The organism is Mesorhizobium sp. M1307, assembly GCF_040318155.1.
Classification (GTDB): Bacteria; Pseudomonadota; Alphaproteobacteria; order Rhizobiales; family Rhizobiaceae; genus Mesorhizobium.
In genome coordinates, this window is record NZ_JAMYLR010000019.1 from 1 (window position 1) to 53,994 (window position 53,994).

Below are 53,994 nucleotides of genomic sequence, written 5' to 3' on the forward strand. Positions count from 1 at the left end.
GAAAGCTCATCATCCTCGCAAACGCACTACTCAGGGACAATCGGACCTGGACACCATCTCTCCCTTGACCAACACGGATACTCTAGTTGTTGCCGAAGAGGTTGCGGTCGGCGCCCTGAGGCGCGGACTTGGGCACATCGCCAGAGGAATTCAGCAGCTTGTAGATCGGCGAGTTGCTGTCCCGCACCGAATACGTCTGCGTCTTGTCGACGTTGACGGTCGACTGCTTGTTGATGTCGGTCCCGCCAACATTGTCGTTGCGGGCATAAGCGCTGCCGGCGGCAATCAAGAGCGCGGCGGCAGTAAGAACAATCTTTTTCATTTTGGGTCTCCTGGATTTTCGAAATCAAGCGGCGGGCATGCCGCCGCCTTGATGGTGGGATCGGCTGTTAGTTGTTGCCGAAGAGGTTACGGTCGGCGCCCTGGACAACCGGCTGCTTTTCAGCCTGGTTCGACGTCTTGACGGAAGCCGTGTAGGAGCTGTCGACCGAGACAGCAGGCGGGTTGGCTCCGTTGGAACCAAAGTTGTCGCTGCCGGCGAAGGCGCTGCCGGTGATGGCCAAAACGGCGGCGGCAGCAAGAACGATCTTTTTCATCTTAATACTCCTGAATTTTTCAGATCCCCGGACGGCGGATATGCCCGCCGCCCTGATGCTGGGATCGGCTGTTAGTTGTTGCCGAAGAGGTTACGGTCGGCGCCCTGGACAGGCTGCTGGTCAGCATGAGCCGGCTTCTGAATGGAAGCCGTATACGAGCTGTCGACCGAAGCGGCAGGCTGGTTCGCACCCTTGGAACCAAAGTTGTCGCTGCCAGAGAAGGCGCTGCCGGTGATGGCCAAAACGGCGACGGCGGCAAGAGCGATCTTTTTCATTTTTTAGTACTCCAGTATCTCAGTTTTTCCGTCCGTCCAGCGGCGTGTCTTGGGAGGAATTCGCGTCGTTCGGACAGCCCCGATGTGGGAAAGGCGATGGCCAGTTTCCAATCACGAAGTTGTTTGGTGTGGACCAAGAATCTACACCTTGAAATTGCGCCAGAGATTCCCTTAGCCACAATTTTATTGCTAAATATCAAGTAGATAGCCCATAGTATCGGTCTGGCTGCAAGGTGACTTGGGGAGGCAGCGTTCACAGCGTCCTGCACGCATTGTCAACAGAAACGAACCGTTCGGTTCGATTTTTTAAACCGATAAAAGTCGCGGCCGAGGTTCTTTGTCGAATCGTTAACCATTTCGGCCAAACGCGGCCTCACCGTTCTGCCGGTTTTCGGCCCGCTTATGCCGGCCGGCGAAGGCAGCAACCGCGCAAGAACCAGGTCAGACCCCGTAGCGTTCGGTGCGGATGAGTGCCGCAGGCACCCCGGCATCGATCAGTGCCTCGGCGGCGGCCGTCACGAATGCGTTCGAGCCGCAGACAAAGGCGAGCTTCGGCGGCGCGGGCAGCCTCGTCATGGCTTGCACCATCATCGCGGCGTCGACCCGCCGCGCATGATCTGCCGGACGGCGGGCCGGCTCGCGCGTCAGCGTCAACACCAGGTCGAAGCCATCCCGGCGCTCGGCGAGGTCGATCAACTCGTCGCGAAAGATCACCTCGTCCCAGACCCGCGCCGAAAACACCAAGGCGGCGGCGACCAGCGATCCCCGCATCGCCCGGTGACGGACCATCGACATCAGTGGCACCACGCCCGACCCACCGCCGACGAGCAGGAGCGGTCCGCCATCGCCGTCGGACCAGACGAAATGGCCGCCGAGCGGCCCGCGCAACTCGACCTCGTCGCCCACCGCCGCGATCTCGTGAAAGAACGGCGAGACCTCGCCGTCCTCGAGTTTTTCAATCGCCAGCTCGATGGTCTCGCCGGCTTCCGGCGCCGAGGCGATGGAGTAGGAGCGGCGCGCCTGATAGCCGTCCGGCGCCGTCAGCCTGACATCGACATGCTGTCCGGCGCGGTAGACGAAGGGCCGCAACGGCTGCAGGAAAAAGCTGGTGACGCGCGGCGTGCGCTTTTGGATGCGGGTGATGGTGACCGTCTGCCAGGGCGACTGCGCCGCCGGGCCGTCGCTCATGGATCGTTCGTGTAGCGCTGCTCGCGCCACGGATCGCCATAGATATGATAGCCTCGCAACTCCCAGAAACCCGGCTCGTCACGCTCTGTGAACTGCAGCCCGTTCAGCCATTTGGCCGATTTCCAGAAATAGAGATGCGGAACGAGCAGCCGGGCCGGGCCGCCATGGTCGGGAGTGATCGGCTTGCCTTCATAAAGCAGTGCCACCATCGCCTTGCCGCCGGTGATATCCTTCGTCGGCACGTTGGTGGAATAGCCGTCGAAACCCAGCGCCAGCGTGAAGGCGGAGGGCGGCTCGATGCCGGCGTCGGCAAGGATGTCGTCGACGAGCACGCCCTGCCACGCCGTGTCGAACTTGGTCCATGCGGTGACGCAATGGATGTCGCGCGTCATCTTGGTCAAGGGCAGCGCGTTGAACTCGGCCCAGTTCCACTTCTTGATCGGCCGCGGCCCGTGCTTAAGCGTGAACGACCAATCCTCGGTGCGGACATGCGGCGTCGGGCCGGCCGACAGGACCGGGAAACCTTGCTCGAGATATTGCCCCGGCGGGATACGTGCATCCGTATCCGTCGGCGGCTTTCGTCCGGAAGAGAAACCTCGGGTAACCATCGAGAATATCCGTTTGCGCAAGGTCCAATCGACCTTTGTCAGTTTTCTCGAAGACGCGAGCGCGGGCAACCGAAATCTTGGCTCCGGCCCAGCGGCAATGCTCTACATCGATCTTGGCAGCGCGGCGCCCGCTTCAGCCGCTGGCGAAGGGGACGGCGACGAACATCTGGGCGTCGCCGCGCTCGACAAGCAGCAGCACCGATTTCTTGCCGGATTTGGCGGCCTGCACAATCGCCTGATTTGCCTGCCTGGCGCTCCTCACCGGAGTCTGGTCGACGCCGACGATGATGTCGCCGGGCTGGATGCCGGAAGCCGACGCCGCCTTGTTCGGGTCGACGCGCTCGACCAGTGCGCCGTGCTGGTTTTCTGGCAGGTTCATTGCCTGGCGCACATCAGGAGTGAGGTCCATCAGGCCGAGACCGAGCGCCGGTGCGCGAAGGCCCTGCCCCGTCGACGGCTGACCTGAATCGCCGGTCACCGATCCCGTCGCCGTGTCGTCTTCGTTGCGCCCGATCTCGACGGAGATCTGCAGGCTTTTCCCCTTGCGCCAGACATTGAGGGCTTCCCTCGTGCCAGGCGCAACGTCAGCGACGGCGCGCGACAGATCCCTCGGATCCTTTATGTCCTGGCCGGCGAAGCTGGTAATGACATCGCCGGTCTCGATGCCGGCCTTGGCGGCCGGCGATCCGTCGCTGACCTGCGCGACCAGCACGCCGGTAGGGTGATCGAGGCCGATGGCGCTCGCCACATCAGGCGTCACCGGCTGGATCTGGACGCCGAGATAGCCGTACTGGATGGAGCCGCCCTTCATCAGCTTGGCGACGACCTTTTGCGCCTGGTCCGAGGGGATGGCGAAGCCGACGCCGACGCTGCCGCCATTCGGCGAAAAGATCGCGGTGTTGATGCCGACGACATCGCCGTACACATCCGTCAGCGGGCCGCCGGAATTGCCCCGGTTGATCGGTGCGTCGATCTGGATGAAGTCGTCAAACGGGCCGCTGTGCAGATCGCGGCCGCGCGCCGAGACAATGCCGGCGGTGACCGTGGTGCCAAGGCCGAAAGGATTGCCGAAGGCGAGCACCTGGTCGCCCGGCATGAGCTTGTCCGAATCGCCCCATTTGACGGTCGGCAAGGGCTTGCCGGCGTTGACCTTGAGCACGGCAAGGTCGTTCTTCGTGTCATGGCCGATCAATTTGGCGGGAAGCTCGGTGCCGTCGTCGAGCATCACCTTGACCGACTGGGCGCCGTCGACGACGTGATTGTTGGTGACGATCATGCCGTCGGCACCGACGATGAAGCCTGAGCCGAGGGCCTCGGTGCGCGGCGCCTGTTCCGGCGGTGTCTTGGGGGCGGGCAGTCCCTGGTCACCGAAGAAACGGCGGAAATAGTCGTCGAAAGGCGAGTTGCCACCGAACTCGTTGCCACCGAATGGGGAGGCCTCGCTCGTGGTGTCCGACTGCGCCGATTTCATGAGGGTGGTGATCGTCACCACTGCCGGTTTGTCGGCCGCCACGACCGGAGCGAACGAGCCGCGGGGCGCCGTCATGCCGGTGACAGGTGGGGTCACTGTTGCCGCCAGGACATCATTCAGCCTGGGAGCGAAGGACAGGGCGAAGGGGCTGACGATCAGCGCGGCGCCCAGCAGAGCGGCGACGCGATGTCTGCGAAGGGTCTGGATTGGTGACATGGCCGTTGTCCGGGCGAGAGATTGGTCTTGCGCGGCGACGTTCCGTCACCGGAACAATTCATCGGCGCGTCGGTCGTCGGCCTTGCCTGTCTCGCCTGTCACGGCAGCCGACCGGATCGACAGCCCCGCATCTAGGGCGCCGATTATGGTTTCCAGATAATATTACGAAGATTTAATTTCCAGCCGGCAACCGCCTCGCGGCGTTGGCGCCGAAACCCGAAAATACAAAACCCGCCTCGGGAGGGGCGGGTCGGTTGGGGCGAATCAGCACCATACCGATATTAGTAGCATAGCTGCCGGCACAAAGCAAGAACAAAATAGCTGCGCAAGACAAATCGCTTCAGATTTGCGCCGCCTCAGCCGAGGCCTCCTATTCGCCTGTCCCGTCGGTCCGGCTGAGATAGGTGGTGGCGATCTCGCGCATCCGCCTGCCGTCGAAGCTCGGTCCATGACCGCCATGGCCGATCCGGATCGGCAGGTCGAGCAGCCGCTGCATCGTGCGGCGGTAGGCGGCACGATCCGAATCCGGCAGGTCGTCGATCAGCATGGCGTCGTAGATGGCGTCGCCGGCGAAGAACAGGCCGTCTGCCTCGTCGAACAGCGCGATCGAATCCGGAGAGTGGCCGGGCAGATGCAGGACGCGGAACTGCCGATCGCCGAGGTCGATCCTGTCGCCCTCGTCCAGGGTCCGGGCCAGAGGCGCCGGCGGAATCCTGTAATCGGCGGCTCTCCAGCCCGGCGCCGGCAGCCTGGAGACGGCGCCTTCCAGATCATGGAACATGTACGCGTAGGTCACCGCTTCATCCATGCTGTCGAACTGCGCGGCGCTGTGGCGCGGCCCTGCCCGCAACGGAAACTCGTGCAGCGAGCCGACATGATCGAGATGGATATGCGTGGCGACGGCGAGCAGCGGCTTGCCGGACGGCGTGTCGATCTGCGGCGCCAGCGGGCAGATCCCCATGCCGGTGTCGACCAGCAGGTCGACATCGCGGCCGCGCAAATGCCAGATGTTGGCACGCACGAAATCATGCACGAAGGGCTCGGTCAGCATCGTCGTCTTGGCGTCGACGATGGTTTTGCTGAACCAGCTGTCCATCAGATCAACGCCGCATCAGACGAACGGCTTGCCGACCTTGTACTTTTGCGGGACCAGCCGCTTCAGATAGGCCATCCCCGCGTCGGACAGCCGGTTGACGTCGGGCAGCATGAAATCATCCGGCATATGGCGCGTCTTGCCGGCGACGTTCTTCAGCGGCACCTTCTTCAGCACGGTTTTCTTGCCGTCATATTGCAGCGCCACCGAACCGCCGCCCTCGTCGGCCACCGTCACCGCGAAGGCGCCGGCATCGAAGGCCTCCTGCGCGTCCACCGCGCTGATGGCGCCGACATAGCCGCGCGGCATATAGCCGAGCGCATCGACGCGCGCCCGCTTGCCCGGCAATCCTTCGGCGAGCGCGCGCTCCAAGGCTGCCGGCAGGTCACTGCCCGACAGCTTGACGTTGCCGTGCTGGTCGCGCTCCAGCCTTTCCGGCGGCACCAGGCTTTCGACCAGCGCTTTGCCGTCGGCGGTGCTGACGCCTTCGGAGACGGCAACGATGCAGCGCTTGTGGCGGTCGAGCGTTGCACGAACGTCGTCGATGAAGCCCGCCGCGGAGAACGGCCGCTCCGGTACGTAGACGAGATGCGGGCCGCTGTCCTGATCGAGCTGCCAGGCCGCGGACGCGGCCGTCAGGAAACCGGCATGCCGCCCCATGACAATGCCGACATAGATGCCCGGCAGAGCGCGGAAATCGAGATCGACCGAAAGGAATGCTCCAGCGACGAACTCGGCCGCCGACATGAAGCCGGGCGTGTGATCGTTCTCCTCGAGATCGTTGTCGATGGTTTTCGGCGCATGCACGAAGGCGATCTTGCCGCCGGCGGCGTCGGTGAGGATCTGCTGCGTGCCCGAGGTGTCGTTGCCGCCGATATAGATGAAGGCATCGGCGCCGGCTTTCTTCAAGCCGTTGAGGATGAGGTCGCAATAGGCGGCATCCGGCTTGTCGCGCGTCGAACCAAGCGCGGCGCTCGGCGTCGCCGCGATCAATCGCAGGCGGTCCTCGGGGATGGCCGAAAGATCGACGTAATTGCCGTCGCGGATGCCGCGCACGCCGTGGATGGAACCAAGCACCTTGGCGCCGGGATGCCGCTTGCGGATTTCGAGCGCGGCGCCAACCACCGTCTGGTTGATGACGGCGGTCGGGCCGCCGCCTTGCGCGATGACAAAAGTTCCGGCCATTGTTCACGTCTCCCGGGCGGTGAAAATCGCAGGCACATTCGCCTGTCTTGCGGCATCGCGCAACGGCAGAGTCGATGACGAAGGGCAGCAGCCGCCGGTCAGACGACGACGACCGGATTCTTCTTGGAGACGCGGCTGTAGAGATCGATGATGTCCTGGTTGATCAGGCGCACGCAGCCCGACGACATCGCCTGGCCGATGCTCCACCATTCGGGCGAGCCGTGGATGCGATAGCCGGTGTCGCTGCCGTTCTGATAGATGTAGAGGGCACGCGCGCCGAGCGGATTGTCGAGGCCGCCCGGCTGTCCGCTTTGCCATTTCACCAGTTCCGGCCTGCGGGCGATCATCTCGGGCGGCGGGGTCCAGACCGGCCATTCCTTGCCGTACTGGATGTTGGCGCGGCCGGACCAGCGGAATCCGTCCTTGCCGATGCCGACGCCGTAACGGATCGCCTCGCCGCCGGGCTGCACCAGATAGAGCAGCCGTTCCTGCGAGTGAACGACGATGGTGCCGGGTTGCTCGCCGGTCGGATCGACGACGATCTGGCGGCGGAACTCCGGCTTGACCTTGAGGTAGGGCACTTCCGGCACATTGAAGCCACCGTCGGTGAGCGAAGCGTACATCACGTCGGGGCTGGTGATGTTCTTGTCGACGCTGATACTCGGACGGATGGGCCGGATCGAGCCGGTGGTGAGGTCGTCGAGCTGGAGCGACGGCAGATCCAGCGTCTGGCTGCAGCCGGCGACGCCGAGCAGCGCCAGCGCACCGGCGCCGGATAGCACCGTGCGACGGGAAAGCTGTATTTCGGTTTCGATTGCGTCGCCATTGTGCGGCAGCGACAGACCGTGCGGCAACTCACGCATTTACCCAAAACCCCACGCTATCGGCGGGAAACACGCTCCGGCCGTATGCCAGGCATTTTCGCCAATCATGGTTGAAAAAGCGTGAAGGCCAGCCGCCTGGCGTTAACGAGGGGCTTTTTCGATTTTGCCTCTTTACATCTGCGCGAGGCCAAGGATTTATCCTCTTCTTTGAGCTCAAGGAGAAGAAAATGTCCTTCGAAAACTGGGCCGCCTTTGCCGCTGCCTCGGCAGTCCTTCTGGTCATTCCAGGTCCCACCATCCTGCTGGTGGTGTCCTATGCGCTCGGCCAGGGCTGGCGCACCGCGCTGCCGATGGCAGTCGGCGTGGCGCTCGGCGACTTCACCGCGATGACACTGTCGATGCTGGGTATCGGCGCGCTGCTGGCGGCGTCCGCCACCGTATTCACCGTGCTGAAGGTGATCGGCGCCGGCTATCTGATCTATCTCGGCATCAAGCTGTTTCGCGCCGGCGGTGCGCTCCGGGCCGAACCGCGCACCGATGCAGTGTCATCGGCGAAAATGACGGCGCACGCCTGGCTGGTTACCGCGCTCAATCCGAAAAGCATCACCTTTTTTGTCGCCTTCCTGCCGCAGTTCCTCGACCGGTATGCGGATTTCTGGACACAGATGCTGATCTTCGAGACGACCTTCCTGGCGCTCGCCTTCGCCAATGCCTTCGGTTATGCGCTGATCGCGGCAAGGGCGCGCAACGTCGTGCGCAATCCAAAGGCGATCCGCATCTTCAACCGCACCGGCGGCACGCTGCTGGTCGGCGCCGGCATCGCGACAGTGGCGATGCGCTCGGGCAACTGAGGACAGACCATGGCGGTGAGCGACGCATTTGGCCTGACGCTGTCTGGCGCGACGGAGGCCGGGCTGTCGTCCTACAGCCGGGCTGTTCGCGAATTGCAGTGCTTCATCGGCGATCCGGTCGGTTCCGTTGACCGGGCAATCGCCGAAGATCCCGGCTTCGTCATGGCGCATGTGTTCAAGGGTTACCTCTTTGGCCTTGCCACAGAGCGCGAAGCGACGGCGGTGGCCAAGGCATGTCACGAGGCAGCGCTGCCACTTGCCGCGACAACGCGCGAGCAGGCGCATGTCGCCGCCCTTGACCACCTTGCGGATGGACGCTGGCACGAGGCCGCCCGCGTGCTGGAGGATATCGCCATCGAGTTTCCGCTCGATGCGCTGGCGGTGCAGACCGGCCACCAGATCGACTTCTTCACCGGCAATGCGCGCATGCTGCGCGACCGCATCGGCCGCGCGCTGCCGTCCTGGCAGCGCGACATGCCGGGCTATCACGCCATACTCGGCATGCAGGCCTTTGGCCTGGAGGAAATGGGCGATTACGCGCGCGCCGAAAAACTTGGCCGCACGGCGGTCGATATCGAGCCGCGCGACGGCTGGGCCCAGCATGCGGTGGCCCATGTCATGGAGATGCAGAGCCGGCAGAAGGACGGCATTCTGTGGATGCGCGCCAATCCCGAAGCGTGGACGCGGGAGAGCTTCCTGCAGGTGCACAATTGGTGGCATCTGGCACTGTTCCACTATGATCTCGGCGAAATCGACGAGGTGCTGGCGCTCTATGACGGGCCGATCTATGGCGAACGCTCGATGCTGGCGCTCAACATGGTCGATGCCTCGGCGATCCTGTGGCGGCTGCATCTCGGCGGCGTCGATGTCGGCGAGCGCTGGGCGACGCTCGCCGCCAACTGGTTGCCCATGGCCAGCGCCGGCCACTATGCCTTCAACGACGCCCACGCGATGATGGCGTTTGTCGGTGCCGGCCTCGAAGCGCCGGCCCGCAACTTGCTCGAGGCGCAGCGCGAGGCGATGCGCGGCAAGGACGACAACGCCGGTTTCACTAGGGATGTCGGCCATCCCCTGACGCTCGCCATCAAGGCATTCGGCGAGGGCAATTATGCCGGGACGATACGCCTGATCCGGCCGATGCGGGCAATCGCCCATCGCTTCGGCGGCAGCCACGCACAACGCGACGTCATCGACCTGACACTGATCGAAGCGGCATTGCGTTCCGGTGATGGCGCGCTGGCGAGGGCGCTTGCGGCGGAACGCGCGCTGGCACGGCCGGACAGCCCGTTGTCGGCACTGTTTTCACGGCGTGCAAACGCTCCCGCGGCGAATTGACCACGGCCACATCTTGCCTTAAAAACTGCCCCGGCCCTGATTTTTTCGAGCGTCGAAAAAATCTTCGCGTGTTGACCGGGGTGCGTTTCCGGCGGCACGATTGCCGGGATATCTTCGCCGCCCGTGTCACAGGACTGGGCAGCGAAGCAAGAAAGACCGTCGCCGCCAGGCATGACGGACATGGGAGGGAACATGTATCTCGGCCTCGATCTCGGCACGTCGGGCGTCAAGGCGCTGCTGATCGATGCAAGGCAGAGCATCGTCGGTTCCGGCCATGCGCCGCTCGACGTGTCGCGCCCGCATCCCGGCTGGTCCGAGCAGAACCCGGCCGACTGGATCCGCGCCTGCGAAGCGGCGGTCGGCGAGCTGCGGTCGATGCATGCGAAGGAACTCGCGGCTGTCAACGGCATCGGCCTTTCCGGCCATATGCATGGCGCCACTCTGCTCGATGCCGCCGACCAGGTGCTGCGCCCCTGCATTCTATGGAACGACACACGCAGCCACGCCGAGGCGGCCGCGCTCGATGCCGACCCGCGCTTTCGCAAGCTGACCGGCAACATCGTCTTTCCCGGCTTCACCGCGCCAAAGCTGGCCTGGGTCAGGAACAACGAACCGGCTGTTTTTGCCAAGGTGGCAAAGGTTCTGCTGCCGAAGGACTTTTTGCGGCTCTGGCTCGCCGGCGAGCATATTTCGGAAATGTCGGATTCGGCTGGCACGTCGTGGCTCGATGTCGGCAAACGCGCCTGGTCCGCCGAACTGCTCGCTGTCACGTCGCTCGACGAAAGGCAGATGCCGTCATTGGTCGAAGGCACGGCCAAGGCCGGTGCCTTGCGCGCCGAAATGGCCGCCAAATGGGGCATGCAGGCGGGCATCCCGATCGCCGGCGGTGCCGGCGACAACGCGGCTTCGGCCTGCGGCATGGGCACGGTCGGCGCCGGCCAGGCGTTCGTCTCGCTCGGCACGTCGGGCGTGCTTTTTGCCGCCAACGCGTCGTATCTGCCCAATCCGGAAAGCGCCGTGCACACATTCTGCCACGCACTGCCCGGCACCTGGCACCAGATGGGCGTCATCCTGTCGGCAACCGATTCGCTCAACTGGCTGTCGGGGATCGCTGGAAAAAGTGCCGGCGAGTTGACCGCCGAACTCGGCGATGCGCTGCAGGCGCCGAGCGGTGTCTCCTTCCTGCCGTACCTGTCAGGCGAGCGGACGCCTCACAATGATTCCGTCATTCGGGGCGCCTTTACCGGGCTTGCCCACGAGTCCGGCCGCGCGGCGCTGACCCAGGCCGTGCTCGAAGGCGTCGCCTTCGCTTTCCGCGACAGCCTCGAAGCCCTGGCCAAAGCCGGTACGACGCTGACCCGGGTGACGGCGATCGGCGGCGGCTCGCGTTCGCGCTACTGGCTGAAGGCCATCGCCACAGCGCTTGGCCTGCCGGTCGATATCCCAGCCGACGGCGATTTCGGCGCCGCCTTCGGAGCGGCCCGGCTTGGCCTGATCGCGGCGACAGGCGCCGATCCGCGCGCCGTCTGCACGGCACCGGCGACCGACGCCACGGTCGAGCCGGTCGCCGCCCTCGGTGACGCCTATGCGCAAGCCTATCAGCGCTATCGCCAGCTTTATCCGGCGGTCAGAGGCGCCACGGCGTGAACGGTTTCCCGCCCACGCCGCAGCCTGCCGAGAAGGCCTCACTGTGCCGGCACCTTGTCGAGAAAGCCGGTGACGCTTTTCAGCCGGCCATTTTCGATGACGCCGATATCGGTGCCTTCGATGACGGATTCGGTGCCGTCCGGCCCGAGGTTCCAGGAGAAACGGATGGTATCGGCGAAGCCGTCCGGCTTGCCTTTCAGCGAGAACCTGAAGCCGGCAAAGCGCTGCTGCACGCCGTCGATCAGCGCCGCGATGCCGTCATGGCCGTCGCCCCGCATGATCGGATCGCGATAGCCGACGTCCTCGGTGAAGGTCGCCTCGAGCAAGGCTTTCCTGCGTGCGGCGTCGCTCTCGTTCCAGGCGGCGATGTAGTTTTCGGCAATGGTGTTGAGGTCGGTCATGGTCTGTCTCCTTCGTTGGGTGGCTTTGACATGAGCCTTTTCGACCAGCGCCAGCGCGAAACCAATTACGCCTGAGGTAATCAGGCCGAACCATGCGAGAGGAAAAAAACATGAGCAGCGGTTTTTTCGGCGACATCCAACAGATCAAATACGAGGGACCGGATTCGACCAATCCGCTGGCCTATCGGTTCTACAATCCCGACGAGATCGTCGCCGGCAAGCGGCTGGAAGACCATCTGCGCTTTGCCGTCGCCTATTGGCATTCCTTCGCCTGGCCGGGCGGCGATCCGTTCGGCGGTCAGACGTTCGACCGGCCATGGTTCCCCAAGGCCGGCGGTACCGACACGATGGAGCTGGCCAAACTCAAGGCCGACGTCGCCTTCGAGATGTTTTCGCTGCTGGGCGCGCCTTATTTCTGCTTCCACGATGCCGACGTGCGGCCGGAGGGCCGGGACTTTTCCGAAAGTGCGGCGCGGCTCGACGAGATCGCCGATTATTTCTCGGGAAAGATGAAGCAGACCGGCGTCAAGCTGCTGTGGGGCACGGCCAACCTGTTCTCCAACCGCCGCTTCATGTCGGGCGCCGCCACCAATCCCGATCCGGACGTCTTTGCCTATTCGGCGGCGACGGTGAAACACTGCATCGACGTCACCAAGCGGCTGAACGGCGAGAACTACGTGCTGTGGGGCGGCCGCGAGGGCTATGAGACGCTGCTCAACACCGACCTTGCCCGCGAGCAGGAACAGGCCGGCCGTTTCCTCAACCTGGTCGTCGATTACAAGCACAGGATCGGCTTCGAAGGAACCATCCTGATCGAGCCGAAGCCTCAGGAGCCGACCAAGCACCAGTATGATTACGACGTCGCCACCGTCTATGGCTTCCTCAAGCGTTTCGGACTGGAGAACGAGGTCAAGCTCAACATCGAGCAGGGCCACGCCATCCTGGCCGGCCATTCGTTCGAGCATGAACTGGCGCTGGCCAATACGCTCGGCATTTTCGGTTCGATCGACATGAACCGCAACGACTACCAGTCGGGCTGGGACACCGATCAGTTCCCCAACAATGTGCCGGAGATGGCTCTGGCCTACTACCAGGTGCTGCAGGCCGGCGGCTTCAAGACCGGCGGCACCAATTTCGACGCCAAGCTCAGGCGCCAGTCGCTCGATCCGCAGGATCTGCTGATCGGCCATATCGGCGGCATGGACTGCTGCGCTCGCGGCCTCAAGGCGGCAGCGCGCATGGTCGAGGACAAGGCGCTGTCCGCCCCGCTCGCCGAGCGCTATGCCGGCTGGGATTCGGCCGAGGCCAAGGCGATGCTTGCCGGCAAGCGCACGCTGGAGGAAATCGCCGAGCGCGTCGTCAAAGAGAAGATCGAGCCGCAGCCCAGATCCGGCCGCCAGGAGCTACTCGAGAACATCGTCAACCGGTACGTCTGAGGCGTACCCGGTTCGCGGCCGCATTGTTCGAACGGCCGCGGATAAAGGCGGTTTTCCGCGGGGCTGAAACCAACAAGGTTTGCCCCGTGCGAAACTTCGCCCTGCTTGCTGACCGGGCCTGGCATTTGCCTTAGCCGTGATCGAGGCCTCTCAGGTAGGCGCAGAACATGTCGGCCATGGCGTCGGCGTAGGCTTCAATCTCCGCGGGGGTTCGGGGCAACTCCGAGAACTGCTTCCCCACCGTGCTAAGCGTCGTCATGACCAGATCGCCGGCCAATTCGCGAGTCGCTTGCGCGGCGTTGGGCAACGCCTCCTGCATGAAGAGCTGGATGGTGCGGTCTCCGGACGCCCTTGCCGCCTGCGCCTCGGGCGCGTCGCGGTAAAGCGGGGCGGCGTCGTCGAGCGCCACACGCACCGCGGCTTCGTCACACTCCGAGCGGAGGAAGGCGTGGACCAGGTCGCGCAGCCGGTCAAGCGGCGGTTTCCTGATATCCTCGAGGATATCGCGCAGCAAACTGGTCGTCTGCCGCCATTCGTCGCTCTGGAGCCGGAACAGGATCGCCGCCTTGTTCGGAAAATACTGATACAGCGATCCGACACTGACGCCGGCCTTCTCGGCCACCCGCGCCGTGGTGAAGCGCTGCGCGCCTTCTTTCGCCAAAACCTGAACAGCAGCCTGCAAAATCGCAGCGACGAGCTCCGCCGAGCGGGCCTGCTTCGGCTGTTTTCGCGAGGAAATCCGCGGACTTCGGTGATCGCTCATTGAGAGCCGCGCCAATGCGATTAGTGAATGCGAATGATTAGTCGTATTTTGAATGCCGCACAAGAACGCATTCAATTCCGACTGGAGACCGTTATGACCACACTGACGACAAAGCCGCTCGCGCCCCTGCTGGACCGCCTGTTCGAGGAAGCCGCTGCGGCAACAAGCCCTGCAGTGGCGGAACTCTCCGCCGAGGAGCGGATGCGGCTGGTTCGAAGCAAGACCGAATACCTCGATTTCTATGGGCGGCTAAAGGACCTCTGGCTTCCCGTCTCGCGAGAGACCGGCACGCTGCTCTACATGCTGGCACGAGGCAGCGGCGCACGGACGATCGTTGAATTTGGAACCTCGTTCGGCATCTCGACCCTGCACCTTGCCGCAGCCTTGCGGGACAATGGCGGTGGCCGCCTGATCACCAGCGAGTTCGAGCCATCCAAGGTCGCGCGCGCGAGGAGTAATCTGACAGCAGGCGGTCTCATTGACATGGTGGAAATCCGCGAAGGAGACGCGCTGCAAACATTAAGCGTCGATCTTCCCGAAAGCGTCGACCTGCTTCTGCTCGACGGCGCCAAAGCGCTCTATCCCGAGATCTTGAGTCTGGTTGAAAGCCGCCTCAGGCCGGGCGCCTTCGTCGTTGCCGACAACGCAGATCTTTGCCCCGAATACCTCGAGCGGGTGCGCTCGACCGGGAATGGCTACATGTCCACGCCGTTCGGCGAGGATGTTGAACTGTCGATGCGGCTTGGCTGAAGCACTGCCTGACCTGCCGGAACGATCGTGCCCAAGATGGGCGCCGGCGGACAAAACTTTGCCCGGCATCGCCCATCAATCGCCTCGCTCTTGCCTTCAAACAGCCGTCACGAACCTCCTATAGTGTGGTTCGTGGCGGGATTCAGAAAGAAGGAGGCGAAACGATATGCAGCACGAACGCGAAATCGACGCCCTGCTCTCATCTGGCGAGGCTGGATCGATCATCGACCGGCTGATGGCGCTGCCGCACCCGAAACAAGGTGCGCTGAGTGCAAACGAATGGGATCGCGCGGTCGCCAGCCGCTTCGAGACCCATCTAGCGAGACAGATGCGCTCGCAGATCGACGGCAGCAGCGACCGCCAGGACGCTGCCTGATCTACCTTTGTCTATGCATGTCGTTATCCCAAAACCGCTCCGCACCCTCGGGTCAAGCCCGTGGCCAGGCTTTTGGGCGACATGCATTATCCCCGACGCAGCCTGACCGGCGCTTCGCCGAACGCTCTTGAAAACGCTCTGGAAAATGCCGCGGCGGACGAAAATCCCGTTCGCCCGGCAATGTCCGCCATGGCGATGCGCGTATCGACCACCAGCCGGCGCGCGGCGCCGAGGCGCAGCCTGAGGTAATAAGCGCCGGGCGTTTCGCCGATCGACTTGCGAAAGATGCTTTCCAGCGTCCGTGCCGTCACCCCGGCGCGCTTTGCCACGGCGGCGATAGTCAGCGGCTGGTCGACATGCGCTTCCATCAGCCGAATGGCTTGCGCCAGCCTGGGATCGTAGCCGTCGAGACGGCCGAGCGAGACCAGCGGTTGCGCGTCCGTCGCGGCGCGCGCCTGGTCGTAGATGAAGACGCTCGCGACATCTAGCGCCACGGCCATGCCGAGCCGCGTGCGGATCAGATGCAGCATCAGGTCGAAGGTCGGCGAGGCGCCGCCGGTGGTGAACACCGGGCCATCGATGACGTAGCGGTCGGGGCGCACGTCGACGCCGGGAAAGGCCGACGAGAAATCCTCCATGTCCTCCCAGTGGGTGGTGGCGCTGCGCCCCTCCAGCAGACCGGCGCGGGCAACCAGCCAGGTGCCGGCCTCGACGCCGCCGCAGGCGCGTGCCGCGCGCGCCGCCCGGCGCAGTCCGGACAGCAGGGCCGATGTGGCGTAGTTCTGCGTGCCGAAGCCGGCGACGACGACCAGCATATCGGTTGTGTCAGCCGCATCGAAGCGGCCGCTGACCGCCACCGGCAGGCCGCATGTGGTGACCGGCGCTTCGCCTGTCACCGAGACCAGCTTGAAATCGAACAGCGTCTCACCGGCAATGCGGTTGGCGGCGCGCAACGGATCGACGGCCGACGCGACGCACATGATCGACGAGCCGGAGAATACCAGCAGCGTTACCTTGAGCGGCAAACGCTCGGCCCGAAAGATCGTCGGTTTTTCGTTTTTGGTCACACGATCTTCGTAAAACGCAAAACAGTTTCCGGCAAGTCAGGCATTCTTGCCCTACGTTCTATTGGGAGAGAGTCCGATGCCGTTAGCGATGAACCGTGAGGTTTTCATTACCTGTGCCGTGACCGGGTCCGGCGGTTCGCAGGACCGCAGCCCGCATGTGCCGCGGTCGCCCAGAGAGATCGCCGATTCGGCCATCGAGGCGGCAAAGGCGGGTGCGGCGATCGTGCACTGCCACGTGCGCGATCCCGAGACCGGCAAGCCTAGGCGCGACGTGCATCTCTATCGCGAAGTAACCGAGCGCATCCGCGCGGCGGACGTCGACGTGGTGCTGAACCTGACCGCCGGCATGGGGGGTGACATGGTATTCGGCCCGCCGGAGAAACCGCTGCCGCTGAACGAAAAAGGCACGGACATGGGCGGCGCGAGCAACCGCATGGAACATGTGCGCCAGTGCCTGCCGGAAATCTGCACGCTCGATTGCGGCACCATGAATTTCGCCGAGGCCGATTATGTCATGACCAATACGCCCGGCATGCTGCGTGCCATGGGCGGCATGATGACGGCGCTCGGCGTCAAGCCGGAGATCGAGGCCTTCGACACCGGGCATCTGTGGTTCGCCAAGCAATTGGTCGAGGAAGAAGTGCTGAAGCCGGACGCGCTGGTGCAATTGTGCATGGGCGTGCCGTGGGGCGCGCCGGACGACCTCAACACCTTCATGGCCATGGTCAACAATGTACCGTCGACCTGGAACTGGTCGGCCTTTGCCATTGGCCGCAACCAGATGGCCTATGTCGCGGCCGCGGTGCTGGCCGGCGGCAATGTCCGCGTCGGACTGGAGGATAATCTCTGGCTCGACAAGGGCGTGCTGGCGACCAATGCGCAGCTGGTCGAGCGGGCGGTCAGCATCGTGTCGAATATGGGCGCCAGGGTCATCGGCCCGGACGAAGTCCGCAAGAAGCTGAACCTGACGAAGCGCGCACCGCTTTGAAAAGCCGGTAGCCGGTTGGGAGGAGCCGCTGATGAAGACCGTGAAATTCACCGCCATGAAGGACGGCGACCGCGAGGACTATGCCTTCCTCACCGAGCACGAGATCGACTATGCGGCAAAGACCGGCGAGCGGCTGCTCGACGCGCTCGTCCAGCTTGATGCGGGCCTCTCGGGCTACAAGATCACCCGGCTCGGCCATTCACTGCAAGCGGCAACACGGGCCTGGTGCGACGGCGCCGACACCGACTGGATTGCCTGCGCCTTGCTGCACGATATCGGCGACATCTACGCGCCCTATAACCACGACGAGTATGCAGCCGCCATCCTGAAGCCTTTTGTGCGCGAGCAATGCACCTGGGTGGTGGAGAAGCACGGCGATTTCCAGCGCCTCTATTACGCCCACCACCTCGGCGGCAATCCACACGCCCGCGACCGTTTCGCCGGGCACATCTACTTCGACGATTGCGATGAGTTTTGCGAACGCTGGGATCAGTCGAGCTTCGACCCGGATTACGAGACATTGCCGATCGATTTCTTCCGGCCCTTCCTGCTCGAAGTGTTCGCGCGCAAGGCCTATGACGCGTCCGCGATCCGTGCCGGCGAGCGCGTCGCCCTCACCGACCCCGCAACAGCCAGGACAAGAACCGGAGCCTCCGCATGAGCATCATCAACAAGGCGGCCGCCATCGGCGGCGGCGTCATCGGCGCCGGCTGGGTGGCGCGGCTGCTGCTCAACGGCATCGACGCGTCGATCTTCGATCCCGACCCCGAGGCGTCACGCAAGGTCGGCGAGGTGATGAAGGGAGCGCGACGCGCCTACAAGCAGATGCTGCCCGGCGGCCTGCCGAAGGAGGGCAAGCTTACCTTCGCCAAGACGATCGCCGAGGCGGTGGCAGACGCCGACTTCATCCAGGAAAGCGTGCCGGAGCGGCTCGACCTGAAGCACCGCGTGCTGGCCGAGATCGACCTTTATGCGCCGGCCAACGCCATTGTCGGATCCTCCACCTCCGGCATCAAGCCGACCGACATGCAGGTGGCGATGAAGAAGCACCCGGAGCGGCTGGTCGTCGGCCATCCGTTCAACCCCGTCTATCTGCTGCCGCTGGTCGAAATCGTCGGCGGCGAACAGACCTTTCCCGAGGCGATCGAAGTCGCCAAGGAGATGTATGCCTCGATCGGCATGAAGCCGGTGGTGATCCGCAAGGAGATCGAAGCGTTCGTCGGCGACCGGCTGCTCGAAGCGGCCTGGCGCGAGGCGCTGTGGCTGGTCAAGGACGGCATCTGCACGGTCGAGGAGCTCGACGACATCATGCGCTACGGCTTCGGCCTGCGCTGGGCGCAGATGGGCATGTTCCAGGTCTATCGCGTCGCCGGCGGCGAGGCCGGCATGCGCCACTTCATGGCGCAGTTCGGCCCGTGCCTGAAATGGCCGTGGACCAAGCTGATGGACGTGCCGGAGTTCAACGACGAGCTGGTCGAGCTGATCGCGACCCAGTCGGACGACCAGGCGCACGGTCTGTCGATCCGCGATCTCGAGAAGATCCGCGACGACAATCTGGTCGCCATCATGGAGGCACTGTCGAAGCAGAACAAAGGCAAAGGTTGGGGTGCCGGCGCCCTGCATAAGGACTACACCAGGCAGTTGGCCAAGCTTGCGGCGAAGAAGCCCACCGCCTCCAAGGCGGCCGAAAAGGCCAAGGCTGAAAAGCCGAAGAAAAGGAAGAAAGGCTGAGACCATGGATTTTGGTCTTTCGGAGGAGCAGAAGCTCATCGTCGAGACGACGCGGGCCTTTGTCGAGACCGAGCTTTACCCGCATGAGCGCGAAGTGGAGCGTACCGGCGTGCTGCGCCGCGAGCTGATCGAGGAGATCAAGGCCAAGGCGATCGAAGCCGGCCTCTATGCCGCCAACATGCCGGCCGATGTCGGCGGCGCCGGGCTCGATACGGTGACCTGGCTGCTCTATGAAAAGGAACTCGGCCGCGCCAATTACGCGCTGCATTGGACCTGCGTGGCGCGGCCTTCGAACATCCTTCTCGCCGGCACGCCGGAGCAGCGCGAAAAATATCTGTTTCCCTGCATTCGCGGCGAGAAATGGGATTGCCTGGCAATGACCGAGCCGGGCGCCGGCTCCGATTTGCGCGGCATGAAGGCAACCGCCGCGCAAGACGGCGACGACTGGGTGCTGAACGGCACCAAGCATTTCATCAGCCATGCAGATCTCGCCGATTTCGCCATCGTCTTCATGGCCTCGGGGGAGGAAGAGTCTTCGCGTGGAAAACGCAAGAAGATCACCGCCTTTTTCGTCGACAAGGGCACCAAGGGTTTCACCGTGCGCGACGGCTACCGCAACGTCTCGCATCGCGGCTACACCAATGCCATCCTCGAATTCGACGATTGCCGGTTGCCGGCCAGTCAGGTTCTGGGCGAGGTCCACAAAGGCTTCGACGTCGCCAATTCATGGCTTGGCGCGACGCGCCTGCAGGTCGGCGCCACCTGCCTCGGCCGCGCCGAGCGGGCGCTTGGCCACGCCGTCGAATACGCCGCGCAGCGCCAGCAGTTCGGCCAGCCGATCGGCAAGTTCCAGGGCGTGTCGTTCAAGCTCGCCGACATGGCGACCGAGCTGAAGGCCGCCGACCTGATGGTGTTCGAAGCCGGCTGGAAGTACGATCAGGGTACCGTCACCGACCAGGACATGGCCATGGCCAAGCTGAAGGCCACCGAGATGCTCGCCTTTGTCGCCGACGAGGCGATCCAGATCCATGGCGGCATGGGGCTGATGGACGATTTGCCGCTCGAGCGCATCTGGCGCGACGCCCGCGTCGAGCGCATCTGGGAAGGCACTTCGGAAATCCAGCGCCACATCATCTCGCGGGCGCTGCTGCGCCCGTTCGGGGGCTGAACAGCGCAATGTCTGCATTCCTTCGCGCCCCCCTTTGTCCTATCGGACATCTCCCCCTCAAGGGGGGAGATCGGCCGCCATTCCTGATTTCGCCAGTTATTGCCGTTGCATGCCTCGGGCCGGCGGCCCAGCTGCCAATCTCCCCCCTTGAGGGGGAGATGCCCGGCAGGGCAGAGGGGGGTGTTTATGCACAAACTTGAGCGTCTTTTGCGCCCACGAACGATCGCGGTCTTCGGTGGCGCGCAGGCTGCCGCCGTTGTCGCGCAATCGATCAAGATGGGCTTTGCCGGCGAGATCTGGCCGGTGCATCCGAGCAAGGCCGAGGTCGCCGGCCGCAAGGCCTATCGCTCGGTGGCCGAATTGCCCGGTGCGCCGGATGCCGCTTTCGTCGGCGTCAACCGGCACTTGACCATCGAAGTGGTCAAGGCACTGGCCGAGCGCGGCGCCGGTGGTGCGGTCTGCTTCGCCGCCGGCTTCCTCGAAACCGAGGCCTATGACGAGGACGGCGAGCGGCTGCAGGCCGAGCTGGTCGCGGCGGCGGGCCAAATGCCAATCATCGGGCCGAACTGCTACGGGCTCATCAACTATGCCGACGGCGCGCTTTTGTGGCCCGACCAGCATGGCGGCATCAGGCTGCCAGAAGGCGGTCGCGGCGTTGCCATCATCACCCAATCGTCGAACATCGCCATCAATATGACGATGCAGAAGCGCGGCCTGCCGATCGCCTTTCTGATGACCGCCGGCAACCAGGCGCAGACCGGGCTTTCCGAAATGGCGCTCGGCCTGATCGAGGACGACCGTGTCACCGCGCTCGGCTTGCATATCGAGGCTTTCGATTCGGTAGCCGGCTTCGAAAGGCTGGCGGCACGGGCGCGCGAGCTGAAAAAGCCTGTCATCGCCATGAAGGTCGGCCGCTCCGAGCAGGCGCGGCAGGCGACCGTTTCCCATACCGCGTCGCTGGCCGGCTCGGACGCAGCGTCCGGCGCCTTCCTGAAGCGGCTCGGCATCGCCCGCATCGATTCGATCCCGGCCTTCATCGAGGCGCTCAAGCTGCTGCACGTCACCGGCCCCCTGCCCGGCTACCGGCTTTCGTCGATGAGCTGTTCGGGCGGCGAGGCGTCGGTGATGGCCGACAGCGCCGAAGGCCGCTGGGTGACGTTTCCGCCACTCACCCCCGAGCACCGCGCGCATGTCAAATCGACGCTCGGGCCGCTGGTCGCGGTGGCCAACCCGCTCGACTACCACACCTTCATCTGGAACAACGAGCCAGCGATGACCGCCACCTTCACCGCGATGGTGTCGGGCGGCTTCGACCTCAACATGCTGGTGCTCGATTTCCCGCGCCCCGACCGCTGCTCGGACACCGACTGGTGGGCGACGCTGCGCGCCTTCGAAGCGGCGCTGAAGACCAACAGCGCGCAAGGCGCGATCGTCTCCTCGCTGCCGGAGAACCTGCCCGAGGAATACACTGCCGGCCTGATGGCGCGGGGCATGGTGCCGCTGTTCGGCATCTCCGAAGCCATTGACGCCGCCCAGGCGGCGGCCTTCATCGGCTGGGCCTGGCGCGAGCCCCAGGCGCAGCCGATCGACACTTCGGCGTCCGGCGCGCCGGCCGGCGACCATGTCACGCCGGACGAGGCCGAGGCGAAGGCGCGGCTCATCGAGGCCGGGCTCCCCGTGCCAAAGGGCGAGCGCGCCGGCAACGCGGTCGAAGCGGTCATCTCCTCGATGGCGCTCGGCTTCCCGGTGGCGCTGAAGGCCCTTGGTGTCATCCACAAGTCCGAGCTCGACGCGGTCCGGCTCAATTTGAGGGATGCCGAATCCGTCAGCACCGCCGCCCATGATCTCGGCCCGCTCGGCACCGGCCTTTATGTCGAGCGCATGGTGCGCGACGGCGTCGCCGAGCTGCTGGTCGGCTTCACCCGCGACCCGATGTTCGGCGCCGTGATGACGCTCGGCACCGGCGGCGTGCTGGTCGAGCTGTTGCGCGACAGCGTCACGCTGATGCTGCCGGCGACCCGCGACGATATCGAGGCCGCTTTGCGCGGGCTGAAACTGTTCCCGCTGCTCGACGGCTATCGCGGTCGGCCGAAGGCCGATGTCGCAGCGGCAATCGATGCGATATCGGGCATTGCCGCTTTCGTGCAGCAAAACGCCGGCGAGATCGAGGAACTCGACATCAATCCGCTGATCGTCTGCACCGAAGGCAAGGGCGCCTGGATCGCCGATGCGCTGCTGGTGCTTGGAGAGAACAAAAATGTCTGACGTCATCACCACCCGCCGCGAGGGCACTATCCTCGAAGTCACGCTCGACCGGCCCAAGGCCAATGCCATCGACCTGAAGACGTCGCGGCTGATGGGCGAGACTTTCAAGGCGTTTCGCGACGATCCCGACTTGCGCGTCGCCATCGTCAAGACCGCCGGTGACAAGTTCTTCTGCGCCGGCTGGGACCTGAAGGCCGCAGCCGGCGGCGACGCGGTCGACGGCGACTATGGCGTCGGCGGCTTCGGCGGGCTGCAGGAACTGCGCGACCTCAACAAGCCGGTGATCGCCTGCGTCAACGGCATGGCGGTCGGCGGCGGCTTCGAACTGGCGCTATCCTGCGACCTGATCTATGCGTCGGACCACTCCTCCTTCGCCCTGCCCGAAATCCGCGCCGGCACGCTTGCCGATGCGGCGACGATCAAGCTGCCGAAGCGTATCCCCTACCATGTCGCCATGGACCTTCTGCTCACCGGCCGCTGGATGGATGTCGCCGAGGCGCATCGATGGGGCCTGGTCAACGAGGTGCTGCCCAAGGAAAGACTGGAGGACCGCGTCTGGGAGATCGCGCGGCTGCTCGCCAGCGGCCCGCCGCTGGTCTTCGCCGCGATCAAGGAAACGGCCCGGGTCGCAGAATCGCTGACGTTCCAGGACGCGATGAACCGGGTGACGCGCCGGCAACTGTCGACGGTTGACGCACTCTACGGCTCGGAGGACAATCTCGAGGGCTTTCGCGCCTTTGCCGAAAAGCGCGATCCGGTGTGGAAGGGGAAGTAGTGGTATTGCAGGAATGATGGCGCTCACCCCCCTCTGGCCTGCCGGACATCTCTCCCTCAAGGGGGGAGATTGGATGTCATCATCGCTTTCGCCAATTGTCGACGCCGGAGAAAAGGCGGTTTCGCCGAAGCTGCCGATCTCCTCACTTGAGGGGGAGATGGCCGGCAGGCCAGAGGGGGGTGTTCAGGCGGATTCATTGCGATCCATTCAGCGCCCATGACCGACTACAAAACCCTCATCGACGCCGAGACCTGGGCCTTCATCGAGCGGACCAATTCTTATTATCCGCCCGATACGATCGACTACACCGTCGCCGAGCAGCGCGAGATCTACAACCGGATGTGCCGCGAGTTCTTTGCCGGCTATCCCCAGGGCGTCACGGCGGAAACCACCGCCATTGCCACACCCTGGCACATTCCGATCCGCGTCTACCGCGCCCCGGCGCCGGAAGCTTCGGCGATGGTGCTTTATTTCCATGGCGGCGGTTTTATCCTCGGCGGGCTCGACAGCCATGACGACCTCTGCGCCGAGCTTTGCAGCCGCACTGGCTACGAAGTGGTTTCGGTCGACTACCGGCTGGCACCGGAACACCTTCATCCGGCCGCCTTCGACGATGCCATCAGCGCCTTTGAATGGGCGGCGGCGACTGACGAGCGTCCTGTCCTGCTCTGCGGCGACAGTGCCGGCGGCAATCTCGCCGCCGCTGTCAGTCACGCAACGCGCGGCCATGCGCGCAAGCCGATCGGCCAGATTCTGGTCTATCCCGGCCTTGGCGGCGACAGCTCCGCCGGTTCCTACGTCACCCACGCGGAAGCGCCGATGCTTACCGCGCGCGACCTCGTTTTCTACAGGGACATCAGGACCGGTGGCGAGGATCGCACCGGCGATCTCACTCTGTGGCCGCTCGCCGACGCCGAGTTCGCCAATCTGCCGCCCACCGTCGTGATCACTGCTGAATGCGACCCGCTGTCGTCGGACGGCGAAGCCTATCGCGACCGCATCGTTGCCGCGGGCGGGCGCGCCTGGTGGCTCGAGGAGCCGGGGCTGGTGCATGGCTATTTGCGCGCCAGGCACACGGCCGGCCGCGCCCGCTCGAGCTTTACCCGGATTGTCGATGCAGTAGCGGTTTTGGGAAGGGGCGAGTGGATCTGGTGAGGGATGTCTTCCCGACCAGAACGGGCCTTTGTCGGCCGGTATAGCTCTATTTGCGGCGGCGTCGCCGGCCGGAAACCTGCTTCAGCCAAGGTCCTAAATGAAAGCCGCTCATCAGCAGGTACATCGGGACCATGCCGCCCAGCGGTGACGCCTCTTGCCCGGTCGAGCACATCATGTCCGGCGCTCCGCCGAGAAGCGTCAGCAGCGCCATGGTTGCGAAGGTCGGCGCGGCCGCTAAGGACAGCCAGTCGGCTGCGCCAAGGGCGGCCGGGCTTGCGTTCTCGTCCTGGATCGCGTTGCCGGCGGATCCGTCTGCATGAATCTCGCTCATGTTTTTGTCCTGGGTAGTGAGCGGGATGCATTCGAATTGAACCGTGCATCCCGCTCCATCCATTTGCCCTAGCCGCATTTCCGCGACGCCAAAGACGTTCTATTCGGTGCGGTTCCGGAACGCGGCCTCTCCGGCGTCCGACACCTCGACCCACTTTTTGTCGGGAACGGCTTCGGCGCCGTAATTGTCGTGCCAGTTCCACCACTTGTACGTCGGCGTCTGCGGATAGCCCTCGGGCGAATCCTCCCAAACCTCCTGGCGGCCGAGCGGCGACAGGTCGAGATAGCTCCATACGGTCCCCATCGCCTCGTCGCCGCGGTTGTTGATGAAGTAGGTGCGGAACACGCGATCACCGTCGCGGATGAACACGTTATGGCCGTGCCACTCGTCAACGCCGAAATCGGCATCGAAGCTGTCGGTGATGGTGTACCAGGGCATCTTCCAGTCCATCCGCGCCTTCAGCCGCGCAATGTCGGCCTGCGGTGCGCGCGAGGCGTAGGCAAGCGTGGTGTCGCGGGCGTTCAGATGGGCGAGGTTGCCGACCTGGTCCGCCCCCAGCGAGCAGCCGCGGCAAGCGTGGTCGGGCCAGCCGAATACGCCGGGCTCGAAGAAGGCGCGGTAGACGATCAGTTGACGGCGGCCCTCGAACAGGTCGAGCAGGCTCACCTTTCCGTCAGGCCCTTCGAACGTATATGTCTTCTCCACCGCCATCCACGGCATCCGCCGACGCTCGGCGGCCAGTGCGTCGCGAGCCCGGGTCACGGTCTTCTCCTTCACGAGCAACTGCTGGCGCGCGGCCTCCCACGCGTCAGGCGAAACGACCGGTGGTGTCTTCATCGCGAGCCGCGTCGTCTGCTCGCCTGTGCCATTCTGATGTGCCGTCATTGTGCATCTCCCTTGCTGGTTTGTCGCCGCACCGGCGCGACGGGTCGGGTCGTGAGCCAGGATAGGGGCGATAGCGGATTGGCGAGAGTGACAAGTGTGACGCGATTCCGACGGGTTCGCTGATCACGGCCAATTTCGCCGCCCGCGACGCCCCTGCGCTCATTCGTGCCCGGACTGCTGGATGGGCCGTGCGCCGGCCAGGTAGCGATCATTGTCAAACGCTTCGGCCTGGTTGCTGTCCGGACTCCACAGCTGCCGGTGGGTTCGTGTGAGATCGCCGAGGTAGACATGCAGCGCACCCGATCGCGCACCGCCCGTATTCGCAACCGCATGAACGGTATTTGACGCCATGTGCACCACGGCAGGCGCTGCGATGTCCTGCCTTTCGGGAACATCGAGTTCGCTGCCGGCAACGGGATAGATGAAGTTCGTCTCGCTGCCCTTGTAGATGCCGATCAAGGCATCCATCAGGTGGTTGTGAGGCGGGTACTGCAGGCCGGGCGACAGAGTGATGTGATAGATCGTCAGGTTCGGACTCGCATGCAGAAGCACCTCGTCGTCGTCTTCTTCGTGAGCGAGTGTTCCCGATGCGTGAAAGCGGTTGGTATAGTCGCCCAGGACCGTCCTTACCGCTTCGAGGGGATCTGGCCCCTTCGCGGCATTGACGATATCATCGGCAACGGCGTAGAGAGGCGAGTTGGCGGGTAAAGGCATATCAGTTATCCTCCCTGAGATGCTCAGATCATCAAATCTGAGATGCTCACGCTAGCGAATGCTGATGCCAGCGTCAACGGGACAGCCAGACGGACAGAATATGAAAACGACGAAGTTGACCGGCGAACCGGCAAGGCCGGCCACGGTCGAGGCGACAGCACTGTCGGCCGCCGACGTCCTTCGCAGGGAACAGGCATATGAGCAGCTGAGGAACGACATCATTGCCTGCGTGCTGCGCCCCGGTGAAGCGCTGACGGAGAAGCAGATCGGTGACCGGTACCAGCTCAAAAAGGCGACCATCCGCGCGGCGCTGGCCCGACTGATGCAGGAAGGGCTGGTCAGGAGCGAACCGCGCCGCGGCTACGTCGTTGCTACGCTCAGCCTGCGGGATGTCAACGAGATCTTCGATGTCCGCAGCTTGATCGAGCCGGAAGTGTTCAGGGTGGCGGCATCGAACATGACCGAGCGCGGGCTCGACGATGTCAGGCTGGCAGCGCAAAAAGTGCTGAAGCCGGAGACGCTACGCAGCCACGTCGCCTTCCTTGCGGCCGACCGTGCCTTTCGTCTGGCCCTTGCGGAGCTCTCGGGAAATTTGCGACTGGCGCATCTCCTGGACCAGATACTCGACCAGTCGGCGCGGGTTCTCCACCTCGGCTTCAAGTCCCGCGACTTCACCCAGTTGATCATCGCCCAGCAAAAGGAGCTGGTCCTTGCCTGCGAGGCAGGCGAGGTTTCCGCCATCGTCAAACTTGCCCGTTCGCAGTGCCTGTCTCTCAAGAAGCAGGTGCTCGAGGCTTTGCTTGCCGGTTCCAAGCTTCAAGACGTCAATTTGCAGCCCTTCGCCTAGAGCCGGTTCCGGTTCTCCTGGAACCGGTAACCCGCTCTAACTATCTGTTTTGCCGCATTTATGCGGACGCCAAATGATTCCATTTGGCTGCAAAATGCTCTAAGGGAAGTTGGCCACTCGGTGCGACCCGCCACCTTGGCGCAACGACTGTCCCCGGCCTTGTTTTATGCCACAATCCGCGCGGCCGCCCGTCCGGCACTGCGGCCGGAAAAGATGCAGCCGCCAAGAAACGTGCCTTCGAGCGCTGCATAGCCGTGCATGCCGCCGCCGCCGAAACCGGCGGCTTCGCCCGCCGCGTACAGCCCCTCGACTGGTTGGCCGCCGACGCCCAGTACGCGGCTGTCGAGGTCAGTCTCCAGCCCACCGAGCGTCTTGCGGGTCAGGATGCTGAGCCTGACGGCAATCAGCGGGCCACTGGCGGGATCGAGCAGCTTGTGCGGTCTTGCGGTGCGGATCAGCCGGTCGCCGAGATAGGCTCGCGCGCCGCGCAACGCAGTAATCTGCATGTCCTTGGAGAACGGATTGTCGAGCTGCCGGTCGCGGGCGCGGATTTCGCGCTCAACCTGCGCCAGTTCGAGCAGCGGCTCGCCGCCGGCCGCTGCGTTCATGCGCGCGACCAGCGCCGGCAAATCAGGCTCGACGATGAAATCCTCGCCCTTCTCCATGAACGCCTTGACCGGCGCGGCTACGCCGCTGGTGGCGCGGCCGAGCACCTGGCGCCAGCTCTTCCCCGTCAGATCGGGGTTCTGCTCGGAGCCCGACAGCGCGAACTCCTTCTGGATGATCTTTTTGGTCAGGATGAACCAGGAATGATCGAAGCCGGTGCTCATGATGTGGCTGAGCGTGGCCAACGTGTCGAAGCCGGGATAGAGCGGGACCGGCAGGCGCTTGCCGCGCGCATCGAGCCACAGCGATGACGGGCCGGGCAGGATGCGGATCGCATGATCGGTCCAGATCGGTGCCCAGTTCCTGACGCCCTCGACATAGTGCCACATGCGGTCGCGGTTGATCAGCCGGCCGCCGGCGGCTTCGGCGATCGCCAGCATGCGGCCGTCGACATGATCGGGAACGCCAGTGATCATGCGTTTCGGCGGCGCGCCCATCCGCTTCGGCCAATTCTCCCGGACCAGCTGGTGATTGGCGCCGATGCCGCCGGAGGCGACGATGACGGCCTGCGCCTTCAGCTCGAAATCGCCGGTGATCTCGCGCGAGCTCTTGCGGCCGCGCTCGGCATCGCTCGCCGCCAATAGGTCGCCGCGCACGCCGTCGACGACGCCGCCCGTCCGCGTCAATTCGTTTACCCGGTGACGGAATTTGAAGCGGATCAGCCCGCGTTTCTCGGCCTCGCGCACGCGCTGCACGAACGGCTCGAGCACGCCAGGGCCGGTGCCCCAGGTAATGTGGAAGCGCGGCACCGAATTGCCGTGGCCGACGGCATTGCCGCCGCCGCGCTCGGCCCAGCCGACCACCGGAAAAAATTTCAGGCCGCGCTGCATGAGCCAGGAGCGCTTCTCGCCGGCGGCGAAGCCGAGATAGGCCTCGGCCCAGCGGCGCGGCCAGAGATCTTCCGTGCGGTCAAAGGCTGCGGTGCCCAGCCAATCCTCGAGCGCCAGCTCATACGAATCGCGGATGCGCATGCGCCGTTGTTCGGGCGAATCGACAAGGAAGATGCCGCCGAGCGACCAGAATGCCTGGCCGCCAAGCGACTGTTCCGGCTCCTGCTCGAGGATGATGGTCTTCTTGCCGGCCGCAGACAGTTCGGCCGCCGCGACAAGGCCGGCAAGACCGGCGCCGACAATGATCACATCCGCATCGTCGGACATCTATTTGGCCATGATCTTGTACAAAAACCGGTCCAGTTGTGGGATCACGGCCTGCCTAGACTGCCTCCCAGCCTTCCTTCTCGCCGGCGCGGAAGATGGCATCGATGACCTTCTGGTTGAGCACCGATTCTTCCAGGGTGAAGACGCGGTCCTTGCCGCCCTGCGCAGCCCGCGCGAAGGCCTCGACTTCCAGCCGGTATTGCTGCGTGCCGGGAAAGCGGAACACCTGCGCCTCGCTGTGGTTCTGGTTGTGCAGTTCGACGCGATGATGGTCGTAGAGTCCGGCGTTGAACGGTGAGAACACCTCGATGAAGCCCTTCTCGCCGTGGAAGATCATCACCTGGCGTGCCGCCATCTGCGTCGACAGGTAAAACGACAGCTCGAAGTCGCCGAAATCGGCGCGGATCGAGGAATAGATGTCGGTGCCGAACGTCTTGTCGCGCTCGATCGTCGCCTGGACGCGCAGCGGCTCCTTGCCGGTCGAAAAGCGTGTCGACACTGTCGGGTAGACACCGATGTCGGGCAGCGCGCCGCCGCCGAGATCGAGCTTGTTGCGCATGTTGTTGGGGTCGACATTGTAATAGGAGAACGCGCCCTGGACATGGCGCAGCCGGCCGATGGCGCCGTTGGCGATCAGCTCGCGCACCTTGATCCATTGCGGATGGTAGACGACCATGAAGGCTTCGCACACCAGCACCTTCCTGGCATCGCGCAGCTTGATCAGCGGCGGAATGTCCCTGGCATCGAGCGCCAGCGGTTTTTCGACCAGAACATGCTTGCCGGCCTCGATCGCCTTGGCCGTCCATTCGACATGCTGCGAGGTCGGCAGCGGAATGTAGACGCCGTCGATGTCGCTGGAGGCGAGCAGCTCCTCATAGGAGCCGAACGCGTGGCGCGCACCGAAGCGTTCGCCCAGCGCCCGCGCTTTCGACAGATCGCGGCTGGCAATCGCGGACAGCACGCCGTTCTCCGCCTCGACGATTGCCGGCAAAAGCTGCTCGCGGCCGATCTTGGCCGTCGACAAAACACCCCATCGGAACATCAGGTTTCTCCTCTCGATTGCAGGCCTGGAGGTTTGCCCTAATTCAGGAGAAAAGCCAATGCGGGAGCATGGTTCCTCGCCCCCATTCATGGGGAGAGCGCAACCATTATGCGGTAGCTGGACGGGGTGGCGCATCTTTGATCCATGGAGAACCGCGGCCAACGATGGTGTTGGCGAAGATGACAAGCTTTCTGACGCAAGCGATGAGAGCGGTCTTATGAGCTTTGCCGCGCGCGATGAGGCGGCCGTACAAGGCGACCAAGGCGTTGTTCCAGCGCTGGGCCGCGGGCAATGCGGCGTTGAAGAGGGCCCTACGCACGCGAGCGCGACCGCCGGCGATGTGGCGTTCGCCGGCACGCTCGCCGGAGTCGTCGTCAAAGGGAGCCACCCCGATCAGTGCGCAGATCTGTTCACGGCTGAGCCTGCCGAGTTCGGGCAGGAGAACAACCAGGGTCAGCGCGGTTCGCATACCGATGCCGTCGATGCTTTCGATCAGCTCCAGCCTGCAGGCCAGATCATCGTGTTTGCATACAGCAGCCTGCAGGCGAGCGAGCTCGGCCCGACAGCAGCGCTTCAGCACCTCGATCTCATGCTCGATCTGCTTGAGGATGCGCTTGTCGGTGAAGCGCTCACGCCGGGTTTTGAGACGGGCGATATCCAGCTCGAGCTGCTCGATGAAGAGCAGATGCTCGGCAAGTGGGGCCAACCTGCTGTCGGGTGCCTCGCGCACCTCGCCCAGATTGGCGGTGCACTCGGCGATAAGGGCTGCATCGAGGCGATCGTTCTTGGCACGGCGCAGCTTGTAAATGGCGAAAGCGCGAACCTGGCGCGGCTGGAGGAGCACGACCTCAAGGCCATTCCGGCGCAAGAAGGCCACCACGGCCCGTTCATAGCCGCCGCTGGCCTCAATGCCGACGCGTTTGATCCTGCGCGCCCTCAACCACGCCACGAGCTCCTTATGCCCATCACCGGTATTGGCTACCTGCAAGTTGTCGCCTGCCGGATAAGTACCGACTTCGAGCGATGCCTTGCCGGTGTCGATCCCGCCGACCTTTGTGCTAGTCTTGGTCATCTTCGTCGTCCCTGCCTTGCATACGAACCAGGTTGTTCCAGCAACCATCCGGGCCACGATGAAGAGCCGATCGCGATCTTGCTCTCCCAGAGCCCGAAACGGTTCAGGTGGCTGCGATCCGATGATCGGCGCCAATCGCCGGGTGGCCACCCGGCGATTGGCGTTCCTTGCGGAACACAAGCAGACGTACCCGATTCCTTATGCAAGGTGGCCCGGCGAAGCCGGGACGGAGAGGGGTCTTCGTGACGGGCTGGAATTCGCTGTTTAAGGGCGGCGCCTGATAGGCTTCGTATTATGGCCCGTCTCGCGCTCAGTCCCTTTTAGGAGTCTGACTTCGCGACCGTCGTCCCCCTCTCCGTCCCGGCTTCGCCGGGCCACCTCTCCCCCCGCACCGCGCCGCTCCGCGGGGGCGAGGAACCCAGGTCCTGCAGCGACGGTGAAATCGCAGGAAGAACCGCTCAACCCCTTCTACCCGTCAGCGTCATGTCGAAATCGACGACGTTGGAGTAAATCGGCGTGCCGACATCCATGCCGTAGCGCGACCGCAGCACCTTGCCGGTGACATGGAATTTTATCGCGCCCGCCCTGAGGCCGCCGAGCTCGGCCGTGAATTTTTCCTGAAAGGTCTTGCCGCGCGCCGTCAGCCGGCCGGTGACAAGGGCTGACGTGTCGCCGGTCCGTTTGACGCTGGTCGAACGGAACTGGATCTCCGGATTGTCGGCCGCGTCGAAGACTGCGTCCGAGCGGAGAAAGGCATCGATGCGGCTTTGGCCGGTACCGACGCTTTCGGGGAAGATGGTGAAATTGACCTGGGACCGGCCGACATCGCTGTTGTCGATAAGGATACTGCCCTTGAAGCGGGAGAAAGCACCGTCGAGCCCGCCGCCGCCGAGCTTGCCGATGGAGAAATGGATGCTGGAACTCCCCGGGCTGATGGTGTAGCTGCCGGCCGCGTCGCCGAGGGCAACGGCGGCGAAAACAGGCATGGCAAAACAAGCGGCGGCTGCCGCAAATCCGAAGATGCGCGCGTACATGGAAATGGTCCTCTTGGCAGGCAACGCTTTCTTGCGTCCTCGCCCCATCAACGAATGAGCCGTCCGCTCTATTCCCTGTCGTGATGTGACGAAGCCGTGATCATGCGCGTCAGCACGGTATCCCTCAGCCAGAAATGATGGCGCAGCGCTGCGGCGAGATGCAAAGCGACAAGTCCGATGCCGGCATAGGCGAGATACCAGTGCGTCGCTGCCCAGAAGCTTTCTGCCGTGTCCGATTCACCGAGCGGCAGATTGGGCATGACGAACAGATTGAACGGCACGCTCGGGATCTCCAGCACCGAGACCGAGACCAGCGCCCAGCCGGACAACGGCAGAGCGAGCTGAAACGCATAAAGCGCGAGATGGACCAGCGGCGCCATCCGGCGCTCGAACGGGCCGACCGAGCGCGGCAGCGGCGGGGCCGGTCTGCCTAGGCGCCAGGCGATGCGCAGGATGACCAGTCCAAGCAGCAGGAAGCCGAAGGATTTATGCAGCTGGATCAGCTCGAAGGTGGTGCGCTGGCTGGACAGCCGCACCATGACGAAGCCGAGCACGAACTGGCCGATAAAGAGCGCCGCGATCAGCCAGTGAAGGATGATCGCCGTCCAGCCGTAGCCGGCAGTCTGGTTTTTGGGCAGTGCTGACATGGTCGGTGAACGAATGCCAGGTCGGCTTTCTTCCACCTCTCCCTTGTGGGGAGGGTTGGCTTACTCGCCGACCTTGAAAAAATCGACAAAGGCTCTGAGCGCCGGCCGCATCTGGCGGCGGCTGGGGTAATAGACGAAGAAGCCGTCGAAGCGCGGGCACCAGTCCTCCAGCACGCGAACGAGCTTGCCGGCGGCGAGCGCGTCGCGGACATAATCCTCGAACACGAAGGCGAGCCCGGCGCCGTCGACTGCGGCGTTGGCAATCAGATGGTCCTCGTCGAGGATCAGCGGCCCCTGCACCGCTATCTCGATCTCCTCGCCGTTTTGCTCGAATTCCCAGCGGTAGAGAATGCCGCTGGAGAAGCGGAAGCGGATGCAGCGGTGAGCGGCGAGATCGCGCGGATGCTGCGGTTTTGGCATGGTCTCGAAGTAGGCTGGCGCGCCGACCACGGCGCCCCGAAGGTCTGGTCCGATGCGCACCGCGATCATGTCGCGCTGCAGGCTCTCGCCCAGTCGCACACCGGCATCGAAGCCGCCCTCGACGACGTCGGTGAAGCGGTCCTCGATGACGATCTCCAGCACGATGTCGGGATAGGCAGCCGCAAAGGCGCTGAGCCTCGGCGTCAGCGCCAGATGGGCCGCGGTGCGCGGCACGGTCAGCCTGAGATTGCCCGCCGGCCGGTGGCGCGCCTCGATCGCCGATTCCAGCGCCAGCTCGATTTCCGACAGCGCCGGCCTGAGGCGCTCGAGCAGTTGCGCGCCCTCCTCGGTCGGAGCGACGCTGCGCGTGCTGCGCGCCAGAAGCCGCACGCCGAGGCGCGCTTCGAGGCTGGACACCGCGTGGCTGACCGCCGATGGCGCGATTGCCAGTTCCTTGGCGGCGCCGCGAAAACTGCCGCATTGGGCGACCATTGCCAGTACCGCGAGCTGTGAAAGATGGGTTCGCTTCATTGATCTATTTCTTGGAACAGCCCGTGCAAATGAGAGCCGATTATCGAACTCGGCGCAAGACGCTATCTCTGCGGCATCACAACCATCACAACAAGGAGACACGCGTGATGCAAACCCGCAAGCTTGGCAATGAACTTGACGTCTACCCGGTCGGCCTCGGCTGCATGGGGATGAGCTTTGCCTATGGTGGCCAGCCGGAGGCGGAGGCGATTGCCACGCTGCGCCATGCCGTCGAGATCGGGGTCAATTTCTTCGACACGGCCGAGGTCTATGGCCCTTACGAGAACGAGATCCTGGTCGGCAAGGCGCTGAAGCCGGTGCGTGACAAGGTGACGATCGCAACCAAATTCGGCTTCAAGATCCTCGAAGAAGGCAGCGGCATGGAGCGCATGGCCGGTGTCGATAGCCGCCCGGAGCATGTCAAGGCCGTGGCCGAAGCGTCATTGAAGCGGTTGGATACGGAGGTGATCGATCTCTATTACCAGCACCGCGTCGACCCCAACGTGCCGATCGAGGATACGGTCGGCGCCATGGCCGAGCTGGTGCGCGAGGGCAAGGTGCGGGCGCTCGGCCTGTCGGAGGCGAGTGCGGCGACCATCCGCCGGGCGCATGCCGTGCATCCGATCGCCGCGGTGCAGAGCGAGTATTCACTGTGGAGCCGCGATCCGGAGGGGGAAGTGTTTGCCGTCTGCCGCGAGCTCGGCATCGGCTTTGTCCCCTATAGCCCGCTCGGCCGCGGCCTGCTCACCGGCACGATCGCCAAGCCCGATGTTCTCGGCGCCGACGACTGGCGCCGCGGGTTGCCGCGCTTCCAGGCCGACGCCATGGCGGCCAATGCGGCGGTCGTCGCCGTGCTGGAAAAGATGGCCGCCGGGAAGGGCGTGACGCCGGCGCAGCTGGCGCTCGCCTGGGTGCTGCATCAGGGCGACTTCATTGTGCCGATCCCTGGTGCGCGAAAAATGCGCCATCTGGAGCAGAATACGGCGGCAGCCGATATCGTGCTGAGCCAGGCCGAGGTGGCATCCATCGGCGACGCCCTGTCGCCGGAAAAGGTGGTCGGCAAGCGCTATACCGAGGAGCTGCTGGCGCTGGTTAACGGGTGAATGGCAATCGACGGCGTAATCGAAACGGGGCGTTTCGGCACCCCTTTTTGACTAATACGGTGCGATGCAAAGCGTTGTGAGACCTCGGCGCGAGGCAGCCCCTCTGTCCTGCCGGACATCTCCAAGGGGGAGATTGGCAGTTCCCGCGCCCTGCCCGCCCTTCCGGCGCCGGTGATTGGCGAAAGCCGAGGCGACATCCGATCTTCCCCCTTGAGGGGGAGATGCCCGGCAGGGCAGAGGGGGTGCCTCGCGCCGACATTTCCTACCAAGGCACGACACTGATCTCCGGCCAGTTCTCCCTGGCACGCGCGCCCTTCATCTCGTGCGTCTGCCGATTATCCAGTGCACGGTTCGGGGTAACGCGAAACGAGAAGATGTCGTCGAGCCCGAACGGCGCCACGAGCGCGAGTTGCCCATCGGTGCCGAATCTAACGCCGACCGCATGGGTTTTCGAAGCGAAATAGGACAGCGCCTCGGCGGACGACGACAGTCTGGGATAGGAACCGCCAAAGCGCGCCTCAAACCACAGATGCACCCGCGCCTGGTTGCGCACTTCGACCGGCAGCGTCAGTCCTTCGAACTGCTTCGCCGCCCGGCGGATGACCGTGTCCTCGGCTTCATAGGACAGATCGCTCTCATCGAAATAGAACAGGTCGACATCCCGGATGCCGTACCCCAAGGGCTTTCCGGTCAGATGATTCCAGACGCTGTTGTAAAGCGCGCCTGAGACGACCAGCCAGTCCGGCAGGCCTAGCACCCGTACCCGCGACAGCGTCTCACCGACCAGCGGATCGGCTGAGACGATATCGAGAAAGACTGCACGCTGTTCCTCGAAGGGCAGCCCTGAATAGCGCAAATGGTCCATCGTCCCTTGGACGGCGATTCGCCATCTGCCGGCAACCCCTCTAGATCCTCAGCGCGCCATCCGTTGTGCAATTATCGGAAAGGGCGTCGTGACGCCCATTTCTGCAGGCTAGTTTCCCTCCCGCCCAAGGCTCATTGTTCGGTCGGTCTCGGACCAGAAGACTGGCTCCTCGATTGACGGCCATTCTTCGCCATACACAAAGCCTTCGATCGCATCTAGCTTTCCTTCAATCTCATCGAAGAACAGCACCATGCCGCAAAGAAGCTGGTCAGGTCCAACGCACGCTACCCGAAGCGAACTGAACACTCGACTCTCAAAGCGCAATTCCGGGGGAACCGATGAGGCAACGATTGTGGTCATGAACCCTACAGGATCGCGGCTGCGGTCTTTGACTTTCAGCGCACGCATCATGTCAGGAGAAACGCCGGCGGAACGGCAGAACTCCTTGACGAAAAACACTTCCAGCGGGGTCAGGTGCATTTAGCTCAGCGGCAGAACGGACAGCGTTTCATTGGCGCTTGTACATCACGTCCGTTCGGATGATGTACTTGCGCCCCGACAGCACCTCGTCGCCGCGGTGTTCGATCGGATGATAGAAGGCCAGCGCCATGCCTTTCCTGGGTTTCACCACCAGGCTGGTGCCGGCATAACCCGGCATCTCGCCGCGAAACGAGGTTCCGCCCCCTTCAAATCCATCCGACAGATAGATCATGAAGGTAAACTGGCTGCGCTCCGAGGCATTGCGCTCGAAATAGCCGTCATTGTGCCAATCGAACTTCTGGCCCGGCCCGTAGCGATAGAAGCGGAAACGCTCATTCAGCCCAGTCAGCCGCCAGTCGCCGAGGCCGCGATAGAGCATCGGGCGCGCCCGCGCAAAAAGCAGGTCGGCAAGATCCTCGTCATCAAAAACGACACGGTCGTTGTTGCGGAGTTCCGTCATCACGCTCGCGCCGCCGGCGCTGTTTACCTTGGCTGCCTCAAAACCACGCCGTTCGCTGTCGGCGATCAGATCGGCGCATTCCTGGTCGTCCAGGAACCCATCGACAGTCCCGATATGCGTTGCCAGCCAGTTGATGGAGAGCTTGTGGTCCATCAGAGCATCCCCTTACGTCCGCAGCACGCCGCCGGTCTGCTTGCCGACATTATCGACGATGCGCTTGGCCAGCGCCTCGAAATCCTCATCGGTCAGCGTCTTTTCGACCGGCTGGATCGACACTTCAATGGCGATCGATTTTTTCGCCGCGCCGAGCGCTGCACCCTCGAAAACATCGAACACCGAGACGCCGGAAATCAGCTTCCGGTCGGCGGCAAGGGCGGCGCGAACGAGTGTGCCGGCTTCGACCGCCTTGTCGACGACGAAGGCGAAATCGCGCTTGACCGCCTGGAAGGCGGACAGATCAAGCCTCAGCTTTGTTCGCGTCGGCTTGGCCTTCGGCTCGGGCACGGTATCGATGAACACTTCGAAGCCGCAAAGCGGGCCGGAGACGTCAAGCCCCTCCAGCGTCTTCGGGTGGAACTCGCCAAACGTGCCAAGGATTACCTTCGGCCCAAGCTTGATCGTGCCGGAGCGGCCGGGATGATACCAGGCCGGGCCGCCAGCCTCGATCTGCAGCCGCTCGACCGGCGCGCCGCAGGCTTCGAGTGCTGCGATCGCATCGGCCTTGGCATCGAAGACGCCGACGGCGCCGGCATTGCCGGCCCAATGGCGGCCGGAGCCCTCGAGCCTGGCGGTGCCGCGCCGCACGCCGGCGGCAACGCGCCGCTGCTGGTCGGCACCATCGCCCTCATAAGTGCCCGACACTTCGAACAGCGCGACATCGCCGATGCCCTTGTCGGCATTGCGCTGTGCTGCCGCAATCAGCCCCGGCAGCAGCGACGGCCGCATGTCCGACATATCGGCGGCGATCGGGTTGGCAAGCTTCAGCGCCTGCTGGCCGCCGCCGAACAATTCGGCGTGTTTTGCCGGAATGAACGACCAGGTGACGGCCTCCATCATGCCGCGCACGGCAAGTGCCCGCTTGGCGGCGCGGGTGCGGATCTGCAGCACAGTGAGGATCCTGGCGTTGACCGCATCGTGCGAACCGAGCGGCTGCGGCGCGATGTTGTCGACGCCGTGGATGCGCATGACCTCCTCGACCAGGTCGGCCTTGCCGTCGACATCCGGCCGCCAGGACGGGACCGCCACATTGACGACATCGCCCGTGCCCTCCGGCCTGAAGCCGAGGCGGGCAAGAATGTCGAGGCTTGTCGAGCGCGGCACTTCGATGCCGGTCAGCCGCTTCACTTCCGACAATGGGAACGAGACGATCTTCGGCTGATGGCCGGCATAGCCGACGACTTCGGTTTGCGCCGGCGTACCGCCGCAGAAATCGAGCACCAGCTTCGTTGCCAGCTCCAAGCCGGGAACCATCATTTCCGGGTCGACGCCGCGCTCAAACCGATAGCGCGCGTCGGTGATGATGCCGAGTGTGCGGCCGGTGCGGGCGGTGGTGATCGGGTCCCAAAGCGCCGACTCGATCAGCACGTCGGTGGTGTTCTCGTCGCAGCCGGAATGCTCGCCGCCCATGATGCCGGCAATCGATTCGATGCCGTCCTGGTCGGCGATGACGCACATCTCCGGCGTCAGCGTGTATTCGCGGCCGTCGAGCGACAGCACCTTTTCGCCATCACGCGCCCGGCGCACGGCGAGATTGCCGGTGACCTTCGCAGCGTCGAAGACATGCAGCGGCCGGCCGCGGTCGAAGGTGACGTAATTGGTGATATCGACGAGCGCGCTGATCGGCCTCAAGCCGATGGCGAGAAGCCTTTGCTGCAGCCATTTCGGCGACGGTCCGTTCTTGACGCCGCGCACCAGGCGCAGCGCAAAGCCGGGACAGAGCTCCGGCGCTTCGATCGTCACCTTGACCGGCGTCTCGCCCTTGCCGGGGATCGGCTCTATCGGCGCGCTCTTCAGCGTGCCGAGCCCGCTCGCCGCCAGATCGCGGGCGATGCCATGGACACTGGTCGCATCCGGCCGGTTCGGCGTCAGATTGATCTCGATCAGCGGGTCGTCGAGATGGGCATAGGCGGCGAAGCTGGTACCGACCGGCGCATCGGCAGGAAGGTCGATGATGCCGTCATGCTCCTCGGACAATTGGAGCTCGCGCTCGGAGCACATCATGCCGTGGCTTTCAACGCCGCGGATCTTGCCGACGGTCAGCGTCACGTCGATGCCGGGAATATAGGTGCCCGGTGCTGCAAAGGCGCCGACCAGGCCCGCGCGGGCGTTCGGCGCTCCACACACGACCTGCACCGGCGGCTTGCCGTCGCCGGTGTCGACGGTCAGCACGCGAAGCCGGTCGGCGTCGGGATGCTGGACCGCCGTCAGCACCTTGGCGATGACGAAGGGGGCCAGGCTCGCCCGGTCGTCGACATGCTCGACCTCGAGGCCGATCGAGGTGAGACGCTCGACAATTTCCGCCAGCGAGGCGTCGGTCTCGAGATGATCCTTGAGCCAGGAGAGGGTGAGTTTCATGACTGTGTTCCGTCTGGTCTGGGCACGCTGCACTTGAAGCTATGCGGCCGCGCGTCGGACATGTGCAGGAAGGCGAGCTGCCCGCGGATTTGCTGCGGCCCGGTCGTCACGCGCTCAAGCCCCCGAACAGCGTCGGCATGTCAAGCGGCCTAAAACCGTAATGCGACAGCCAGCGCACATCGGCGTCGAAGAAGGCGCGCAGATCCGGCATGCCGTATTTCAGCATGGCGATGCGGTCGATGCCCATGCCCCAGGCGAAGCCCTGGTATTCGTCAGGATCGAGGCCACCGTAACGGAGCACATTGGGGTGCACCATGCCGCAGCCGAGAATCTCCATCCAGTCCGAGCCTTCGCCGAAGCGCACTTCGCCGGGCCGCGAACGGTCGCACTGGATGTCGACCTCGAGGCTGGGCTCGGTAAACGGGAAGAAGGACGGCCGGAAGCGCATCTTGACGCTCGGCACCTCGAAGAAGGCCTTGCAGAACTCCTCCAGCACCCATTTCATGTTGGCGACGTTGGCCGACTTGTCGATCACCAGCCCCTCGACCTGATGGAACATCGGCGAGTGGGTGGCATCGGAATCCTGCCGGTAGGTCTTGCCGGGAATGACGATGCGGATCGGCGGCTTCTGCATCTCCATGGTGCGGATCTGCACCGGCGAGGTGTGGGTGCGCAAAAGCTTGCGCTCCCCCTGCTCGTCCGGCTGGAAGAAGAACGTGTCGTGCATCTCGCGCGCCGGGTGGCCTTCCGGGAAGTTCAGCGAGGTGAAATTGTAATAGTCGGTCTCGATGTCCGGACCTTCGGCGATGGCAAAGCCGAGATCGCCGAAAATCGCCGCGATCTCGTCGATGACCTGGCTGATCGGATGGATGCGGCCGCGTTCGGCCGGCGATTGCCTGACCGGCAAGCTGACGTCGACCTTCTCGGCGGCAAGCCGTGCCGTGATCGCCACATCTTTCAGCTCGGCGCGGCGCGCCGAAAGTGCCTCGGTGACGCGGTTCTTGAGCCCGTTGATTGCCGGGCCCTTGACCTGTCGCTCCTCGGCGCTCATCGAGCCGAGCGTCTTCAGCATCTCGGAAACCGAGCCCTTCTTGCCGAGGGCCGAGACACGCACCGCCTCGATCGCCTGCTCGTCGGCGGCCGAGGCGATCTCGGCCATCAGGGAATTTTCGAGAGTTTCCATGTCACTCATGTTCCATATCCGATTGGAAGCAAAGAAAAACCCGCGCCAGCCCTGCCAGCGCGGGTTTCCCAAATCAAGTGTCGAATAGCTTGGGAAGCGCTGGTCTTAAGCGACAGCGCTTTCAAAAGCATTCGGCGTGGTATTCTTCAGGTATTCGAGCGCGACCTTGGCCTTGGCCACGAGTGCGGCGAAGGCCTGCGGCTCGTGGATGGCCATGTCCGACAGGATCTTGCGATCGATCTCGATCCCGGCCTTGTTGAGACCGTCGATGAAACGGCCATAGGTCAGGCCATGCTCATGCGTCGCCGCATTGATGCGCTGGATCCACAGCGCGCGGAACGAACGCTTGCGATTCTTGCGGTCGCGATAGGCGTACTGCAGCGACTTTTCCACCGCCTGCTTGGCGATGCGAATGGTGTTCTTGCGGCGGCCGTAAAAACCCTTGGCGGCTTTCAGGACCTTCTTGTGCTTGGCGTGCGAGGTGACGCCTCTCTTTACGCGTGCCATGTCATGATCTCCTTAAAAGCAATTCCAGGAAAAGTGCCTGGCGGTTTTCCGTTCGGAATTGCGTAAAACAAATGCGTGTCCAGACCGAATGCTCTTATTTTGGCGCATGATGTTTCCAAAAAGTCTGCAACTTTTTGGCATCATGCCCTAGAGGCCGTTCGGCAGAAAATTCTTGATGACCTTCTTGCCATCCGGTTCAGCCAGAACCATCGTGCCGCGGGCATTTCGAATGAACTTGTTGGAACGCTTGATCATGCCGTGACGCTTGCCGGCCGCAGCCGACAGAACTTTACCCGTACCTGTGATCTTGAACCGCTTCTTGGCGGCCGATTTGGTCTTCATCTTGGGCATTTTGCTACTCCGTTTATATGCGCACCAATGCGCTTTTTGTTTGCTTCAGGCCGACCAAAGCCCGAAAAGCAAATGAAACCGCCACGGCATGCCCTGCCGGGCGGTTTTTTGGGAACGGCGGTCCTATACGTCAAAGCGGGAGCGCGTGCAACACCCCGTGCTCAGCAACACTGTACTCAGCAACACTGTACTCAGGGGAAACGGAACAGCACCGGCAATATGCCGGACTGCTGGGCGCCGTCGATCAGTTCGAAAGCCGGCAAGGCAACGAGGAACACCAGCCCGTCCAGCAGCGTGGTTCGCAGCAGGCGCGGCTTGAAGCTGCCGGTGTCGCCTTCCTGATACAGCGACAGTTTCGGGAAGAAGCGCGGCACTTTCGCCAGGTAGGCCTGGTATGGCGCGCCGAGAGCCTGCTTGAGGAATTTCTCCTCGCGCAGGATAACGATGTAAAAGGCACCCGCGCAGAGCGCTCCAAAGCCGATCGTGGCGGTGATGGAGCCGATCTGTGCGCCGACACCGGCGGCAGCTAAAGTAGAGAAGACATAGAGTGGGTTGCGCGTAATCGAATACGGTCCGCCGGTCACCACTTCGGAGGATTTGCGACCGCCGATATAGAGCGTCGACCACAAGCGTCCGACAATGCCGAGAAAGATCAGCACGACGCCAACCATTTCGATTGTTTCATGCACAGGCGTATCGGGCGGAAAAACCGACTGCCCGAACAAAAGCATCGCGAACAGGACGACGACGACGACGGCAAGCACCATCCTGCGCGTGTGCTGGTAGCTGCCCAGCCCATATTTGGCTTCCGAATGCTTGACGTCATTGACCATGTCGGGAATCCGATCGTCGAGGGAACCAGAGCGTCGTTGCTCTCGCCGGCGATCGCAGCGTCTGGTCAAGAAAACAGGCGCCCCGCCGATCGCCGGGACGCCTTGCAACATGATTCAGGCGGATTTTATGCACGTCGCCCAAAAGTGCGCAGCGGTTTTGCGACAACGACATGCACAAAACAGAACTAAAGCGCAACGCGCTTTAGCGGGGCGCCAGCACCATCATCATCTGGCGGCCTTCGAGCTTCGGTTCGGCTTCGACCTTGGCGATGGGCGCCACTTCCTCGCGAACCTTGTTCAGAAGCTGCATGCCGAGTTCCATATGCGCCATCTCGCGACCGCGGAAGCGCAATGTCAGCTTGACCTTGTCGCCTTCCTCGAAAAAGCGCCGGACGGCCTTCATCTTGGTCTCATAGTCGTGGCTGTCGATGTTCGGGCGCATCTTGATCTCCTTGATCTCGATGACCTTCTGGTTCTTGCGCGCCTCGGCCGCCTTCTTCTGGTTGGCGTATTTCAGCTTGCCGAGATCGAGGATTTTTACGACGGGCGGCACTGCATTGGGCGATATCTCGACCAGATCGAGCCCCGCCTCTTCGGCGAGCAGCAATGCGTCGTTGATGGAGACATCGCCGCGGTTCTGGCCTTCGGCGTCGATTAGCTGGACCCGGGGAACCCGGATGTCACGGTTGGAGCGCGGGCCTTCCTTGGTGGGCGCCGCTGCTTTGAAAGGTCTGCGAATGGTCGTGGTCTCCTTGAGCCGTTTCGTTAAGGGGTTCTTCAGTTCAGAATTGCGAACGCGCAATGTGGTGAGCGCGCGGTCGGAGTCAATAGCACAGCATTCTCAGGAAATCACCTGCCCGATGGAATGCTCCTCTGCACCAAGCGAAGAAAGTGGCGGAGCACTTTTCGTTGAATGCCTTGCTGTGCCAAAAGACCGGCGTGAGGGAATACACCATGAGCACCACCCCGATCTTCCTGGACGTCGACGGGACGAGCATCGCCGTCAGGCATGCGGCAGGTGCCGAGCCCGGTATCGTCTGGCTTGGCGGCTACAAATCGGACATGCTGGGCACCAAGGCCGAAACATTGTCGGAATGGACGCGCAAAGAAGGCCGCGCCTTTCTCCGCCACGATTATTCCGGCCACGGCGAATCGGGTGGCGCCTTTGCCGACGGCACCATCTCGAAATGGCTGGGCGAGAGCCTGGCCGTTTACCGCCGTTTCACCCAGGGCAGGCAAATCCTGGTCGGCTCGTCGATGGGCGCGTGGATCGCGCTGCGCATGGTGCAGGAATTGCGCAAGGCGGGCGAGAACAGCGTCGCCGGCCTTGTGCTGCTGGCCCCGGCGCCCGATTTCACATTCGAACTGGTGGAGCCGGTGCTGACCGGGGCGCAGAAGCGCAACCTCAGGAAAAAGGGCTTTTTCGAGGAGCCGTCGGACTATTCCGCCGAACCGTACATCTACACGCGCGCACTGATCGAGGACGGCCGCAACAACCGGGTGATGACCGGGCCGATCGACACGCACTGTCCGGTCCACATCCTGCAAGGGCTGGCCGATCCCGACGTGCCGTCGAGCCATGCGCTGAAGCTGGTCAGCCTGCTGCCGGCCGACGACGTCACGCTGTCGCTCATTCCGGACGGCGACCACCGCCTGTCGCGGCCGCAGGATCTCGACATGCTGGTGCGGGCGGTGGACGCGATGGTGCGGCAGGCGGGATAGATTCAGCCGTTGCGGAACGTATAAGCATATCCGTTGATGGCCGGAGCGCCGCCAAGGTGGGCGTAGAGCACTTTCGATCCCTTGGGAAAATAACCCTTGCTCACGAGATCGATCATGCCCTGCATGGATTTTCCCTCATAGACCGGATCCGTGATCATGCCTTCAAGACGCGCGCAGAGACGGATTGCTTCCTTCGTCTCCTGCGAGGGGACGCCGTAGACCGGATAGGCATAATCTTCGATCAGGACGACATCGTTCTCATCGAGATCCTTGCCGAGTTCGACCAGCGTCGCGGTGCTCTGCGCGATCTTGAGCACTTGCGCCTTGGTCTGCGCCGGGGTGCAGGATGCGTCGATGCCGATCACCTTGCGCTCGCGGCCGTCCTTGGCGAAGCCGACCAGCATGCCGGCGTGAGTCGAACCGGTGACGGTACAAACGACGATGTAGTCGAAGGCGAAGCCGAGCTCCTTCTCCTGCGCGCGGACCTCCTCGGCAAAGCCGACATAGCCCAGGCCGCCATATTTGTGTACCGAAGCCCCGGCCGGAATTGGATAGGGTTTGCCACCCTTGGCCTTCACATCCGCGATTGCCTGTTCCCAGCTTTCCCTAATCCCGATGTCGAAACCCTCATCGACCATCTGGACATCAGCGCCCATGATCCGGCTCAAAAGGATATTGCCGACGCGATCGTAGACGGCGTCCTCGTGGGGCACCCAGCTTTCCTGCACGAGGCGGCATTTCATGCCGATCTTCGCCGCGACGGCCGCCACCATGCGCGTATGGTTGGATTGGACGCCACCGATCGACACCAGCGTGTCGGCGTTTGAGGCGATCGCGTCCGGGACGATGTATTCGAGCTTGCGCAGTTTATTGCCACCGAAGGCAAGGCCGGAATTGCAATCCTCCCGCTTGGCATAGAGATCGACCTTCCCGCCGAGATGACCACCAAGCCGCTCCAGTTTCTCGATATGGGTCGGCCCGAATGTGAGCGGATAACGTTCGAATTTCTCGAGCATGAGAGTGCCCTCGCTTGTTCCATTCATTGCGGTGTGGTGCGATGAACACTATCAGCTCTGCCGTGAAATGTACTCTCAAAGATCGAGCCCAGAATATCCAAAATATCGCTTCATGGCATTGAAATGTCATATATATTCGAGTCTTAATCCGAATAACGGAAGAATCTTTCATGCGCGCAGCGCTCGACCGGATCGACCTGAAAATGTTGCGCCTGCTCCAGGGCAATGGGCGACTGACCAATGCGGAGCTGGCGCAGTCGGTCGCTGTTAGCCCGGCGACGTGCCACCGCCGGACGCAACGCCTGTTCGATGAAGGCTACATCAGCCATGTCAGGGCGATGGTGACCCCGCAGAAGGTCGACAGAGGCGCGTTGGTGATGGTTGGCGTCGTACTCGACCGTTCGACCCCGGAGAGTTTCGCGGAATTCGAAAAGGCCGTCGCCAAGCTGAAATTCATCCTCGACTGCCATCTGGTGGCAGGCGACTTCGACTATTTTCTGAAGATCAGGGTTGGTGACATGGCGGATTTCAACCGAATCCACGGGGACCAATTGATCGCACTGCCTGGCGTTCGCCAGACGAGAACCTTCTTCGTGATGAAAGAGGTCGTCGACAATGCGCCTCTGGATTTTTGAACGGACGGCTTCGAAGCGTCAAACCATTGCACTCAGCCAGCAGACGCGATCGGCGCTGGATTTTCACTGCAGAACCGTCGGCGACATTGCCCCCTTACGGGGTCTGGCTGCTCTTTTCCTCGAAAAGCTCAAAAAGCGATAATCATTTCAGCCGCTTGTCCGGTTTTGGCGGCTGCTGTCTTGAATCGCCGTTTTCTTCATCCCATTTCGATTCCACGCAGCCGGAATTGGCTGTCTCCAACTGAAGGATTGGGAGAAATGAACACATCTGCATTGATCCGTCCGGCCTGGACGCCGGCGACCATCGCGTTGATGGTGATCGGGTTCATGGTGTTCTGGCCGCTCGGCTTAGCCATGCTCGCCTACATCATCTGGGGCGACCGGCTCGAGGGCTTCAAGCGCGACGTCAACCGCGCCACCGACGGCATCTTCGCCGGTTGCCGCCGCGGTTCCGACAGGGCCGCGCGCTGGGGCCATGGCTCCGCACGCACCGGCAACGTCGCTTTCGACGACTGGCGCGAAAAGGAACTCGAGCGGCTTGCCGAGGAACGCCGCAAGCTCGACGAGATGCTGAGCGAGTTCGATGAATATGCCCGCGAATTGCGCCGCGCCAAGGACCAGGAAGAGTTCGATCGCTTCATGGCCAACCGCAACAAGTCGACGTCGCCCACGACGGGTGGGTCAACTGGCTCGACGACGAACAACAAACGCGGCGGCAACTCCACGCCAGGCCTGCTCGACGAGTAAGGTCCCGTGCCCAGATAGATAATCCAACGGCGTCGCGTTAGCGGCGCCGTTTCTTTTTTGTTCTAGTCGTTTCCCTCGAATCACGTATCGTCCCGGAATGTCCTTCGGCTTCTTCCGCACCCCGACGAAACCCAAGCCCACGCCCGTCGTGGAGCGCGAGCATTGCGTTGCCGGCCGCACGCTGCCGCTCAAGATCGTCGAGAACGACCGGGCGCGGCGCCTGACGCTGCGCATCGATTCCGGCGGCCGTGGTCTGCGCATCACCGTGCCGCCGGGGCTGCGCCGCGGCGAGGTGGAAAAATTCCTCGACCGCCATCAGGACTGGCTGGAGCAAAGGCTGGCCAAGGTACCCAACCGGCCGCAAGTGCGGCCCGGCATCAAGGTACCGGTGCGCGGCGTGCCGCATCGCATCGTCCATGAACCGTCGAAACGCGGAACCGTCACGCTGTCGCGCGACGATCGCGGGCCGCTGATGATCGTGCATGGCGAACGCGTGCATCTGCCGCGCCGCATCGCCGATTTCCTGAAGCGCGAAGCCAAGCGCGAGATCGAAGCGCTGGTGACCAAACACAGTGCGGCGGTCGGCAAGCGCGCCAAGGCGATCCGCTTCAAGGATACGTCGAGCCGCTGGGGATCGTGCACGTCGGATGGCAATCTGTCGTTTTCCTGGCGCATCATGATGGCGCCGCGGCCGGTGATAAACTACCTCGTCGCGCATGAGGTGGCGCATCTCAAGGAGATGAACCACGGCCCGAAATTCTGGAAACTATGCGAGCAGCTTTGCCCGGATACCGAGCGCTGCAAGGATTGGCTCAAGCGCAATGGCGGCGCGCTGCAGGCGATCGCGTTCGAGTGATTGATGCCTGCGCGGATCGAATACCGGCTGATTGGAGCGGGCTGGGCGATGTGCGATGTCACGGTTGGGGACCTTCAGGCGACCGTGTCGGCGTCTTATCTGGGCGATGCCCTCAACGAGCTGCTTGGCGCCACGCTGAACGCGCTGAAAGGCACCAGGTATTCGGTCGCACGCTTCTGTGATGAACCCGGTGAGTATCGCTTCGTACTGGTGCCGGAAGGCGCTTTTGTCAGAGTGCAGATACTGGAATTTTCAGAAATCTGGTCTGACGAGCCAGACGACTTCGGCGAGGTGAAACTTGAAGCCACATGCGGGTTGCGAGAGTTCGCAGAAGCAGTTCTCAGTGCCGCGCGTGAGGTTTTAAACACACATGGCCTCGAAGGTTATAAGGAAAACTGGCGCAAACATGACTTTCCGTTGGAGGCCATGAACAACCTAAGTCGCGCGTTGAGAGGAGGAACACTCCATTGACAGAGTGCGCTTTTGATCAGGGCTTAATTGCTCAATCGTCATTCGCCGCGTTCAACTCCTCCGGCCGCAACCCCTCATCGACATGGCGCGGCCAGGGCAAGAAATCCTTCTCGAAGCCATCGTTGCTGAAATAAGCCAGCGCCCGGTGCGCCTCGGCGCCATTGAAGGCTGCCTTGTCCATCAAATGAGCGATGACCTCATGGGCCTGCGCCAGCTTTTGCCTGAGTTCCGCGACGGTCTTTTCCGGCATGATCTTTGTTCTCCCGCCTCTGTGCCTGAGCAAGTAGCGTTGCGCTCTTATATTAGCAAGGCAGCGCGTTGCGCTCTTACTTAGCAAGGTAGCGCGTTCCGCGCTGGCGGCAAACGGGATGCTTTTTCTCGACTCTTTGGCCGTTTCGTGCCAATCCCGCGCCATGGCGCTCGACATCAAGATATGCGGGTTGAAGACCGACAAGGCACTGGCCGCGGCATTGGCCGGCGGCGCCAGCCATGTCGGCTTCATTTTCTTTGCCAAAAGCCCGCGCTACGTCGAGCCGGCGGAAGCCGGCCGCCTGCGCGAAGCAGCGCGCGGCAAGGCCAAGGCGGTTGCGGTGACGGTCGACGCCGGCGATGCGTTCCTGGACGAGATCGTCGAAAAAATGCAGCCCGACATGCTGCAGCTTCACGGCGCCGAAACACCCGACCGGGTGGCCGATCTGACGGCGCGCTACGGCCTGCCGGTGATCAAGGCGCTGCCGGTCAGCGAGGCTGCCGATCTCGGGCGGGTCAAAGCCTTCATCGGCATTGCCGACCGTTTCCTGTTCGACGCCAAGCCGCCCAAAGGTTCGGAGCTGCCGGGCGGCAACGGTCTTGCCTTCGACTGGCGCATTCTGGCCGGCCTTGACGCCGGCGTCGATTACATGCTTTCCGGTGGGCTCAATGCCGGCAATATCGGCGACGCCCTTCGGCTCGTGAACCCGCCCGGAATAGATGTTTCTTCGGGCGTGGAGAGCGCGCCGGGCGTCAAGGAACCGGCGCTGATCGAACAATTTTTCCGCGCCGTCGGGGCAGCACGCGACAACCGCGCCGCCTGACCACGCTTCAAACCACAGACCAGGAGATCGGCGATGGACAAGCCGGCGATACCGAATTCCTTCCGCACCGGCCCCGACGAGCAGGGCATGTTCGGCATTTTTGGCGGTCGTTTCGTTGCCGAAACGCTGATGCCGCTGATCCTTGAGCTGGAGCGGCACTGGAACGAGGTCAAGAACGACCCGGATTTCAAGGCCGAGCTGACCGATCTCTCGACGCATTACGCCGGGCGGCCTTCGAAGCTCTATTTCGCCGAAGGCCTGACCAGGCATCTTCGTGAGGTGTCCTCGGCGAAGGGCCTCGGCGGCGGCGCAAAGGTCTATTTCAAGCGCGAGGACCTGAACCACACCGGCTCGCACAAGATTAACAACTGCCTCGGCCAGATCCTGCTCGCCAAGCGCATGGGCAAGACGCGGATCATCGCCGAGACCGGCGCCGGCCAGCATGGCGTCGCGTCCGCTACGGTGGCGGCGCGCTTCGGCCTACCCTGTATTGTCTATATGGGCGCGACCGATGTCGCCCGGCAAAGCCCCAACGTCTTTCGCATGAAGCTTCTGGGCGCCGAGGTGCGGCCGGTGACGGCCGGCCACGGCACGCTGAAGGACGCCATGAACGAGGCCCTGCGCGACTGGGTGACCAATGTCGAGGACACCTACTACCTGATCGGCACCGCCGCCGGCCCGCATCCCTATCCGGAGTTGGTGCGCGACTTCCAGTCGGTTATCGGCACGGAGGCGCGCGCCCAGATCCTCGAGCAGGAAGGCCGACTGCCGGACACCATCATCGCTTGTGTCGGCGGCGGTTCCAACGCCCTCGGCCTGTTCCATCCCTTCCTCGATGACAGGCAGGTTCGCATCATCGGCGTCGAAGCCGGCGGCCGCGGCCTCGACGGCATCGAACATTGCGCCTCGATGAATGCCGGCGCGCCCGGCGTGCTGCATGGCAACCGTACCTACCTCCTGCAGAACGCCGACGGCCAGATCATGGACGGCCACTCGATCTCGGCCGGCCTCGACTATCCCGGCGTTGGGCCGGAGCACTCATGGCTGCGCGATTCCGGCCGCGTCGACTATGTGCCGATCCTCGACGACGAGGCGCTGGAGGCGTTCCAGCTGACGACACGCGTCGAGGGCATCATTCCGGCGCTGGAATCGGCCCATGCCATCGCACAGGCGGTGAAGATCGTGCCTGATATGGACAAGGACCAGATCGTCATCGTCAACCTGTCGGGCCGCGGCGACAAGGACGTGCATACGGTGGCCAATATGCTGGGCATGGAGATCTGATCATGGCCACCCGTATCGACCGCCGCATGGCAAAGCTGAAGGCCGAGGGGCGACCGGCACTCGTCACCTATTTCATGGGCGGCGATCCGGACTACGACACGTCCCTGTCGATCATGAAGGCGCTGCCCGGCGCCGGCAGCGACATCATCGAGTTAGGCATGCCGTTTTCCGATCCGATGGCCGACGGCCCGGCGATCCAGGCGGCCGGCCTGCGGGCGCTGAAGGGCGGCCAGACCTTGGTCAAGACGCTGAAGATGGCCTCGGAATTCCGCGCCGGCGACAGTGAAACGCCGATCGTCTTGATGGGCTATTACAATCCGATCTACATCTACGGCGTCGAGCGCTTCCTGAGCGATGCGCTGGCCAGCGGTATAGACGGGCTGATCGTCGTCGACCTGCCGCCTGAGATGGACGAGGAACTTTGTATCCCGGCACTCAAGGCCGGCATCAATTTCATCCGGCTGGCGACGCCGACCACCGACGACAAGCGCCTGCCCAAGGTGCTGCAGAACACCTCCGGCTTCGTCTATTATGTGTCGATGACCGGTATCACCGGTTCGGCGCTGGCCGACACCGGCAAGGTGGCGGCAGCGGTTAAGCGCATCAAGAGCCATACCGACCTGCCGGTCTGCGTCGGCTTCGGCGTCAAGACCGCAGAGCAGGCGCGCACCATCGGCGCGTCGGCCGACGGCGTCGTTGTCGGCACCGCGATTGTCAATGCCGTCGCCAACGTGCTCGGGCCGAAGGGCGAAAAGACCGCCGATCCGGCCGAGGCCGTCGCCACGCTGGTCAGCGGGCTTTCGCAAGGGGTTCGCGCGGCTCGCCTTGCTGCGGCCGAATAATCTTCCTACGTCTTCTTAAGGGACAGGAGCCGAAGCGATGAACTGGATCACCAATTACGTCCGTCCGAAGATCAATTCGATGCTCGGCCGCCGCACCGACATGCCGGAAAACCTGTGGATCAAGGATCCCGAGACCGGCGAAATGGTGTTCCACAAGGATCTGGAGCAGAACCAGTTCGTCATCCCGTCCTCCGGCCACCACATGAAGATCTCGGCCAAGGAACGGCTGAAATTCTTCCTCGACGACGGCAAATACGAGACACTGGAAAACCCCAAGGTGGTGCAGGATCCACTGAAGTTCCGCGACGAGAAGCGCTATGTGGACCGGCTGAAGGATGCCAAGGCCAAGACCGGCCTGGAAGATGCCATCATCAATGCGCTGGGTACGGTCGAAGGCCTGCCGGTGGTGGTGACGGTGCAGGATTTTGCCTTCATGGGCGGCTCGCTCGGCATGGCGGCCGGCGACGCCATCGTGCATGGTTTCGAGGTCGCCTTGCAGCGCAAGCGGCCGCTGATCCTGTTTGCGGCCTCCGGCGGCGCCCGAATGCAGGAAGGCATCCTGTCGCTGATGCAGCTGCCACGGACCACGATCGGCGTTGACAGGCTGAAGGAGGCCAGCCTCCCCTATATCGTCGTCCTGACCAACCCGACAACCGGCGGCGTCACCGCCTCCTACGCCATGCTGGGCGACGTGCATATTGCCGAGCCCGGCGCCCTGATCGGCTTTGCCGGACCGCGCGTCATCGAGCAGACCATCCGCGAAAAGCTGCCCGACGGCTTCCAGCGCGCCGAATATCTGATGGAACACGGCATGGTCGACATGGTGGTGTCGCGGCTGGAGATGCGCCAGACGGTTGCGCGGCTGCTGAGAATGCTGCTCAAGCTGCCGGAAGAGCAAAACCCGCGGGAGCCGGAAATCCTGCCGCCGGTGGCGATACCGGCCGAAGCCCGGCCGCAAACCTGACGCGACATCACGCGGCGCGAGCGGCTGTTGTGTGCCGTTGTGCGCGCGCGTAGGATTCCTTCATGACCACGCTTGCCGCCGACCGCGAAATCGAAAGCCTGATGGCGCTTCACCCGAAGGGCTTCGACCTTTCGCTCGACCGCATTTCGCGGCTGCTCGAGCGGCTCGGCAATCCGCAGGACCAGCTGCCGCCGGTCATCCACATCGCCGGCACCAACGGCAAGGGCTCCTGTGCTGCTTTTTCACGGGCGCTGCTCGAAGCCGCCGGCTACCGCGTCCACGTCCACACCTCGCCACATCTGGTGAACTGGCACGAGCGCTACCGGCTGGCCGCAGATGCCGGCGGCAGGCTGGTGGACGACAAGGTCTTCGTCGAAGCCATCGCCCGCGTCGCCAAAGCCAATCAAGGCCAGAAGATCACCGTCTTCGAAATCCTCACCGCCGTCACCTTCCTGCTGTTTTCCGAACATCCGGCCGATGCCGTCATCCTCGAGGTTGGCCTTGGCGGCCGCTTCGACGCCACCAATGTCATCGCCGAGCCGGCCGTGTCGGTGATCATGCCGGTGTCGCTCGACCACGAAGCCTATCTCGGCGACCGCGTCGAGCTGATCGCCGCCGAAAAGGCCGGCATCATCAAGCGCGGATGCCCGGTCGTCATCGGCGCGCAGGAAAGCGAGACGGCGCAGCAGGTGCTCATCGAAACCGCCGAGCGGCTCGACTGCCCCGCCTTCGTCTATGGCCAGGATTTCCTTGCCTATGAGGAAAACGGCCGCATGGTCTATCAGGACGAAGACGGATTGATGGACCTGCCGCCGCCGCGCCTGCCGGGGCGCCATCAATTCGCCAATGCGGCGGCGGCGATCGCGGCGGTCAAGGCGGCGGGCTTCGAGATCAGCCACCGCGCTGCCGAGAAGGCGATGGCGAATGTTGCCTGGCCGGGCCGCATGCAAAAGCTGCCGCAAGGACGGCTGAGCGAACTGGCGCCGAAGGGCGCCGACATCTGGCTCGACGGCGGCCACAATCCCGGCGCTGGCGTGGTCGTCGCCGAGGCGCTGGCCGAGCAGGAGGAAAAGAACCCACGTCCGCTGTTCCTGATCTCGGGCATGATCAACACCAAGGACCAGAGCGGCTATTTCCGCGCCTTCAAAGGGCTGGTCCGGCATGTCTACACCGTGCCGGTGAGCCTGAGCGACGCGGGCGTGCCGAACGACGAGCTGGCGACCCGCGCCATTGAGGCCGGCCTGTCGGCCGAACCGGTCAGTTCCGTCGCCAATGCGCTGATGCTGCTGCGCGACACATGGGACGGACCGCCGCCGCGCATCCTGATTGGCGGGTCACTTTACCTGGCCGGCGCGGTATTGGCCGAAAACGGCACGCCGCCGGTTTGAGGCGTGCTTCAGCCGGGCCACGGTGACGCCACATTTATCAGACCACCGCGAGGAGCCAATCATGATCAAGGTAAAGCAGCTCGCTCACGTTTGCATTTTCGCGAATGACCTGGAGATGACGCGAAGCTTCTATCGGGACGTCCTCGGCATGGACACCCAGTTCAATTTCCTGCGCGACGGGAAGATTTTCGGCTTCTACCTCAATTGCGGCAGCCGTAGCCATGTCGAGGTGTTCCAGAAAGACGGCGCCAGCTATGGCGACTTGAACCAGATCAACCACTTCTGCCTCGAAGTGGAAAACATCGACGCCGCGATCGCCCATCTGAGGTCAAAGGGCGTTGATGTCACTTCAAAGAAACGCGCGTGCGATGACACCTACCAGGCTTGGATCCGCGACCCCAACGGCGTGAAGATCGAACTGTTTGAATATACTGAGAAAAGCGCACAATTCGTCGGTGGCGATCGTATCGCGGATTGGTGATCGCGCCTCGCCGGGACAATTGTAGCGGCGCAGCCGATGGTAGGTGGACTACCTCAGCTCGACCTCGATGAAGGCGAATTCGCCATCGTTTGCGCTGATGACGTCATGTTCGACGCCCTCGTTGCGGAAATACGGCGTGCCCTTCTTCATCTCGGCAAAGGATTCGCCATCCTTGGTCAGGAGCTTCACCTTGCCGTCGGTCAACGGCACGATCACATAGTCGTGGCCATGGCGATGCCAGCCGGTGTTGTCTCCCGGGGCGAAGCGGTATTCGGTGACGATGACGCGCTCATTGTCGATGAAGACGGTGGCCTTGGCGGATCCGGTCATATCGCTTCTCCTTTGAATTCAGAAGAGAAGAATACCGGGCGGCAAGCCGCGAGTGCCAGAGCGGCCCACCAATGACGCCAGCAAAAGAAGGCCCGGCGCGAGGCCGGGCTTTTCTGCAAAATTTTGATCGGATCAGGCGAGGCTGCCGTTGATCCAGTGCGACAATGCCGTTTTCGGCGCAGCACCGACCTTCATGTCGGCGACTTCACCGCCCTTGAAAATCATCAGCGTCGGGATCGAGCGTACGCCGAACTGCGCGGCCAGCTCAGGATTCTCGTCTATGTTGAGCTTGGCGATCTTTATCTTGCTGCCGAGTTCG

Annotated in this window: 60 protein-coding genes (1 of these 60 only partly in view); 26 read left to right on the forward strand and 34 right to left on the reverse strand. The window is 63.3% G+C overall.

Going from position 1 to position 53,994, the window contains the following annotated elements:
• Positions 1 to 82: 82 nt before the first annotated feature.
• The 9 genes from NKH16_RS20390 to NKH16_RS20430 form a co-directional block, all read right to left on the reverse strand.
• Positions 83 to 322: a DUF680 domain-containing protein gene (locus NKH16_RS20390; RefSeq protein ID WP_352454766.1), complete on the reverse strand. Its 240-nt coding sequence runs from the start codon at positions 320 to 322 to the stop codon at positions 83 to 85.
• 67 nt (positions 323 to 389) lie between these two features.
• Entirely contained in the window at positions 390 to 596 is a 207-nt protein-coding gene (locus tag NKH16_RS20395; protein ID WP_352769794.1) for a DUF680 domain-containing protein, read from the reverse strand.
• 71 nt (positions 597 to 667) lie between these two features.
• Positions 668 to 871, reverse strand: a complete 204-nt coding sequence (locus tag NKH16_RS20400; RefSeq protein ID WP_023680227.1) for a DUF680 domain-containing protein — start codon at positions 869 to 871, stop codon at positions 668 to 670.
• Positions 872 to 1,312: 441 nt separating this feature from the next.
• A complete protein-coding gene (locus tag NKH16_RS20405) occupies positions 1,313 to 2,059 on the reverse strand; it encodes an FAD-binding oxidoreductase (RefSeq protein WP_352871909.1) in 747 nt (248 codons plus the stop codon).
• Complete coding sequence (locus tag NKH16_RS20410; RefSeq protein WP_352871911.1) at positions 2,056 to 2,667, reverse strand: molybdopterin-dependent oxidoreductase; 612 nt, start codon at positions 2,665 to 2,667, stop codon at positions 2,056 to 2,058. The genes NKH16_RS20405 and NKH16_RS20410 overlap by 4 nt, the downstream gene beginning before the upstream one ends.
• A 133-nt stretch (positions 2,668 to 2,800) precedes the next feature.
• Positions 2,801 to 4,354, reverse strand: coding sequence for a DegQ family serine endoprotease (locus tag NKH16_RS20415; RefSeq protein ID WP_352901490.1), 1,554 nt, complete (start codon positions 4,352 to 4,354; stop codon positions 2,801 to 2,803).
• Between the two features lie 370 nt (positions 4,355 to 4,724).
• Positions 4,725 to 5,450, reverse strand: coding sequence for an MBL fold metallo-hydrolase (locus tag NKH16_RS20420; protein WP_352871914.1), 726 nt, complete (start codon positions 5,448 to 5,450; stop codon positions 4,725 to 4,727).
• A 15-nt stretch (positions 5,451 to 5,465) separates the two neighbouring features.
• Complete coding sequence (locus NKH16_RS20425; RefSeq protein ID WP_352451606.1) at positions 5,466 to 6,632, reverse strand: diphosphate--fructose-6-phosphate 1-phosphotransferase; 1,167 nt, start codon at positions 6,630 to 6,632, stop codon at positions 5,466 to 5,468.
• Between the two features lie 98 nt (positions 6,633 to 6,730).
• Positions 6,731 to 7,495, reverse strand: coding sequence for a L,D-transpeptidase (locus NKH16_RS20430; RefSeq protein WP_352871916.1), 765 nt, complete (start codon positions 7,493 to 7,495; stop codon positions 6,731 to 6,733).
• Between the two features lie 188 nt (positions 7,496 to 7,683).
• Between NKH16_RS20430 and NKH16_RS20435 the strand changes: the two genes are divergently transcribed.
• The 3 genes from NKH16_RS20435 (at position 7,684) to xylB (ending at position 11,289) form a co-directional block, all read left to right on the forward strand.
• On the forward strand, positions 7,684 to 8,307 hold the full coding sequence (locus NKH16_RS20435; RefSeq protein WP_352472533.1) for a LysE family translocator: 624 nt from the start codon (positions 7,684 to 7,686) through the stop codon (positions 8,305 to 8,307).
• Between the two features lie 9 nt (positions 8,308 to 8,316).
• Complete coding sequence (locus NKH16_RS20440) at positions 8,317 to 9,642, forward strand: tetratricopeptide repeat protein (RefSeq protein ID WP_352901493.1); 1,326 nt, start codon at positions 8,317 to 8,319, stop codon at positions 9,640 to 9,642.
• Positions 9,643 to 9,834: 192 nt separating this feature from the next.
• Entirely contained in the window at positions 9,835 to 11,289 is a 1,455-nt protein-coding gene (gene xylB, locus NKH16_RS20445; protein WP_352901584.1) for a xylulokinase, read from the forward strand.
• A 38-nt stretch (positions 11,290 to 11,327) separates the two neighbouring features.
• On the opposite strand, the gene NKH16_RS20450 is transcribed toward xylB, so the two are convergent.
• A complete protein-coding gene (locus tag NKH16_RS20450; protein ID WP_352451610.1) occupies positions 11,328 to 11,690 on the reverse strand; it encodes a nuclear transport factor 2 family protein in 363 nt (120 codons plus the stop codon).
• A 110-nt stretch (positions 11,691 to 11,800) separates the two neighbouring features.
• Between NKH16_RS20450 and xylA the strand changes: the two genes are divergently transcribed.
• Positions 11,801 to 13,126 carry a xylose isomerase gene (gene xylA / locus NKH16_RS20455; RefSeq protein ID WP_352540012.1) on the forward strand — a complete coding sequence of 442 codons (1,326 nt, stop codon included), beginning with the start codon at positions 11,801 to 11,803 and terminating at the stop codon, positions 13,124 to 13,126.
• A 130-nt stretch (positions 13,127 to 13,256) separates the two neighbouring features.
• On the opposite strand, the gene NKH16_RS20460 is transcribed toward xylA, so the two are convergent.
• Positions 13,257 to 13,889 carry a TetR/AcrR family transcriptional regulator gene (locus NKH16_RS20460; RefSeq protein WP_352901496.1) on the reverse strand — a complete coding sequence of 211 codons (633 nt, stop codon included), beginning with the start codon at positions 13,887 to 13,889 and terminating at the stop codon, positions 13,257 to 13,259.
• Positions 13,890 to 13,982: 93 nt separating this feature from the next.
• On the opposite strand from NKH16_RS20460, the gene NKH16_RS20465 reads away from it, so the two are divergent.
• Together NKH16_RS20465 and NKH16_RS20470 are read left to right on the forward strand one after the other, a co-directional pair.
• The gene (locus NKH16_RS20465; RefSeq protein ID WP_352901499.1) at positions 13,983 to 14,639 is read left to right on the forward strand and encodes an O-methyltransferase; all 657 of its coding nucleotides are present in this window, start codon (positions 13,983 to 13,985) and stop codon (positions 14,637 to 14,639) included.
• Positions 14,640 to 14,805: 166 nt separating this feature from the next.
• On the forward strand, positions 14,806 to 15,015 hold the full coding sequence (locus NKH16_RS20470) for a hypothetical protein (protein ID WP_023680243.1): 210 nt from the start codon (positions 14,806 to 14,808) through the stop codon (positions 15,013 to 15,015).
• A gap of 86 nt (positions 15,016 to 15,101) precedes the next feature.
• Here the strand turns inward: NKH16_RS20470 and NKH16_RS20475 are convergent, their stop codons facing one another.
• The gene (locus NKH16_RS20475; RefSeq protein WP_352901502.1) at positions 15,102 to 16,082 is read right to left on the reverse strand and encodes a GlxA family transcriptional regulator; all 981 of its coding nucleotides are present in this window, start codon (positions 16,080 to 16,082) and stop codon (positions 15,102 to 15,104) included.
• Positions 16,083 to 16,158: 76 nt separating this feature from the next.
• Between NKH16_RS20475 and bcoG the strand changes: the two genes are divergently transcribed.
• The 7 genes from bcoG (at position 16,159) to NKH16_RS20510 (ending at position 24,164) form a co-directional block, all read left to right on the forward strand.
• The gene (gene bcoG, locus NKH16_RS20480; protein ID WP_352451615.1) at positions 16,159 to 17,070 is read left to right on the forward strand and encodes a 3-dehydrocarnitine:acetyl-CoA trimethylamine transferase BcoG; all 912 of its coding nucleotides are present in this window, start codon (positions 16,159 to 16,161) and stop codon (positions 17,068 to 17,070) included.
• Between the two features lie 31 nt (positions 17,071 to 17,101).
• Positions 17,102 to 17,731, forward strand: coding sequence for an HD domain-containing protein (locus NKH16_RS20485; protein WP_352901505.1), 630 nt, complete (start codon positions 17,102 to 17,104; stop codon positions 17,729 to 17,731).
• Positions 17,728 to 18,801: a 3-hydroxyacyl-CoA dehydrogenase NAD-binding domain-containing protein gene (locus tag NKH16_RS20490; RefSeq protein ID WP_352451617.1), complete on the forward strand. Its 1,074-nt coding sequence runs from the start codon at positions 17,728 to 17,730 to the stop codon at positions 18,799 to 18,801. Before NKH16_RS20485 ends, NKH16_RS20490 begins: the two co-directional genes overlap by 4 nt.
• 4 nt (positions 18,802 to 18,805) lie before the next feature.
• Positions 18,806 to 19,969 (forward strand): acyl-CoA dehydrogenase family protein, encoded by a 1,164-nt coding sequence (locus NKH16_RS20495; RefSeq protein WP_352901508.1) that lies wholly within the window; start codon positions 18,806 to 18,808, stop codon positions 19,967 to 19,969.
• A 186-nt stretch (positions 19,970 to 20,155) separates the two neighbouring features.
• Positions 20,156 to 22,234: an acetate--CoA ligase family protein gene (locus tag NKH16_RS20500; RefSeq protein ID WP_352901511.1), complete on the forward strand. Its 2,079-nt coding sequence runs from the start codon at positions 20,156 to 20,158 to the stop codon at positions 22,232 to 22,234.
• Positions 22,227 to 23,009: a carnitinyl-CoA dehydratase gene (locus tag NKH16_RS20505; protein WP_352472543.1), complete on the forward strand. Its 783-nt coding sequence runs from the start codon at positions 22,227 to 22,229 to the stop codon at positions 23,007 to 23,009. Before NKH16_RS20500 ends, NKH16_RS20505 begins: the two co-directional genes overlap by 8 nt.
• A 216-nt stretch (positions 23,010 to 23,225) precedes the next feature.
• The gene (locus NKH16_RS20510) at positions 23,226 to 24,164 is read left to right on the forward strand and encodes an alpha/beta hydrolase (RefSeq protein ID WP_352901514.1); all 939 of its coding nucleotides are present in this window, start codon (positions 23,226 to 23,228) and stop codon (positions 24,162 to 24,164) included.
• A gap of 46 nt (positions 24,165 to 24,210) precedes the next feature.
• On the opposite strand, the gene NKH16_RS20515 is transcribed toward NKH16_RS20510, so the two are convergent.
• The 3 genes from NKH16_RS20515 to NKH16_RS20525 form a co-directional block, all read right to left on the reverse strand.
• Entirely contained in the window at positions 24,211 to 24,495 is a 285-nt protein-coding gene (locus NKH16_RS20515; protein ID WP_352823555.1) for a hypothetical protein, read from the reverse strand.
• A 99-nt stretch (positions 24,496 to 24,594) separates the two neighbouring features.
• A complete protein-coding gene (locus NKH16_RS20520) occupies positions 24,595 to 25,380 on the reverse strand; it encodes a DUF899 domain-containing protein (protein WP_023677589.1) in 786 nt (261 codons plus the stop codon).
• Positions 25,381 to 25,539: 159 nt separating this feature from the next.
• The gene (locus tag NKH16_RS20525; RefSeq protein WP_352837127.1) at positions 25,540 to 26,094 is read right to left on the reverse strand and encodes an autotransporter; all 555 of its coding nucleotides are present in this window, start codon (positions 26,092 to 26,094) and stop codon (positions 25,540 to 25,542) included.
• Between the two features lie 100 nt (positions 26,095 to 26,194).
• Between NKH16_RS20525 and NKH16_RS20530 the strand changes: the two genes are divergently transcribed.
• A complete protein-coding gene (locus NKH16_RS20530; RefSeq protein WP_352901518.1) occupies positions 26,195 to 26,941 on the forward strand; it encodes a GntR family transcriptional regulator in 747 nt (248 codons plus the stop codon).
• Positions 26,942 to 27,105: 164 nt separating this feature from the next.
• Here NKH16_RS20530 and NKH16_RS20535 read toward each other — a convergent pair whose 3' ends face one another.
• The 6 genes from NKH16_RS20535 to NKH16_RS20560 all read right to left on the reverse strand — a co-directional run bounded on the left by NKH16_RS20535 (position 27,106) and on the right by NKH16_RS20560 (position 33,510).
• Positions 27,106 to 28,764 (reverse strand): FAD-binding dehydrogenase, encoded by a 1,659-nt coding sequence (locus NKH16_RS20535; protein ID WP_352901521.1) that lies wholly within the window; start codon positions 28,762 to 28,764, stop codon positions 27,106 to 27,108.
• 55 nt (positions 28,765 to 28,819) lie between these two features.
• Positions 28,820 to 29,806: a Gfo/Idh/MocA family protein gene (locus NKH16_RS20540; RefSeq protein WP_352748824.1), complete on the reverse strand. Its 987-nt coding sequence runs from the start codon at positions 29,804 to 29,806 to the stop codon at positions 28,820 to 28,822.
• A gap of 106 nt (positions 29,807 to 29,912) precedes the next feature.
• Positions 29,913 to 30,878 carry an IS110 family RNA-guided transposase gene (locus NKH16_RS20545; protein WP_352901524.1) on the reverse strand — a complete coding sequence of 322 codons (966 nt, stop codon included), beginning with the start codon at positions 30,876 to 30,878 and terminating at the stop codon, positions 29,913 to 29,915.
• Between the two features lie 458 nt (positions 30,879 to 31,336).
• Positions 31,337 to 31,912: a YceI family protein gene (locus NKH16_RS20550; protein ID WP_352837115.1), complete on the reverse strand. Its 576-nt coding sequence runs from the start codon at positions 31,910 to 31,912 to the stop codon at positions 31,337 to 31,339.
• 68 nt (positions 31,913 to 31,980) lie between these two features.
• Positions 31,981 to 32,559, reverse strand: a complete 579-nt coding sequence (locus NKH16_RS20555) for a cytochrome b (protein WP_352901527.1) — start codon at positions 32,557 to 32,559, stop codon at positions 31,981 to 31,983.
• A gap of 60 nt (positions 32,560 to 32,619) precedes the next feature.
• The gene (locus NKH16_RS20560) at positions 32,620 to 33,510 is read right to left on the reverse strand and encodes a LysR family transcriptional regulator (RefSeq protein WP_352743896.1); all 891 of its coding nucleotides are present in this window, start codon (positions 33,508 to 33,510) and stop codon (positions 32,620 to 32,622) included.
• A 107-nt stretch (positions 33,511 to 33,617) separates the two neighbouring features.
• On the opposite strand from NKH16_RS20560, the gene NKH16_RS20565 reads away from it, so the two are divergent.
• On the forward strand, positions 33,618 to 34,613 hold the full coding sequence (locus NKH16_RS20565; RefSeq protein WP_352744005.1) for an aldo/keto reductase: 996 nt from the start codon (positions 33,618 to 33,620) through the stop codon (positions 34,611 to 34,613).
• Between the two features lie 262 nt (positions 34,614 to 34,875).
• Here NKH16_RS20565 and NKH16_RS20570 read toward each other — a convergent pair whose 3' ends face one another.
• From NKH16_RS20570 to infC, 9 genes are all read right to left on the reverse strand, one after another.
• Positions 34,876 to 35,478 carry a nucleotidyltransferase family protein gene (locus tag NKH16_RS20570; protein ID WP_352451631.1) on the reverse strand — a complete coding sequence of 201 codons (603 nt, stop codon included), beginning with the start codon at positions 35,476 to 35,478 and terminating at the stop codon, positions 34,876 to 34,878.
• A gap of 108 nt (positions 35,479 to 35,586) precedes the next feature.
• Entirely contained in the window at positions 35,587 to 35,958 is a 372-nt protein-coding gene (locus tag NKH16_RS20575; protein WP_352590815.1) for a hypothetical protein, read from the reverse strand.
• A gap of 28 nt (positions 35,959 to 35,986) precedes the next feature.
• The gene (locus NKH16_RS20580; RefSeq protein ID WP_352744372.1) at positions 35,987 to 36,571 is read right to left on the reverse strand and encodes a prolyl hydroxylase family protein; all 585 of its coding nucleotides are present in this window, start codon (positions 36,569 to 36,571) and stop codon (positions 35,987 to 35,989) included.
• Between the two features lie 12 nt (positions 36,572 to 36,583).
• Positions 36,584 to 38,992 (reverse strand): phenylalanine--tRNA ligase subunit beta, encoded by a 2,409-nt coding sequence (gene pheT / locus NKH16_RS20585; RefSeq protein WP_352901532.1) that lies wholly within the window; start codon positions 38,990 to 38,992, stop codon positions 36,584 to 36,586.
• A 106-nt stretch (positions 38,993 to 39,098) separates the two neighbouring features.
• Complete coding sequence (pheS, locus tag NKH16_RS20590; protein ID WP_352451635.1) at positions 39,099 to 40,184, reverse strand: phenylalanine--tRNA ligase subunit alpha; 1,086 nt, start codon at positions 40,182 to 40,184, stop codon at positions 39,099 to 39,101.
• A gap of 96 nt (positions 40,185 to 40,280) precedes the next feature.
• Positions 40,281 to 40,682 carry a 50S ribosomal protein L20 gene (gene rplT / locus NKH16_RS20595; protein ID WP_006201247.1) on the reverse strand — a complete coding sequence of 134 codons (402 nt, stop codon included), beginning with the start codon at positions 40,680 to 40,682 and terminating at the stop codon, positions 40,281 to 40,283.
• Between the two features lie 147 nt (positions 40,683 to 40,829).
• Complete coding sequence (gene rpmI / locus NKH16_RS20600) at positions 40,830 to 41,033, reverse strand: 50S ribosomal protein L35 (RefSeq protein ID WP_006201248.1); 204 nt, start codon at positions 41,031 to 41,033, stop codon at positions 40,830 to 40,832.
• A gap of 191 nt (positions 41,034 to 41,224) precedes the next feature.
• Positions 41,225 to 41,866 carry a methyltransferase family protein gene (locus NKH16_RS20605; protein WP_023677574.1) on the reverse strand — a complete coding sequence of 214 codons (642 nt, stop codon included), beginning with the start codon at positions 41,864 to 41,866 and terminating at the stop codon, positions 41,225 to 41,227.
• Positions 41,867 to 42,068: 202 nt separating this feature from the next.
• The gene (infC, locus tag NKH16_RS20610; RefSeq protein ID WP_023677573.1) at positions 42,069 to 42,605 is read right to left on the reverse strand and encodes a translation initiation factor IF-3; all 537 of its coding nucleotides are present in this window, start codon (positions 42,603 to 42,605) and stop codon (positions 42,069 to 42,071) included.
• Positions 42,606 to 42,820: 215 nt separating this feature from the next.
• On the opposite strand from infC, the gene NKH16_RS20615 reads away from it, so the two are divergent.
• Entirely contained in the window at positions 42,821 to 43,588 is a 768-nt protein-coding gene (locus NKH16_RS20615) for an alpha/beta hydrolase (RefSeq protein ID WP_352454792.1), read from the forward strand.
• 2 nt (positions 43,589 to 43,590) lie between these two features.
• Here the strand turns inward: NKH16_RS20615 and NKH16_RS20620 are convergent, their stop codons facing one another.
• Positions 43,591 to 44,604, reverse strand: coding sequence for a 1-aminocyclopropane-1-carboxylate deaminase (locus tag NKH16_RS20620; protein ID WP_352454793.1), 1,014 nt, complete (start codon positions 44,602 to 44,604; stop codon positions 43,591 to 43,593).
• Between the two features lie 170 nt (positions 44,605 to 44,774).
• On the opposite strand from NKH16_RS20620, the gene NKH16_RS20625 reads away from it, so the two are divergent.
• The 4 genes from NKH16_RS20625 to NKH16_RS20640 all read left to right on the forward strand — a co-directional run bounded on the left by NKH16_RS20625 (position 44,775) and on the right by NKH16_RS20640 (position 47,313).
• Positions 44,775 to 45,239: an Lrp/AsnC ligand binding domain-containing protein gene (locus NKH16_RS20625; protein ID WP_352454794.1), complete on the forward strand. Its 465-nt coding sequence runs from the start codon at positions 44,775 to 44,777 to the stop codon at positions 45,237 to 45,239.
• Between the two features lie 258 nt (positions 45,240 to 45,497).
• On the forward strand, positions 45,498 to 45,986 hold the full coding sequence (locus NKH16_RS20630; protein ID WP_352451639.1) for a DUF2852 domain-containing protein: 489 nt from the start codon (positions 45,498 to 45,500) through the stop codon (positions 45,984 to 45,986).
• A gap of 97 nt (positions 45,987 to 46,083) precedes the next feature.
• Positions 46,084 to 46,842 (forward strand): M48 family metallopeptidase, encoded by a 759-nt coding sequence (locus NKH16_RS20635; protein WP_352454795.1) that lies wholly within the window; start codon positions 46,084 to 46,086, stop codon positions 46,840 to 46,842.
• A gap of 3 nt (positions 46,843 to 46,845) precedes the next feature.
• Positions 46,846 to 47,313 (forward strand): hypothetical protein, encoded by a 468-nt coding sequence (locus NKH16_RS20640; protein WP_352743906.1) that lies wholly within the window; start codon positions 46,846 to 46,848, stop codon positions 47,311 to 47,313.
• A gap of 31 nt (positions 47,314 to 47,344) precedes the next feature.
• Here the strand turns inward: NKH16_RS20640 and NKH16_RS20645 are convergent, their stop codons facing one another.
• Entirely contained in the window at positions 47,345 to 47,563 is a 219-nt protein-coding gene (locus NKH16_RS20645; protein ID WP_023718294.1) for a hypothetical protein, read from the reverse strand.
• 163 nt (positions 47,564 to 47,726) lie between these two features.
• Between NKH16_RS20645 and NKH16_RS20650 the strand changes: the two genes are divergently transcribed.
• The 6 genes from NKH16_RS20650 (at position 47,727) to NKH16_RS20675 (ending at position 53,345) form a co-directional block, all read left to right on the forward strand.
• Positions 47,727 to 48,386, forward strand: a complete 660-nt coding sequence (locus NKH16_RS20650) for a phosphoribosylanthranilate isomerase (protein WP_352901587.1) — start codon at positions 47,727 to 47,729, stop codon at positions 48,384 to 48,386.
• Positions 48,387 to 48,419: 33 nt separating this feature from the next.
• Positions 48,420 to 49,670 (forward strand): tryptophan synthase subunit beta, encoded by a 1,251-nt coding sequence (gene trpB / locus NKH16_RS20655; protein ID WP_352901539.1) that lies wholly within the window; start codon positions 48,420 to 48,422, stop codon positions 49,668 to 49,670.
• A gap of 2 nt (positions 49,671 to 49,672) precedes the next feature.
• Positions 49,673 to 50,512, forward strand: a complete 840-nt coding sequence (gene trpA, locus NKH16_RS20660; RefSeq protein ID WP_023677563.1) for a tryptophan synthase subunit alpha — start codon at positions 49,673 to 49,675, stop codon at positions 50,510 to 50,512.
• 37 nt (positions 50,513 to 50,549) lie between these two features.
• The gene (accD, locus tag NKH16_RS20665; RefSeq protein WP_352901542.1) at positions 50,550 to 51,476 is read left to right on the forward strand and encodes an acetyl-CoA carboxylase, carboxyltransferase subunit beta; all 927 of its coding nucleotides are present in this window, start codon (positions 50,550 to 50,552) and stop codon (positions 51,474 to 51,476) included.
• 62 nt (positions 51,477 to 51,538) lie between these two features.
• Positions 51,539 to 52,864, forward strand: a complete 1,326-nt coding sequence (locus tag NKH16_RS20670) for a bifunctional folylpolyglutamate synthase/dihydrofolate synthase (RefSeq protein ID WP_352901545.1) — start codon at positions 51,539 to 51,541, stop codon at positions 52,862 to 52,864.
• 61 nt (positions 52,865 to 52,925) lie between these two features.
• Complete coding sequence (locus NKH16_RS20675; protein ID WP_352454801.1) at positions 52,926 to 53,345, forward strand: VOC family protein; 420 nt, start codon at positions 52,926 to 52,928, stop codon at positions 53,343 to 53,345.
• 48 nt (positions 53,346 to 53,393) lie between these two features.
• Here NKH16_RS20675 and NKH16_RS20680 read toward each other — a convergent pair whose 3' ends face one another.
• Positions 53,394 to 53,675 (reverse strand): cupin domain-containing protein, encoded by a 282-nt coding sequence (locus NKH16_RS20680; protein ID WP_352454802.1) that lies wholly within the window; start codon positions 53,673 to 53,675, stop codon positions 53,394 to 53,396.
• Positions 53,676 to 53,807: 132 nt separating this feature from the next.
• Positions 53,808 to 53,994: the 3' portion of a thioredoxin gene (gene trxA, locus NKH16_RS20685; protein WP_023677558.1), read on the reverse strand. The gene runs 137 nt beyond the window's last position; only the last 187 of its 324 coding nucleotides appear in the window; the start codon falls outside the window, past its right edge; the stop codon is at positions 53,808 to 53,810.

Coding starts and splice junctions, on each gene's coding strand:
- NKH16_RS20390 (WP_352454766.1), bottom strand. CDS start 322: ATGAAAAAGATTGTTCTTACTGCCGCCGCGCTCTTGATTGCCGCCGGC.
- NKH16_RS20395 (WP_352769794.1), bottom strand. CDS start 596: ATGAAAAAGATCGTTCTTGCTGCCGCCGCCGTTTTGGCCATCACCGGC.
- NKH16_RS20400 (WP_023680227.1), bottom strand. CDS start 871: ATGAAAAAGATCGCTCTTGCCGCCGTCGCCGTTTTGGCCATCACCGGC.
- NKH16_RS20405 (WP_352871909.1), bottom strand. CDS start 2,059: ATGAGCGACGGCCCGGCGGCGCAGTCGCCCTGGCAGACGGTCACCATC.
- NKH16_RS20410 (WP_352871911.1), bottom strand. CDS start 2,667: ATGGTTACCCGAGGTTTCTCTTCCGGACGAAAGCCGCCGACGGATACG.
- NKH16_RS20415 (WP_352901490.1), bottom strand. CDS start 4,354: ATGTCACCAATCCAGACCCTTCGCAGACATCGCGTCGCCGCTCTGCTG.
- NKH16_RS20420 (WP_352871914.1), bottom strand. CDS start 5,450: ATGGACAGCTGGTTCAGCAAAACCATCGTCGACGCCAAGACGACGATG.
- NKH16_RS20425 (WP_352451606.1), bottom strand. CDS start 6,632: ATGGCCGGAACTTTTGTCATCGCGCAAGGCGGCGGCCCGACCGCCGTC.
- NKH16_RS20430 (WP_352871916.1), bottom strand. CDS start 7,495: ATGCGTGAGTTGCCGCACGGTCTGTCGCTGCCGCACAATGGCGACGCA.
- NKH16_RS20435 (WP_352472533.1), top strand. CDS start 7,684: ATGTCCTTCGAAAACTGGGCCGCCTTTGCCGCTGCCTCGGCAGTCCTT.
- NKH16_RS20440 (WP_352901493.1), top strand. CDS start 8,317: ATGGCGGTGAGCGACGCATTTGGCCTGACGCTGTCTGGCGCGACGGAG.
- xylB (WP_352901584.1), top strand. CDS start 9,835: ATGTATCTCGGCCTCGATCTCGGCACGTCGGGCGTCAAGGCGCTGCTG.
- NKH16_RS20450 (WP_352451610.1), bottom strand. CDS start 11,690: ATGACCGACCTCAACACCATTGCCGAAAACTACATCGCCGCCTGGAAC.
- xylA (WP_352540012.1), top strand. CDS start 11,801: ATGAGCAGCGGTTTTTTCGGCGACATCCAACAGATCAAATACGAGGGA.
- NKH16_RS20460 (WP_352901496.1), bottom strand. CDS start 13,889: ATGAGCGATCACCGAAGTCCGCGGATTTCCTCGCGAAAACAGCCGAAG.
- NKH16_RS20465 (WP_352901499.1), top strand. CDS start 13,983: ATGACCACACTGACGACAAAGCCGCTCGCGCCCCTGCTGGACCGCCTG.
- NKH16_RS20470 (WP_023680243.1), top strand. CDS start 14,806: ATGCAGCACGAACGCGAAATCGACGCCCTGCTCTCATCTGGCGAGGCT.
- bcoG (WP_352451615.1), top strand. CDS start 16,159: ATGCCGTTAGCGATGAACCGTGAGGTTTTCATTACCTGTGCCGTGACC.
- NKH16_RS20485 (WP_352901505.1), top strand. CDS start 17,102: ATGAAGACCGTGAAATTCACCGCCATGAAGGACGGCGACCGCGAGGAC.
- NKH16_RS20490 (WP_352451617.1), top strand. CDS start 17,728: ATGAGCATCATCAACAAGGCGGCCGCCATCGGCGGCGGCGTCATCGGC.
- NKH16_RS20495 (WP_352901508.1), top strand. CDS start 18,806: ATGGATTTTGGTCTTTCGGAGGAGCAGAAGCTCATCGTCGAGACGACG.
- NKH16_RS20500 (WP_352901511.1), top strand. CDS start 20,156: ATGCACAAACTTGAGCGTCTTTTGCGCCCACGAACGATCGCGGTCTTC.
- NKH16_RS20505 (WP_352472543.1), top strand. CDS start 22,227: ATGTCTGACGTCATCACCACCCGCCGCGAGGGCACTATCCTCGAAGTC.
- NKH16_RS20510 (WP_352901514.1), top strand. CDS start 23,226: ATGACCGACTACAAAACCCTCATCGACGCCGAGACCTGGGCCTTCATC.
- NKH16_RS20515 (WP_352823555.1), bottom strand. CDS start 24,495: ATGAGCGAGATTCATGCAGACGGATCCGCCGGCAACGCGATCCAGGAC.
- NKH16_RS20520 (WP_023677589.1), bottom strand. CDS start 25,380: ATGACGGCACATCAGAATGGCACAGGCGAGCAGACGACGCGGCTCGCG.
- NKH16_RS20525 (WP_352837127.1), bottom strand. CDS start 26,094: ATGCCTTTACCCGCCAACTCGCCTCTCTACGCCGTTGCCGATGATATC.
- NKH16_RS20530 (WP_352901518.1), top strand. CDS start 26,195: ATGAAAACGACGAAGTTGACCGGCGAACCGGCAAGGCCGGCCACGGTC.
- NKH16_RS20535 (WP_352901521.1), bottom strand. CDS start 28,764: ATGTCCGACGATGCGGATGTGATCATTGTCGGCGCCGGTCTTGCCGGC.
- NKH16_RS20540 (WP_352748824.1), bottom strand. CDS start 29,806: ATGTTCCGATGGGGTGTTTTGTCGACGGCCAAGATCGGCCGCGAGCAG.
- NKH16_RS20545 (WP_352901524.1), bottom strand. CDS start 30,878: ATGACCAAGACTAGCACAAAGGTCGGCGGGATCGACACCGGCAAGGCA.
- NKH16_RS20550 (WP_352837115.1), bottom strand. CDS start 31,912: ATGTACGCGCGCATCTTCGGATTTGCGGCAGCCGCCGCTTGTTTTGCC.
- NKH16_RS20555 (WP_352901527.1), bottom strand. CDS start 32,559: ATGTCAGCACTGCCCAAAAACCAGACTGCCGGCTACGGCTGGACGGCG.
- NKH16_RS20560 (WP_352743896.1), bottom strand. CDS start 33,510: ATGAAGCGAACCCATCTTTCACAGCTCGCGGTACTGGCAATGGTCGCC.
- NKH16_RS20565 (WP_352744005.1), top strand. CDS start 33,618: ATGCAAACCCGCAAGCTTGGCAATGAACTTGACGTCTACCCGGTCGGC.
- NKH16_RS20570 (WP_352451631.1), bottom strand. CDS start 35,478: ATGGACCATTTGCGCTATTCAGGGCTGCCCTTCGAGGAACAGCGTGCA.
- NKH16_RS20575 (WP_352590815.1), bottom strand. CDS start 35,958: ATGCACCTGACCCCGCTGGAAGTGTTTTTCGTCAAGGAGTTCTGCCGT.
- NKH16_RS20580 (WP_352744372.1), bottom strand. CDS start 36,571: ATGGACCACAAGCTCTCCATCAACTGGCTGGCAACGCATATCGGGACT.
- pheT (WP_352901532.1), bottom strand. CDS start 38,992: ATGAAACTCACCCTCTCCTGGCTCAAGGATCATCTCGAGACCGACGCC.
- pheS (WP_352451635.1), bottom strand. CDS start 40,184: ATGAGTGACATGGAAACTCTCGAAAATTCCCTGATGGCCGAGATCGCC.
- rplT (WP_006201247.1), bottom strand. CDS start 40,682: ATGGCACGCGTAAAGAGAGGCGTCACCTCGCACGCCAAGCACAAGAAG.
- rpmI (WP_006201248.1), bottom strand. CDS start 41,033: ATGCCCAAGATGAAGACCAAATCGGCCGCCAAGAAGCGGTTCAAGATC.
- NKH16_RS20605 (WP_023677574.1), bottom strand. CDS start 41,866: ATGGTCAATGACGTCAAGCATTCGGAAGCCAAATATGGGCTGGGCAGC.
- NKH16_RS20615 (WP_352454792.1), top strand. CDS start 42,821: ATGAGCACCACCCCGATCTTCCTGGACGTCGACGGGACGAGCATCGCC.
- NKH16_RS20620 (WP_352454793.1), bottom strand. CDS start 44,604: ATGCTCGAGAAATTCGAACGTTATCCGCTCACATTCGGGCCGACCCAT.
- NKH16_RS20625 (WP_352454794.1), top strand. CDS start 44,775: ATGCGCGCAGCGCTCGACCGGATCGACCTGAAAATGTTGCGCCTGCTC.
- NKH16_RS20630 (WP_352451639.1), top strand. CDS start 45,498: ATGAACACATCTGCATTGATCCGTCCGGCCTGGACGCCGGCGACCATC.
- NKH16_RS20635 (WP_352454795.1), top strand. CDS start 46,084: ATGTCCTTCGGCTTCTTCCGCACCCCGACGAAACCCAAGCCCACGCCC.
- NKH16_RS20640 (WP_352743906.1), top strand. CDS start 46,846: ATGCCTGCGCGGATCGAATACCGGCTGATTGGAGCGGGCTGGGCGATG.
- NKH16_RS20645 (WP_023718294.1), bottom strand. CDS start 47,563: ATGCCGGAAAAGACCGTCGCGGAACTCAGGCAAAAGCTGGCGCAGGCC.
- NKH16_RS20650 (WP_352901587.1), top strand. CDS start 47,727: ATGGCGCTCGACATCAAGATATGCGGGTTGAAGACCGACAAGGCACTG.
- trpB (WP_352901539.1), top strand. CDS start 48,420: ATGGACAAGCCGGCGATACCGAATTCCTTCCGCACCGGCCCCGACGAG.
- trpA (WP_023677563.1), top strand. CDS start 49,673: ATGGCCACCCGTATCGACCGCCGCATGGCAAAGCTGAAGGCCGAGGGG.
- accD (WP_352901542.1), top strand. CDS start 50,550: ATGAACTGGATCACCAATTACGTCCGTCCGAAGATCAATTCGATGCTC.
- NKH16_RS20670 (WP_352901545.1), top strand. CDS start 51,539: ATGACCACGCTTGCCGCCGACCGCGAAATCGAAAGCCTGATGGCGCTT.
- NKH16_RS20675 (WP_352454801.1), top strand. CDS start 52,926: ATGATCAAGGTAAAGCAGCTCGCTCACGTTTGCATTTTCGCGAATGAC.
- NKH16_RS20680 (WP_352454802.1), bottom strand. CDS start 53,675: ATGACCGGATCCGCCAAGGCCACCGTCTTCATCGACAATGAGCGCGTC.